This is a genomic window from Anoxybacillus sp. PDR2 (genome assembly GCF_009834045.1).
Lineage (GTDB): Bacteria > Bacillota > Bacilli > Bacillales > Anoxybacillaceae > Anoxybacteroides > Anoxybacteroides rupiense.
This window is the reverse complement of record NZ_CP047158.1, coordinates 2,444,259-2,501,665: the sequence shown is the minus strand read 5'-3', so window position 1 is coordinate 2,501,665 and position 57,407 is coordinate 2,444,259. Positions and strand designations below refer to the sequence as shown.

Genomic DNA, 57,407 nt, shown 5'->3' with positions numbered 1-57,407 from the left:
TTAACTGTTCAAGGGTTGCATCCTTGGTTAATTTGTAGACCATGGTGGCGATCATTTCTAAATGGGCAAACTCCTCTGTGCCGATATCAGTCAATAATCCAATCACCTTATCAGGAATAGAGTATCGTTGATTTAAGTAGCGAAGAGCGGCCGCAAGCTCGCCATCAGCTCCGCCATATTGCTCAATTAGATATTTCGCTAATTTGGGATTACATGTGCTGACACGCACGGGATACTGTAACTTTTTTTCATAAATCCACATGTTGCTTCCCCCTTGATCTCGTCATTTACACTTGCCATGGCCATGGAGTATCGTCCCAATTCCAAGGGTAGCTCGAATAACTATTGCCGAATTGCTGGAGAGGACCATAGGTTTCTTCATATTGTTTTTTTAATTGTTTTCTTTTTTGAGCGAATTGGTTAAATTGCTGAATGGCTTGATAATCATTTGGATGAGTGTCAAGGTAGAGAGTTAATTCAACAAGCACAAAATCAACAGCCTGCAATTGTTCAAGCAACTCATAATATTCTTTTGGTAGCTGCTTCATTTGTAATCACCCTTGTTTGCCATTTCGTATGGGCTGTAATAGGGATCGTAAAATACCTTCCAAAGCGTTCCTTTTTGTAATGCTTCATGAGGAGAAAATTGCGGCAAGTTTGGCGGTTGGAAGCCGAGGTACAAATTCGGTGCCGTCACATATGTTTTGACACGGATCGGCGGGCAAGGGTCAAATGGGCTGATATATGGATAGTATTGCTTTCGCGTAGTGAACATGCATGCGCCTCCTTTACAATCAAGCTTCAGTCTATGTTTATGCATACGTTTCTTTTTTCATGAATACATGTAAAGAATAGGGAGGGATGAGATGCGGCAGCAGCTTTTTTATGTGGCGGTTGGCTACGTATGTGGCTATTTGATGATTTCCTGGATGCCAGATGTGACTCCGTTTACTTGGGTCAATTTTTTGGCTGATTTTACATTTCGCCCGCTGCACTCATTTTTGGCAATGGCTTGCTTTTTTATTGGCTTTCTTGCCAATGCCATGGCCATCCGAACAATGGTGGAAGGGGCGGTTCAGCTTTTCATTAGGAAAATCGTCAATTGGCATGAATGGCTAGCGAGTTATACGGTAGTGGGCAGCTTTTATTGGTTGTTTCATCTTAATAAACGCTTATCGCTTTTATTTTTCATTTTTTCTGTTGTTTATGGTATGATAGCGGTAGATTTTTCATCTGGTCATCGGTATAAAAAGCTTTTGTAGGAGAAGAATTTATGATGATGCTCGTTCTGTTTTTTTGTATAGGCTTGGTCGCATATATGTGGTGGGAAGCGCACCGAAATCGGATTGTGAACGTACATGTAGCATTTTCCGATTTTCCGAAAAGCTTTCGGGCGTTGACCATCTTTTTTATTTCCGATATTCATCGCCGCCGCGTGTCTAAAAAAATCATTGAGCAAGCGCAGGAGAAGGCAGATATCGTTGTTATTGGCGGAGATTTGACAGAAAAAGGGGTGCCATTGGCACGCACAAAAGAAAATATACGGCGTTTAAAGCAAATTGCGCCGACGTATTTTGTTTGGGGAAATAATGATTATGAAGCGGATTATGAAAGACTGGACGCGCTTTTGCGGCAGGAAGGCATCCATGTTCTAGATAACCGAGCAGTTACGCTTCGGTCCAAAGAAGGAGAAAAAGTAGCATTGATTGGGATTGATGATGTTAGCAAGAGGAAGGCACGCCTTGATTCTGCATTGTTTGGCGTGGAAGAAGAAGCATTCCGCATTATTGCTTGCCATAATCCAGAAATAAAAAGGAAAATTCGTCCCGCTCACCGCATTGCGCTTGTACTCAGCGGGCATACTCACGGGGGACAAATTCGTTTGGGACGTTTTGGAATTAAGGAAAAAGGGGGGCTGAAACAAATCAAACAAACGGTTCTGTTCATAAGCAACGGATATGGGACAAGGCGCATTCCCTTGCGTTTTGGAGCGCCTGCTGAAGCGAATCTAATTACGATTGAGTGCAAAGCTGAAGATGCTCCAAGAGCCTAGATTTTTCTGCTTTTATCTATAATATACGTCAATATATGTTCATGACGAAAATAGTGATTATTAGGAAAGATAGAAATAGGATTTTATGGAATCGATGACGTTTTCTTATTGGCGAATAGGAAGTGTTTGCAGGATAGCTGCACCTGAACATTTTTACATCGTTCACCGAAAAGTCTCCCCCTCTTGACGGAGTGCAGGTGGGGGAGATTTATTTTAGAGCACTTGTGATGCAGAATCAAATGGATTCACTTATGGTCATCGTTTCATGTAATGTCACACTAGCGCCACGGGTATGGGAGCTTCTTTGCTCGGCAACAGGACAAGCTTTGATCGTAACTCTGTCTGGTTTGCAAAGGAATATCGTTGAACAGATCGTGATGTTTGGCTGGAGATTGCATAAAAAATCCGCAAATTCAATTTTATGAACGTTTCTTAAGCTGCTTTGTTGCTTCATAAATGAGGAAGTAAGAAAAAACTACATATTTGCACATATTATGCTTGTCTAAATAGATAAAAACGATGTAAACTCAATAATAACAATAGAACCATTTACAGTTTCTTTCATACAATGAACATAAGAAGATGGCTGTGTAGGTAAGGAGGGGTGTTGATGCGCCTTGAACGCTTAACCCACAACAAAATAAAAATTTTCCTCACCTTTGATGATTTAATGGATCGCGGCTTAACGAAAGATGATTTATGGAAAGACACGTTTAAAGTGCAGCAATTGTTTCGCGACATGATTGAGGAGGCCAACGAAGAACTTGGTTTTGAAGTAAATGGCTCCATTGCGGTGGAAGTATACTCTTTACCGGCACAGGGAATGGTTGTGATCGTAACGAGCGAAGACCAAGAGCATGATTTTGACGAAGAGTTTGCTGATGATTATATTGAAATGCAAGTGACGCTCGATGAGAGCGAGGATATATTTTATGAGTTCCAAACGTTTGAAGATGTCATCCAGTTGGCTCATCGTCTTTATGCTATTGGCTGCGTGGACGGCACGCTGTATTCGTATAATCAACGCTTTTATTTGCACGTCTCAGAAGAGCCGCCTGTTGCTGCCGATGATTTTATCGCTATATTAGCGGAGTTTGGCAGCTCATCGACGATCACGATTCATCGTGTTGCAGAATATGGAAAAAAAATAATGGACCATCGTGCCATTGAACAACTTGTTCGATATTTTCCGGCTTAATCGCTTTTTTGATTCAGACTCCTGAGCAAAGGAGTCTGATTTTTATTTTTTCAGAAAACATTATACAATGGATGTATAGAACGAGGCTGAAAAATACAGTTGTTGATATAGTAAAGAATGTAAGCGGTTGCAAATCAAGAAAAACAAATAAAAAATTGATTTTTTTACTTTGCATAAACAAGAGGAAGGTGTATACTATGACATGAAAGGTGGACAATATCATTATCAAGTGATTTGTATGGGAGGTTTACGTATGGTAGCCGACAAGCATACCAGCGAAGAAAAGCAAGAAGAAAAACACGACGTGTTAAAAGCAACGCAAATCGTCATACATAGAGCGTTGGAAAAGCTCGGTTATCCTGAAGAGGTATATGAGCTATTAAAAGAGCCGATTCGCATGCTGACAGTGAAAATTCCTGTGCGCATGGATGACGGTACTGTAAAAATTTTTACCGGCTACCGTGCCCAACATAACGATGCGGTTGGACCAACAAAAGGGGGTATCCGCTTTCATCCGAACGTTACAGAACGTGAAGTGAAAGCGTTATCGATTTGGATGAGCTTAAAATGCGGGATTGTTGATTTACCGTATGGCGGCGGAAAAGGCGGGATTGTTTGCGATCCGCGCAATATGTCGTTCCGTGAGCTAGAGCGGCTAAGCCGCGGATATGTCCGCGCAATCAGCCAAATCGTCGGGCCGACAAAAGACATTCCGGCTCCAGATGTCTTTACGAACTCGCAAATTATGGCATGGATGATGGATGAGTATAGCCGTATTGACGAGTTTAATTCTCCTGGATTCATTACAGGAAAACCGCTTGTGTTGGGTGGTTCACACGGTCGTGAAACAGCCACAGCGAAAGGGGTCACGATTTGCATTCGCGAAGCTGCGAAAAAGCGCGGCATTCAACTGGAAGGCGCGCGTGTTGTTGTGCAAGGATTCGGAAATGCAGGCAGCTTTTTAGCGAAGTTTATGCATGATGCCGGCGCAAAAGTGATCGGTATTTCCGATGCATATGGCGCGCTTTACGATCCGAACGGCTTGGATATTGATTACTTGCTTGACCGTCGAGATAGCTTTGGAACTGTCACGAAGCTATTTAAAAATACAATAACCAATAAAGAGCTTTTAGAGCTAGAGTGCGATATCTTAGTTCCAGCAGCAATTGAAAACCAAATTACTGAAGAAAATGCCCACAACATCAAAGCGAAAATTGTTGTTGAAGCGGCTAACGGTCCAACAACGCTGGAAGCGACAGAAATTTTAACACAGCGTGGCGTTCTCATCGTTCCAGATGTATTGGCAAGCGCCGGCGGTGTAACCGTTTCTTATTTTGAATGGGTGCAAAACAATCAAGGGTACTATTGGACAGAGGAAGAAGTTGAAGAAAAACTTGAAAAAGTGATGATAAAAGCATTCAACAACGTGTATGAAACCGCTCAGACACGCCGAGTGGATATGCGCTTGGCCGCTTATATGGTTGGCGTTAGAAAAATGGCCGAAGCTTGCCGTTTCCGCGGATGGATTTAATTGAAATCTATACAAAAATCCCCTATCATTTTTTAGGTAGGGGATTTTTTATTGCCTCAAGGAGGGAAAGAAATGAAGCAAGAAAAAATCATTATTGTCGGTGGAGGGCCATGCGGACTTGCTGCTGCTATTGCCATGCAGGATGCGGGCTATATGCCGTTAGTGATAGAAAAAGGGAATATCGTCAATGCCATTTATCATTATCCGACACATCAAACGTTTTTTAGCACTAGCGACCGCCTGGAAATTGGTGGGGTGCCATTTATTACGGAAAATCGCAAGCCAAAGCGTAACCAAGCGCTCGCTTACTATCGCGAAGTTGTGACGCGCAAGCAAATTCGCGTTCATGCGTTTGAAAAGGTGGAACAGGTTGTCAAACAGGAAAATGGAAAGTTTGCTGTCAGGACCACAAAAGATCAATACGAAGCCGATTACGTCATTATTGCGACAGGATATTATGACAATCCTAATTATATGAATGTTCCTGGAGAAGAATTGCCTAAAGTGATGCATTATTTTAAGGAAGGACATCCATATTATAATACAGACTGTGTGGTGATTGGCGGAAAGAATTCAAGTGTTGATGCAGCTCTGGAGCTAGTAAAGGCAGGTGCTCGAGTAACGGTACTGTATCGTGGCAGCGCTTATTCGTCAAGCATTAAGCCTTGGATTTTGCCGGAATTTGATGCGCTTGTGCGCCATGGCACAATTAAAATGGAATTTAATGCCCATGTAAAGGAAATTACAGAAGACGCCGTCATTTATGAAGTGGACGGGGAATGGAAGAAGATAAAAAATGATTTTGTATTTGCGATGACCGGTTATCGCCCCGATCATGAATTTTTAAAAAGCATGGGTGTGGGCATTGATGCAGAAACAGGTCGGCCGCTTTATGATCTGGATACGATGGAAACGAATGTGGCTGGTATTTTTATTGCCGGAGTGATTGCTGCGGGAAACAATGCCAATGAAATTTTCATTGAAAACGGTCGGTTTCATGGTGAGCAAATTGCCGCTTGCATCGTTGCACGCGAAAAAGCGGCTGAGGTTCGCTTAGAGCTGTAAACGGGAGACTAAAAGGGGTATAGGTGATCTAAACGTGAAAAAACGAAAAGTGGTTCTTATTACAACCGGCGGTACGATTGCTAGCAAACTGAATGCTGCATCAGGACGTTTATCTGCCGGAGTGCTAACCGGCGAGGAGCTTGCTTCGATGTGTCATTTGCCCAAAGATATTGAAGTCGTTGTTGAGAGTGTTTTTCAACTGCCAAGCATGCATATGACGTTTTCGAATTTGGTGCATTTGAAGGAACGGATTGAATATTATTTCCAAGATCGTTCAGTCGATGGGGTCGTGGTCACGCATGGCACGGATACGCTTGAAGAAACAGCCTATTTTTTGGATTTGACGATTGTTGATGAGCGCACAGTTGTGGTGACTGGCTCTCAACGATCTCCAGTTGATTTAGGGAGCGATGTCTATATTAATATTCGGCATGCCATATACGCCGCATGCGCCAACGAGTTAAGGGGAGCAGGAACGGTTGTTGTTTTTAATGAGCGCATTTTTCCAGCCAAATATGTAAAAAAAGAGCATGCATCGAATATCCAAGGCTTTAATGCTTTTGGATTTGGTTATTTGGGAATTATTGATAACGATGAAGTGTATGTATATCAAAAGCCGGTGAAAAGGGAGCATTATAAGCTTGTGCGCGAGATCCCGGAAGTGGATATTATTAAATGCTATTTGGAAGCGGACGGGAAGTTTATTAAAGCAGCAAGGGAAAGCGGCGTTGCTGGAATAGTGCTTGAGGGGGTTGGCCGTGGACAAGTCGCGCCGAAAATGGCTGAAGAGATCGAGAGAGCCATTAAGCAAGGCATTAAAGTTGTCATCACAACCAGCGCAGAAGAAGGAGCGGTATATACGACCTATGATTATTTAGGCAGCGCGTATGATTTATATAAAAAAGGCGTGATATTAGGGAGCGATTACGATTCAAAAAAAGCGCGAATGAAACTGGCGGTTGCTTTAGCAGCGGATTGCGACATAGCGAATATTTTTGAACAGTAAAGAATGGCGGCTTTGCCTTGGGAAGGGAGCGGAAAATGATGAGCGAGTCATTAAAAAGAGGAGACCTAGTGATCGGTATTTACAAGACAGGAAAATATATTGGAGAAATTACCGATATACGCCCACAGCATTATTTAGTGTGTGTCAAAAGCGTGTTAAAGCATCCGATGCAAGGAGATCTGCATCGGCCGAAGCAGGCTGATGTCCCTCTCTTTCATGAGCGGCGTGCGCTTGCTTTCAATGAACAAGCGAATATGCCGAAGCCAATGGTACGTTTATACGAGGGAGAAGTGCTCGACTATCACGAATCATTAAAGCAAGCGGTCGATGCTATGAAAGAAGAACTGCTCGCAGACGGCAGCGAATGGGCCCTAAAAAGTTTGGAGAACGTAAAAGTATTGGAGCAAGATTATTTTCGCGAATAACACTTTCAGCTTACAGTGGAAAAATTTAATCATAATTGAAGAGAAATGTTTTTTCCATCCGAATCGATCTAAACAATGGCCGGAATTTGTAAAAAACGCTGGAGCATGCCCCAGCGTTTTTTACTGTCATTCCTATTAGGCAAGAGAGACAGCGTGTCTTTTTACATTTTCGAAAAGATGGATTTTGTTAATCCATGTGGCTAGGTTCAAACAGACGATCTTGATAAAAGAGCAAAATACCATGATACACTTGCAAAAACTCGTCACACGCTTCGCAGTACACTTCCTCGCCATCGTTCCAAAAACAGGCGATGGATGATCCTTTGATTTGATAGTGATCAAATCGTTGGCGATGCGCTTCAACGAGCGCTTTGTATTGTGCCATCGCTTCTTTTGAATTGGTGAATTGCTTTTGTTCTTTAATTTGCTTCTCCCAGCCATCGAGAAAATACCATGGTTCAACTTCTCCTTCAGTAATAAGGATGGACCAGTGTTTTTGATTTTCCATCGTGCTTTCAGTATCCTTTCCGTTCGATTCTATTTTTATTTTATCATATTCATCGGGAATTCGTGGTGCAAGACCCAATCGCTTCACTTATGGTTCTTGTTATTGCGTAAGATAATGGAGGAGATGTGTAAAACACGATGGGAAGACCAGCTCTAAACCAATAAAGTAGTCTGTGATGGTGTTGTTCACTGGGAGCAAATGTTGAAGGATCGAATGATTGGCATGTAATGTCCAACTAACGCCACGAGTCCCCCGTCTCTGGGTACCTTGTAGGAAAGTGCTAGACAGATGATGGGGTAGGACAAGGATCGCGCCAGAAATAAAAAGCACCTAAAGGAATCGCTCCTTTAGATGCTTATTTGATTTGGAAATAATCAGCCATCTGATTGACGAAATAGCGCAGCTCTGGATATTCATAGAGATTGGCCAGCATTCCCTTAATAACGGGTATTCTTGGTTGTTCAGCCATGATTTCCGCTTCTAAAACTTCAATCGAAATCGTCAATTGTTCATCATGAAGGATTGGACGGCTTATGTCTTTTATCTTTTTTAAAATATCTAACGGATGATCCGGCGGTTGAGGATGATCCAATATTTTGTTTAGGGTATCAGCGGGAATAATGGGATCTTCTTGTTTTGCCAGCATTCCTTTTATTAAATCATCAGTTGTTTGTAAAATGTATTTTGCTAACTTTTCTTCATCCACTCTCACTCCATTTTCCAAAACGAGAAATTGAATGAATGAAAAAAAGATTCCTTGAATGATAATGTTGGCATCCACTATATATTTGTCAATGGCTCGTCCATAAATTTTTTTTAGGTTGGTTGTAAAAAAATGAAAAAAATCACTTCTTATATCTTGTAACAGCGCTTCAATTTTTTGATTATGTTCTTTTAAATTTTCATGCATCTGCGTGATAAATATCTCTTTATGCTCCAAAATTTCTTTCAATTGAACCGACAGTTGTTTCATAAAACGTTTTTTGGGATCATCATAAACGGTCTCGATTTGCTTTGTTTTTTCCTTTAAATGATTAAAAAACTGTTCCAATAATTTAATTAACAACTCGTCTTTTGATTTGAAATAAAAATAAAAGGAGCCTTTCGGAATGCCGCATGCATTGGTAATATCTTGGATGGAGGTGGAAGATACACCTTTGCGGGCAAATAATTTCATTGCAGCTTCAATAATTAAGCGTTCTTTTTCTTTCACAGAAACACCCCTTATTGATTGTCGGAAAAATGCCATTCATTTCGTTGACTTGTAGTTAACCGGTCAATTATAATGACTATGTAGTCAACTCTCTATCAGTATGGATAAAAAAATCAAAATTGTCAAATCTGCATGAAAGGAATGGAACGTGGTGGAGAACATGATTAAATTTTCGCTCCGTAATAAACTGGCCATTTGGATTTTAACTGTTATTGCGATATTTGCTGGCCTATTTTCTGGGTTTAATATGAAACTGGAAACGATTCCAGACATAAATACTCCCATTATAAGTGTTACGACTACGTATCCAGGCGCAACACCTGAGGAAGTACAAGAAAAAGTGACGGTTCCGATTGAAGAAGCTGTTCGTAATTTGAATGGCGTGGAAATCGTCAGCTCTAATTCGTTTGAAAATGCTTCTTCCATTCAAATCGAATATAAATTTGAAAAAGATATGGAGCGAGCGGAAGAGGAAGTTGAAAAGGCACTCAAACAAGTGGAGCTTCCTGACGGAGTCGGAGAGCCTAAAATTGCAAGATTTAGTATTAATGCTTTTCCTGTTTATACAGTCAGTTTTTTTGATGAAGGAAAAACACTTCCTGAATTAACAGAACTGGTGGAAAAAATCATTGTTCCAGAATTGAAAGGAATAGATGGAGTAGAAAGCATTGTCACTTCTGGCCAACAAGTGGAAGAAGGACGGATTGTTTTTCATCAGGACAAATTAAAAGAGCTTGGGCTTAATGAAGAAACCATTAAAAATTATATTCAAGGTGCAGATCTTCGTGCGCCATTAGGTCTTTATACATTTAAAGACACGGAAAAGTCTGTGGTCGTTGATGGAAATATTACGACCATTGAGGATTTGAAAAAGCTGAAAATCCCTGTCACAGGGGCGTCACAAGGACAGCAAGCCGGAGGGGCGCAAATGAATCAGATGCCAAACGGTTTGTCTGGAGCTAATGGCGCAGCGCCAAATCAAGCACTCTCGCAGAAAAATATGGAATTACCAACAGTCGAGTTGGGGGAAATTGCTGATATTGAAATCGTCGGCAAAGCTGAATCGATATCAAGAACAAACGGAAAAGAAGCTATCGGATTGCAAATTGTAAAAGCTACTGATGCGAATACCGTTGAAGTCGTAAATGAAGTAAAAGAAAAACTGGATGAGCTTAAAGATGAATATAAAGGACTTGGCATCGTTTCCACGCTAGATCAAGCCGAACCGATTGAAAAATCTGTCGCAACGATGCTAAATAAAGCGTTATTCGGTTCGATTTTTGCCGTTGCGGTCATTTTGCTATTTTTGCGCAACATTCGCTCTACATTGATTTCTGTGGTGTCCATTCCGCTTTCCATCTTAATTGCCTTGATCGTTTTACATGAAATGGACATCACGTTGAATATGATGACACTAGGAGCGATGACTATGGCGATCGGCCGTGTTATCGACGATTCGATTGTCGTTATTGAAAATATTTATAGACGGATGACATTAAAAGGAGAGCAATTAAAAGGAAAAGAGCTGATTATTGCAGCGACGAAAGAAATGTTTATTCCGATTATGTCCTCAACCATCGTCACCATTGCGGTTTTCTTGCCGCTTGCATTTGTCGAAGGCATGGTTGGACAGCTATTTATGCCATTTGCTCTTACGATTGTGTTCTCGCTTTTAGCGTCTCTTTTAGTAGCGATTACAATTGTGCCGGCATTGGCTCACGTCTTATTTAGAAAAGGAGCGAAACAAAAAGAGAAAGAAAAAGAAGCGGGATTTTTGGCTACTTACTATAAAAAAATCTTAAATTGGTGTTTAAATCATAAATGGATCACATCATTGATTGCGATTTTGCTTCTTGTCTCCAGTTTATTTTTAATTCCTGTCATTGGCGTAAGCTTTTTACCGAGTGAACAGGAAAAACAAATGATTGTTACGTATAATCCAGATCCAGGACAAACGCTTGAAGAAGTGAAAGATGTCGCGTTGCAGGCAGAAGATTTACTGGTTGATCGCGATCATGTGAAAACTGTTCAATTGTCTGTCGGCAGCGAAAATCCGATGAATCCCGGAAATCGAAATCAAGCGATTTTCTTTATTATGTATGAAGATGACACGCCGAATTTTGAACAAGAAAAGGAGAAGGTAGTCAAAGATTTAAGTAAATTAACGCACGAAAAAGGCGATTGGGGTACCATTGATATGATGGCGTCAAGCGATGAGTATACATTGTATGTATTTGGCGACTCAATGGAAGAGATTGAGCCTGTCGCTCAAAAGGTACAAAACATCTTGGAAGATGAATCCAATCTAAAAAATGTGGAATCAAGTTTATCGAAAACATATGATGAGTACACATTGGTTGTTGATCAAGAAAAGATGAGTAAACTCGGTTTGACGGCTGGACAAATTGCGATGGCATTAAGCCAACAGCATGAACGTCCTGTTCTAACGACCATTCAAAAAGACGGCCAAGATATTAAAGTTTATATTGAAGGAGAAGAAGAGACTTTTGCTTCAATTGATGAGATGAAAAAGAAAACGATCCAGTCCCCTCTTGGCATGAATGTGCAAATTGGAGAGATAGCGACGGTCAAAGAAGGCGAGACATCCAATACCATTACGAGACGCGGAGGGAAATTTACCGTTTCAGTCAGCGGGGAAATTACGACGAATGACGTTAGCCAAGTCAACGAAAGCATTCAAAAGAAAATCGATGATTTAAAATTGCCGCCTGGTGTCAACATTGAAACAGGCGGAGTGACTGAACAAATCAATGAGTCGTTTTCACAATTAGGATTGGCCATGCTTGCAGCTATTGCTGTGGTCTACTTTGTGCTAGTGGTTACGTTCAGTCAAGGGCTGGCGCCTTTTGCTATTCTTTTCTCGCTTCCATTTACCGTTATCGGCGGATTTGTGGCGCTATGGCTTGGAGGAGAAACGTTGAGCGTTTCGGCTTTGATCGGCGCACTCATGCTCATTGGAATTGTTGTAACGAATGCGATTGTGTTAATTGACCGCGTCATTCATAAAGAGCGTGAAGGGCTCTCTACAAGAGATGCGCTCATTGAAGCGGGAGCAACGCGTCTCCGGCCGATTTTAATGACGGCGCTGGCGACCGTTGGGGCATTGCTCCCTCTCGCATTAGGGTATGAAGGAGATGGAGGCATGATTTCGCGAGGGCTTGGCCTAACTGTCATTGGCGGTTTGACCAGCTCGACATTGTTGACTCTGATTATCGTGCCGATCGTCTATGAAGTGTTAAGCAAATTTAGAAGAAAAACTACGGTTGAGGAATGACAAGCAAAAACCTGAAAAGCGTTGAGCAAGCTTTTCAGGTTTTTTTCTATACATTGCTAAAGAGCTTTTTTACTAGACATAAGAACGTCAAAGGATAAAAAAGCTCTAAATAGTCGGAGTAGCTGACAGTTTGAAATCTCTTAAAACAGTTTTAACATATTAAATAAGCACCTCTCACCTCTAAGGTAAAGCGTAGATGAGGGAGTGTTCAAAATGTCAAAAATGAAGAAAAATTAAGGAGGAATATCGATGTTTTTGCCTTCATTTCGTTTAGATGGGAAAATTGCCATTGTCACTGGTGCGGGAAGGGGAATTGGAAAAGCGATTGCGATCGGTTTTGCTGAAGCTGGTGCGAATGTAGCGATTTTATCGCGCACAGTAGAGCAGCTTGAAGAAACAGCTAGAAGCATTGAGCAGCTGGATCGACGAGCATATATCATTCCAACGGATATAACGGATCGAGAAGCTGTTAAAAATGCGGTAGCGGAGGTAATAAAGCAAGCCGGAAAAGTTGATATTTTAGTTAATAACGCGGGAATGAATATCCGAACGGCTGCTTTAGAAGTCACTGATGCTGAATGGGAAACCATTATGAATACGAATTTGAAATCAGCATTCATGATGTCTCAAGAGGTTGGTGCGGTGATGAAAAAGCAGGGAACGGGCGGCAAATTTATTAATATTGCCTCTGTGGCCGGTCATGTGGCTCTTCGGACAGGCGTCGCTTATGCTGCCAGTAAAGCGGCGCTTATTCAAATGACAAAAGTATTAGCGTTCGAGTGGGGAAAGTTTGGCATTCAAGTCAATGCAATTGGTCCATGGTACTTTCAAACTCCATTAACGGAAAAGCTGCTTCAAAATCAAGAGTACGTAAATGATATTTTAGCTGTGACTCCGCTGAAGCGAATTGGGCAATTGCCAGAGCTGGTTGGACCGGCTGTATTTTTGGCCTCTGATGCAGGAAATTATGTAACGGGACAAACGTTATTTGTTGACGGAGGGATGACGATTCACGGATTTTAGGGTGAACATCGAGCGCTTTTCCTCTTGGATTCCCGTTGATAAGAAGGAAACCTCATGTTCGTGCGTCGGAGGCAAGTCTATGGACGGCCCTGCCTCCGACGCTTTCATTTTGCAAGATGGTTCGTTTCATTTGCATGATGCCAAAACGATATATAGGGCGCTCACGATGCAACCCTTACCAATAAAAATGCGATGTATGAAACGAAGAAGCGCATGAGCGAGCGGTTGGCTGACAGAGCACCGGCTCTATTCTTTCCATACGCCTTCAAATACGATACGCCTGCCGCACGGCTCCACAATCGTATGTCCATCTTTTTTTACCTCGCAAAAAATCGGCTCTTCGATTCGGCGGACGGGCTTATATCCTTCCTGATTCATCCGTTCTAAGCACTGTTCAATTGTTTCGTTTTCAGCAACAGTAAATGTTTTCTTTTTTGCTGGTTTCCTCATTTTGTTCGCTCCTTTTTGACCCAAATTAGAGGTTCGCTTGTTCCGGGCGATCAAACGAAATATGGTTCCCAATCATGATTATCTTATGTTACCATTATAAATAAATAGATGGAAACGAGGATTTGTTATGTTTGCAATTATTTCTGCCGGCATCGCCCCGGGTGTGGCGCTGCTCAGCTATTTTTATTTAAAAGATGAATATGAGACTGAGCCGCTTTCTCTTGTATTGCGAACTTTTTTATTTGGCGCCATTCTCGTTTTTCCGATTATGTTTATTCAGCATGTTTTGCGGCTAGAAGGAATTGCGTCTGAAAAGTGGATACAAGCGTTTTTATCTTCCGGATTACTTGAAGAATTTGTAAAATGGTTTATCGTCTATTTTTTTATTTTTGACCATGAAGAGTTTGATGAACCATATGATGGGATTGTTTACAGCGCCAGTGTGTCGCTCGGCTTTGCGACGCTTGAAAATATTTTATATTTGCTTGCTAACGGTGTAGAGTTTGCTGTTACTAGAGCGTTGCTCCCTGTATCCAGCCACGCATTGTTTGCCGTAATGATGGGATTTTACTTAGGAAAAGCGAAATTTCAAGGAAAAAGATATTTGCACTTAGCCCTTTCCTTTTTGCTGCCCTTTCTTTTGCATGGCACATACGATTTTATTTTATTCACACAAGAAAAATGGGGCTATTACATGGTTCCTTTTATGCTTGCGATGTGGTGGATGGCACTGAGAAAAGTCAAACAAGCGAAAGGAATGTATGCAGAAGCGGTCATTCCTTCTGTAAAAGGCCAAGCCTAAAGCTTGGCCTTTTTGTTTTGAGCTGTCAATGTATTCTTTTAGGTCTATTGCATGGTAAATTTTTCATTTAGAAGGATGAACATCATGTTCTGTTATGTGGGGGAAGCGTTCCTCGTTATGAGTGGAAATATTTTTAGGAAAGATATGAGATGTAATCTCCGACCGCCGAAAAAGTGGGATTTTGTTTTTGAATCATAAGTTCAACCCTCTCGTTCTTCATAGATGAAACTTAGCTGTTTACAGATCCTTTTCGACCAAGAATCGAATAGGTTCTTCCGTTTATTCAAACTCCCTGATTGATTAACATGTGTTTTATAAATAAACCACGTTATTGCTTTATGTGCATAAAAAGGAAGTTTAGGTGAAAAATACGGATAGAGCCAGATCGATTAAAGGGGGTATGTATACAATGCGCTGGCGAATCATTATATGCTTGCTCGTTATTTGTTTATCGACATATGAATGGCCGATGAAAGAGGCACATGCGTTTTCTGATCAGGTCATTCAGCGCGGAGCTGTGGGAGATGATGTCATTGAGCTGCAAGCGCGTCTGCAATATATTGGCTTTTATAAGAGCAAAATTGACGGAGTATTTGGCTGGAGTACATACTGGGCTGTCCGCAATTTCCAGAGTGAATATGGGTTACCGATTGACGGACTAGTCGGTGCAAGTACGAAGCAAAAACTTGTAAAAGTGTCAAAGTACTACGAATCCTTTGTTAAAGAACAAATTCGCAAAGGAAATTCCTTTACACATTATGGAGGAATACCGTTAAGCCAGCAGGTCAAGCAGCAAGGAACAGCAAGCAGCGGCGGATCTGCAACAGCAACGAACGTGCCAAAAGGTTTTTCGCAAAATGATATTCAATTAATGGCTAACGCTGTATACGGAGAAGCGCGCGGTGAACCATATGTCGGTCAAGTAGCGGTAGCAGCGGTTATTTTAAACAGATTGGAGCATCCATCTTTCCCTAACAGTGTAGCTGGGGTCATTTTCCAACCGGGAGCCTTTACAGCGGTTACCGACGGGCAAATTTGGCTGACGCCAAATGAGACAGCTAAAAAAGCGGTGCTGGATGCTATTAACGGCTGGGATCCAAGCAGTGGAGCGATCTACTATTTTAATCCGGATACAGCAACAAACGGATGGATATGGAGTCGACCTCAAATTAAAAAAATCGGTAAGCATATTTTTTGTAAATAAAAAGGCAGGTGGTTTTATATGTTGCGGACTTTGCTTATTGGCTTTTTATCACTAGGGATTATTGGAACAGCTTACTGGGGCTATCGTGAGCATCAGGAAAAAAACGCGATTTTGGTGCATGCCGAAAACAATTATCAGCGTTCATTTCATGATTTAGCTTACAAAATAGATCTGCTGCACGATCAAATCGGCACAACATTAGCGATGAATTCTAAAACGTCGCTCTCTCCAGCGCTGGCAGAAGTGTGGCGGATTGCCTCGGAAGCGCATTCCGACGTTGGACAGCTTCCACTATCGCTTCTTCCCTTTAATAAAACGCAACAATTTCTTGCGCAGATCGGTACATTTAGTTATCGTGCGGCGATTCGCGATTTAACAAAAGAGCCGCTTACCAAGCAAGAATATCAAACGTTGCAAACTCTTTATAAACAAGCGTCTGATATTCAAAATGAGCTGCGCAATGTTCAGCATTTAGTCATCAAAAATAATTTGCGTTGGATGGATGTAGAGCTGGCGCTAGCAACAAACCAGCGCCCGAGCGATAACACGATTATTGATGGATTTAAAACGGTGGAAAGCAATGTCGAATCGTTTGCCGAAACAGCGAATCTGTCTCCGACATTTACCAGCGCTGCCGTTCAAGAACGGGGATTTGTTAGAGCGAAAGGAAAGCGAATTACGGCAGATGAAGCGAAGAAGATTGCTAAATCCTTTTTGGGATTAAAAGGAAACGAAAAGATCAAGGTTGTTCACAGTGGAAAAGGAGCGGAAGATCGCTTCTACAGTCTCACGATTTATGATCCAAAAACAAAAACAGAAACGTATATGGATGTGACAGAAAGAGGCGGCTACCCGATTTGGGCCATTGATAACCGCGCCATTCACAAACAAGCGATCAGTTTGAATGAAGCAACGATGAAAGGCATGGATTTTTTAAAGAAGCATCATTTTACCAATGTTGAATTATATGACAGTACTCAATACGACAACGTAGCCGTATTGACCTTTGTTACGAATGATCATGGTATTCGCATATATCCGGAAGCGATCCAAATGAAAATTGCGTTAGATGATGGAACGGTGGTCGGTTTCTCGGCTCGCGATTACCTATCCTCCCCTAGCCTTCATCGCTTTCCAAAACCAGCGATTTCGCTTGAACAAGCAAGAGCGAAGCTAAATCCAAGTGTTAAAGTGATGGAAGAGAGACAGTCTGTGATTACAAATGACTTGAATCAAGAAGTGCTTTGTTACGAGTTTTTAGGCACATTAGGCGATGATACGTATCAAATTTTCATCAATGCCCAAAACGGCGTTGAGGAAAAAGTGACCAAAATGCAAAGCGTTGAACGAACGTATGATTAAAGGAAAAGCTTGTCAAGAGCTTTTCCTTTTTGTTTAAATAAAAATGAAAGGTGATAAGGAATGTGAGGGAGAACATATGATAAAAATTGGGGATGTGCTCATTCTCGAATCAAGGAACGACAAAGAAGTGCATGAATATAAATGCAAAGTGGCAGAGGTTTTCCCGGATTTTATTTATATCGACTATCCTGTTAATCAAAAAACGGGGAAAACTGTATTTTTAATGAATGGAATGCAATTTAAAGCAAGCTTCGTCGGTAAAGATGGAAGTCTTTATTTATTCGATACAGAAGTAAGGGGAAAAGTGCGCGACCCGATTCCGATGATTATGCTTTCTTATCCAGATGAACAGCGCCTGATCCGTGTGCAGCGCAGGCAATATGTGCGTGTGGAAGCTACAGTAGATGTTGCGATTCATCCGCTTCAAGGAGAATTTTCTCCCTTTGCCACCATGACCACGGATATCAGTGCAGGAGGAGCGGCCATTGTTTTGCCGGAAAGAGGAATCCATATTTTTTCAGGGATGATAGTGGAGGCTTGGTTTGTCCTGCCTATGAAATCGGGAGAATATCATTATATGAAAGTGCCAGCCAAAATTGTTCGAGTGTTTCAGGTGGAAGGGAGCTATGTTCAGAAGGCATCATTGCAGTTTTTGACCATCTCTTCTCAAGATCGCGTTCTACTGATACGCTACAGCTTTGAAAGACAACTAGCTATAAGGAAAAAAGCAGAAGGACTACCAGAATAAAAGAAAGAAAAATGTGAAAGGATGATAATGACAAAAAAACGAAAGAGGCGGTTGTCAGATGAAACGAATGGAACGCATTTTGCTTAAAATTGTGATAGTGCAGCTGCTCTTTTTACTGTTAGCACAATGCTTGCTATTGTATACGCCTTTGGCTCCGTATGTGACCAAAGTCTACGAATATGAAGGAGTTAGCAAACAGGAAAAAACGAAAACAATTGAAACAACCGTCGACCATCCTTGAGTCATGTGATAAAATATCATCGAAGTATGCAGGAGATGTCCTGCTTTTTTCTTTGAAAAATCTGTTTGAACGATCATTAGGAGGGTATATGAAGCGAATATCAATTGCCATTGACGGACCAGCCGCTGCCGGAAAAAGCACGGTTGCAAAAATTGTGGCAGAAAAACTTGCTTATGTTTACATTGATACAGGAGCGATGTACCGTGCTCTTACGTATCTTGCGTTGCAAAAGGGAGTTGATCTACATGATCAACAAGCGCTTTTGCAGGTATTACGCGATACATATATTGAATTGAAGCCTTCTGAACGCGGTCAGCTTGTGCTTGTTAACGGACAAAATATAACAGATGTTATTCGGAGTGAAGAAGTCACCAATTCTGTTTCATTAGTGGCGAAGCATCCGCTTATTCGTGAGGAAATGGTGGCACGGCAGCGGGCATTAGGCGAACGGGGCGGCGTGGTCATGGATGGGCGCGACATCGGAACGCATGTATTGCCCCTGGCAGAAGTCAAAATCTTTTTAAAGGCATCGGTAGAGGAGCGAGCCAAGCGTCGGCATGAGGAAAACTTGGCTCGAGGATTTGCCTCCGATTTGGAGAAGCTGAAGGAGGAAATCGCCCGCCGGGATAAGATAGACTCCGAACGGGAGGTTGCGCCGCTGAAAAAAGCGGAAGATGCCGTTGAAATTGACACAACTTCTTTATCTATCAATGATGTCGTGAACGAGATTATGAAAATCATAGAGGAAAGGATTTGATCGCCTTGAATTTTTATTCGTTTGCGAAAGGAGTGGTATCGGGGATTTTAAAGCCCCTTTATCGTGTCGAAATCATCGGCACCGAACATTTTCCGAAGGAAGGCGGCGTACTTCTTTGTTCTAACCATATTAGCAATTTAGATCCTCCAATTGTCGGCATTACAGCTCCAAGGCCTATTCATTTTATGGCGAAGGAAGAGCTATTTCGTGTACCGATTTTAAAAAGCTTGCTTCCGTCATTGCACGCTTTTCCGGTCAAGCGGGGAATGAGCGACCGGCAAGCACTACGAACGGGCTTGGATGTGCTAAAGCAAGGAAATGTGCTCGGAATTTTTCCGGAGGGGACAAGAAGCAGGGACGGCAAATTAAAAAAGGGGCTGTCTGGTGTCGGCTTTTTTGCTTTAAGAACGGATGCCCAAGTAGTGCCTTGCGCGATTATCGGGCCATATCGGCCATTGAAAAGACTGAAGGTTGTATACGGTTCGCCAATTCCAATGGATGAGCTGAGAGAACGCAAGGCGTCTCCTGAGGAAGCAACGGATTACATTATGAATCATATTCAAGCACTTTTAGATGAACATCGTTGAGCATTCCAATACATGCTTTTTGAAAAAATATGGTATAATAATGAGAAAAGTAGACCTCATGGGAAAATAAGCACATTTGTTTCCTTTGGTCATGCTTTACAGTAGCTATGGGTAGTCGACGAAGGAGGGTTTTTAATGGTAGAGGATATGAATGTAGAGGTAAATGTATATAAGGTGGGTGATCTCGTTCACGGCAAAGTCGCCAAGCTTGAAGAAAAACAAGTGCTTGTGGATATTGCAGGCAGCAAGCAAAGCGGCATCATTCCGATTAGCGAGCTATCCAGCCTTCATATTGAAAAAACAAGCGATGCGGTATCCGTTGGGGATGAGATCGTTGCAAAAGTGAAAAAAGTGGAAGAAGGAGAAAATGAAGACGAAGGATTATTAATTTTATCTAAAAAGGCAGTCGATGCGGACCGCGCCTGGGAGGAGCTAGAAAAGCGATTTACAAGCGGCGAGCCGTTTGATGTGGTGGTAAAGGATATTGTAAAGGGCGGTCTTGTTGCGGATGTCGGCGTAAGAGGGTTCATCCCGGCATCGTTTGTTGAAACTTATTTTGTGGAAGACTTTTCTGATTATAAAGGGCGCACGTTGAAAGTGAAGGTTGTAGAGTTGGATCGCGCTAAAAATCGCGTGATTTTATCTCATCGCGCGGTGATTGAACAACAACAAGAAGAACAGCGGAAGCAAGCATTCCAGAAGCTTCAAGAAGGGCAAGTGATTGAAGGCATCGTTCGCCGTATTACTGATTTTGGCGTATTTGTTGACATCGGCGGCTTTGATGGACTTGTACATATTTCGCAGCTGTCTCACGCACGTGTCGCTCATCCGTCTGATGTTGTTCAAGAAGGAGATACGTTAAAAGTGAAGGTGCTGTCAGTGAACGAAGAAAGCGGCCGCATTTCGCTGTCTGTTAAGGAGGCGCTGCCGGGCCCATGGGAAAATATTTCACAAAAACTAGCACCTGGCGATGTAGTAACAGGAAAAGTAAAACGTCTTGTGCCTTTTGGAGCGTTTGTTGAAATTTTCCCAGGCGTTGAAGGCCTTGTGCATATTTCACAAATTTCTAATAAGCATATTGGCACTCCGCACGAGGTATTACAAGAAGGCGATGAGGCTCAAGTAAAAGTGCTTGAAGTCAACGAAGCGGAGCATCGCATTTCATTAAGCATGCGCGAGTTAATGGAAGAGCCAGTGAATGAAGAAGATTACAGCCAATATACAAAACAGGCAGAATCAACAGGCTTCCAACTTGGGGAAGTGGTTGGTGACCAGCTTAAGAAACTGAAATAACGGTGAATGCTAGTGGAAAGAGGCAGACGGAAGCTAGAGCACATTGTGCATGCGCTAAATCTTGAACAAAAAAGAGAAGCAGGATTCGATGACATTGTATTTGTTCATCAAAGCCTGCCTGATATAGGTACAAATGATGTGAATTTGAGCACGACTTTAGGTGAACTTTCATTAAGTTCGCCTCTTTTTGTCAATGCGATGACAGGAGGAGGGGGACAGCCGACTCTGGAAATTAACAAAGGATTAGCTGAAATTGCAAAGGAATGCGGAATTGCCATGGCTGTCGGTTCCCAGATGGCAGCGGTCAAGGATGCAAAAGAGCGGCAGTCCTTCGAAATTGTTCGTCGAGTCAATCCAACAGGTGTTGTTTTTGCGAATATTGGCAGTGAAGCGACTGTAGACGAAGCGAAGCAAGCGGTCGAAATGATCGAAGCAAATGGCCTGCAGATTCACTTAAATTCTGTGCAAGAGTTGGTCATGCCTGAAGGTGACCGCAACTTTATCGGAGCTTTGCGCCGGATTGAGCGCATGGTCCATGCTGTCGGTGTGCCGATTATTGTCAAGGAAGTTGGCTTTGGCATGAGCAAGGAAACGGCACAAAAGCTGGAGGAGATCGGTGTTACGATTGTCGATGTCGGCGGCTTTGGCGGCACGAATTTTGCTCGTATTGAAAACAATCGGCGCCCGACCAGCTTATCCTATTTTAACGATTGGGGAATTTCAACCGCTGCGTCCATTGTAGAAGTGTCACAAAGCGCCACCTCTCTGTCGGTGATTGGAAGCGGGGGAGTGCGCAGCGCCTTTGATGCGGTAAAAGCGATCGCTCTTGGCGCACAAGCGGTGGGAGTTGCACAGCTATTTTTGAAAGTATGGATGGAACAGGGGACAGAGTCGTTACTGGAGCTTATTCATGAATGGCACAAAGATTTTCGCCTGTTGATGACGGCTTTAGGCACTCGAACCATTGAAGAGCTTCGGCATGTTCCGCTTGTGATTTATGGGCAAACACATCATTGGCTCAATGAAAGAGGATTCGATACGAAAGTATACAGCCGCCGATAAAAAGCGGATTTTCACCTGCTGGCAATCGCTTTTATCTTGCGTTCCGAACCTTGCTAGGCTATGTTTTTTGTCTGACAAGCGCCTAGAAGTCTCCCCCCTTAACGAAGTGCAGGCGGGAGAGGCTTACGACAGTTTGCGATAGAAAAGATCGAAAGAAATAAAAGCTGACTTTTCTCGTAAAGTCAGCTTTTATTTTTAGTATCCATAAACGATCATTGGACGAGGTTAATGTTGATTTTGTTCCTGCGCTTCGTCCGGTGTGTCGAGACGAGTCGCCCCCTTATTTTCAAGCGCTTGGTCGCGATCAGATTCAACGCGTCCAGAGCGCTTGAGCTTTTTTTCCTGACGGTCCTTTCCCATTAGAACACTCCCCTTTCTCCTTAAACTTCAAGAATAGTTTCACACGTTTTGATTTCTTGTATGCAACGATATCAGGCTTGAAGAAGCAAAGTGAAAAAAAGAGCATGATCCGATTTGTTCGCGGTGACCACTTACAGACGATTGGCTAATGGAATGAACCGGACTTTAGACGGAAAGATGCCGATGTGAGGAAAAGAGGGGGGACTCTTCCATGCAAATATGCGACAAAAGACCGAGCCATAGAGATTTAATGGACTTTTTGCGCGCTCTAAAAGCGGCATGTTTGGATGCTCTACCGCATCATCCACTTGTTTTGGAGCAACTGTTGACACATCACGTTTGCTATGTGAAAAAATGTAATTTGATTTTCCAGCGGTTGCCAATGATTTTCGATGGTTCTTTTTTTTGATTCGAGTTTATACAGGTGATGACAGGGGTTAGGTTTTTAGAAAACATGAAATAATGGAAAGAGAAGGGAGGATTCATGTGGAAGGATTCTATTTTTATTGGTGCTCGTGGGCATGCTGGATTTTTGCTACATTTTTAATGAAAAAAACAAAAGCGCGCACTATGCTAGCCGCCGCTGTGCTTATTTCCATTATGCTTTCTATTTATCATATAACCATTGGCGTTTTTTCTATCACTTTATCTTTTTTATTCGCTCTTGTGATTGCCTATTATTTTATCACTAAAAAAAGTGGCTGGAAGCTTGTTTATATGTTGCTATCGATGATGATGGTTTCATTTGTGTATGCTGCCTGCCATCTGCTTATTTTGATTGATCCTGTCTGGATGCTGATTGACAAAACGTGGATGGTCGCGATCATGTTAACATTTGTCTGCCTCATGTTGCATCATCATTTTCAAGAAAGATTGTTATGTATCATTGCTGGAAGTTGCCAAGGAGAAATGATGTATGCATTCGTAATCAAGACGTATTCGTTTCCTTATGCGATTGGTTCGCTTGCCTTTTTGGATGAACTATCACTTTCATGTGTGTGTCTGGCCTTATGGTCAGCATTGGAAAATATTTCTGTTTATGCTGATATGGTCCACAAACAGATGAAGCGAAATAAACCGTTATTATAGCGCTCTTTCTATTGTTGAGTGTGATCGTTTTTGATAAAATAAAACAGCTGTGTTTTTGAGTCGCCGTAATCAGAATGAAGGAAAGGATGATATAATGGCCAATCCAGTAGTAGCGATTGTTGGTCGTCCAAATGTGGGAAAATCGACCATTTTTAATCGAATTGCTGGCGAACGCATTTCGATTGTTGAAGATGTGCCGGGAGTCACTCGAGATCGGATATACAGCAGTGCTGAATGGTTAAATTATAAATTTTATGTGATTGATACAGGTGGAATTGATATTGGTGACGAACCTTTATTAGTACAGATTCGCCAGCAGGCAGAAATTGCAATTGATGAGGCGGATGTGATTATCTTTATGACGAATGGTCGCGATGGGGTAACGGCAGCAGATGAAGAGGTAGCCAAAATGCTGCATCGCTCCAATAAGCCGGTTGTGCTGGCTGTCAATAAAATCGACAACCCGGATATGCGGGATCTGATTTATGACTTTTATGCTCTTGGATTTGGTGAACCGTATCCAATTTCGGGATCGCATGGCACAGGACTTGGAGATTTATTGGATGCCGTGGCTCAGCATTTTCCTAAGCAAGCAGAATCCGATTATGAGGATGATGTCATTAAGTTTTGCTTAATTGGCCGTCCTAATGTCGGGAAATCGTCGTTAGTAAATGCTATTTTAGGGGAAGAGCGCGTCATTGTAAGCGATATGGCCGGCACAACGCGTGATGCTGTCGATACAACATTTACGCGTGAGGGACAAGAATACGTCATTATTGATACAGCCGGTATGAGAAAAAGGGGCAAAATTTACGAAAGCACTGAAAAATATAGTATTTTGCGTGCGCTCAAAGCGATTGAACGATCCGATGTCGTTCTTGTCGTATTAAATGCAGAAGAAGGAATCATCGAGCAAGATAAAAAAATTGCCGGCTATGCTCATGAAGCAGGACGGGGAGTTGTCATTGTCGTCAATAAATGGGATGCTCTGGAAAAGGATGATAAAACGCTCATAGAATTTGAACGAAAAATTCGTGATCATTTCCAATTCCTTGATTATGCTCCGATTTTGTTTGTATCAGCAAAAACGAAGCAGCGTCTGCATAAACTGTTGCCGCTTGTGCAAACGGTTAGTGAAAATCACGCAATGCGCGTGCAAACAAATGTCTTAAACGAAGTCATTATAGATGCCGTAGCGATGAATCCGACGCCGACCCATAACGGTCAGCGCTTAAAAATTTATTATGTCACCCAAGTAGCAGTCAAGCCGCCGACATTTGTTGTGTTTGTCAATGATCCAGAACTGATGCATTTTTCGTATGAACGCTTTTTAGAAAATCGGATTCGGGATGCATTTGGCTTTGAAGGCACGCCCATTAAACTAATTGCTAGACCAAGAAAATAATATGGTGAGGAAGTGATAAGAGTGGAGCAAATTGCGGTATTGGGGGCGGGAAGCTGGGGCACGGCGCTGGCCATGGTGCTGGCCGATAATGCCCATAGCGTTCGTTTATGGGGCCAACGCCCTGAGCAAATCAAAGAAATTAACGAAAAGCGGACAAATGAAAAATATTTGCCGGGAATTCAGCTTCCTGAAGGAATTACGGGGTATTCTTCTTTGAGCGAGGCACTTGAAGCGATTGACACAGCTGTACTGGCTGTTCCAACTAAGGCCATTCGCGAGGTGCTCAGAAAAGTAAAGCAATGTCTGCGACAACCGATTACGATTGTAACGGTTAGCAAAGGAATTGAACCAGATACACATAAACGAATTTCGGAGATTATTGAAGAGGAAATGGGAACGCTTTTGCAGGATGTCGTTGTGTTGTCGGGACCGAGCCATGCGGAGGAAGTGAGCCTGCGCCATCCGACGACAGTAACCGTTTCGTCGAAAAATATGACGGCAGCTGAACGCGTTCAAGATTTATTTATGAACTCGCAGTATTTTCGGGTCTATACGAATCCAGATTTAATCGGGATTGAAATTGGCGGAGCATTAAAAAATATTATCGCCCTTGCCGCTGGGATTACAGACGGATTAGGATATGGAGATAACGCCAAGGCGGCTCTTATTACAAGAGGGCTTGCGGAAATTGCGCGATTAGGCTGCGCGCTGGGGGCGAATCCGTTGACTTTCTCAGGGTTGGCGGGCATTGGCGATTTAATTGTTACGTGTACAAGCGTGCATTCGCGCAATTGGAGAGCAGGGCATTTACTCGGTAAAGGAAATCCGCTGGATGAAGTGCTTCAAAGTATGGGAATGGTTGTCGAAGGAGTCAGAACAACCAAAGCCGCTCATCAGCTTGCTAAAAAGCTGAATGTGAAAATGCCCATTACTGAGGTGCTTTACGACGTATTGTTTAACGGAAAAGATCCGAAAGAAGGGGCAGATTCATTAATGGCGCGCATGAAAACGAATGAAATGGAAGATTTAATCAATATTTTAGAAAAATAGGCATTCGATGATGCCAGGGTGCTGACCGATGCATACAATATCACGAACATTCATAGACTTGAACTTCCGGACAAAGGGTACTAGTCTACTGAAGTAAAGAGCCCCACTTTACTTCAGTTTTTTTTGCGTAGTTTGCTGCCAATCTTGTATAATAGTTGTCGAAAAAAGGGGGAACGAATATGTCGCCGGGATTAGCGAAAATGTGGATTGCCATTACTTCGATGGTTTTTATGTTTATTTCTGTTTTTTCGATTTATATCAGCCGTTATAAAGTAAAAAACAAGGCCGTGAAAGCAGTGCTTGCGCTAATAGCTTACATATTAATGATTTTAGCTGGAATTATTATTATTTTTGTTGTGTTTAGCGGGCCAACGCCAGAATAATGGACAGGCAAAAGGATGGAGATTAGGATGAAATTAGCTCTACGATGGATGATTGCTAGCGTCATGGTGCTGCTATTAGCCGGCTGTTTATATCCGGATGAACGATTAAAACAAAACCAAATTCCGCATGAAAGCCAAGTAGCAAGTGTACAGCAAGCCGTTGATCAATACCGCCAAGCAACGGGGGGGCTATTGCCGATTAAAACACGAGATATGAAAACGCCCATTTATCAAAAATATCCGATCGACTTTCAAATGCTTGTTCCACGCTATATGCAGGAGCCGCCAGGAAATGCGTTTGAAAGCGGGGGGATTTTCCAGTATGTCATTGTTGATGCTGAAACCAATCCAACAGTAAAATTACTTGATTTGCGGATGGCGGATCAAATCCGTGATCTAAAGCTGCGCCTGCAAATGTACCGTGATTCCCATGGATATCCGCCATTTAAGAATATGGTGGCGAAAGGTGTGTTTACACTGGACTATAAAAAGCTCGGATATAAGGAACCGCCATATGCGATTAGTCCGTTTTCCGGAAATAATTTGCCGTTTGTGATTGATTATAATGGCGAGATTTATGTGGATTACCGGATCGATTTATATGACATGCTGAAAAAAACAAAGGCATCATATAAGCCGGGCGATGATATTCGCGATCTGCTAGTAAAAAACTCTTTATTTGTTCCGGCTTATTCTCTTCCCTATACAATCGATGAGCATAACGAACCGATTTTTTTAACGAAATAAGTCATGATCCCTTCTCTTCTGAATACATTCTAGAGAAGGGATTTTTTCTTATTTTAGTCATAAATGAATAGGACAACATCATATTCATATAGTGTCCTATAGGGCCACAACGACTCAAAGACTGGAGGGGAGTCATTTGGAAAAAGTCGATATTTTCAAAGATATCGCGGAACGAACAGGCGGCGATATTTACTTAGGAGTAGTCGGAGCTGTTAGAACAGGCAAGTCGACATTTATAAAAAAATTTATGGAGCTTGTGGTTATTCCGAATATCGGAACCGAAGCAGATAAGGCACGCGCACAAGATGAGCTGCCACAGAGCGCCGCAGGTAAAACCATCATGACAACTGAACCAAAGTTTGTACCCAATCAAGCGGTTAAGGTAAGCGTTGATGACGGGCTAGAAGTCAATATTCGGCTTGTTGATTGTGTCGGATATGCCGTAACAGGTGCGAAAGGATATGAAGATGAAAACGGCCCGCGCATGATTCATACGCCGTGGTATGAAGAGCCGATTCCGTTTCAAGAAGCAGCGGAGATTGGGACGAGAAAAGTGATTCAAGAACACTCAACGATCGGCGTCGTGATTACGACGGACGGCACGATTGGAGAAATTCCGCGGCAAAACTATGTAGAGGCGGAAGAACGAGTGATTAACGAGCTGAAAGAAGTTGGAAAGCCGTTTATCATGATTATCAATACGGTCCGTCCGCATCATCCGGAAACGGAAGCGCTCCGCCAGCAGCTTGGTGAAAAATATGATATTCCTGTGCTGGCCATGAGCGTTGAAAGCATGCGCGAAGCAGATGTATACAGCGTACTCCGTGAAGCATTATATGAATTTCCGGTGCTTGAGGTGAATGTGAATTTACCGAGCTGGGTCATGGTGCTTCGTGAAGATCATTGGCTCCGTGAAAGCTACCAAGAAGCCGTTAAAGACACGGTGAAAGATATTAAAAGGCTTCGAGATGTTGACCGGGTTGTGCAACAGTTCGGTGAATATGATTTTATTGATAAAGCAAGCCTTGCTGGTATTGAAATGGGGCAGGGAGTGGCTGAAATCGATTTATACGCACCGGATGATCTGTATGACCAAATCCTAAAAGAGGTTGTTGGCGTTGAAATTCGCGGGAAGGATCATTTGCTTCAGCTGATGCAGGATTTTGCGCATGCAAAAGCGGAATATGACCAAATCGCGGATGCTTTAAAGATGGTGAAACAAACAGGATATGGCATTGCCGCTCCAGCGCTTTCGGATATGAGTTTAGATGAGCCGGAAATCATCCGCCAAGGCTCACGATTTGGTGTACGTCTAAAAGCGGTTGCTCCATCCATTCATATGATTAAAGTGGATGTTGAGTCAGAATTTGCTCCAATCATTGGTACGGAGAAGCAAAGCGAAGAGCTAGTCCGTTATTTAATGCAAGATTTTGAAGATGATCCGCTTTCCATTTGGAATTCCGACATTTTTGGACGTTCACTTAGCTCCATCGTGCGGGAGGGAATTCAAGCGAAGCTCGCTTTAATGCCAGAAAACGCGCGCTATAAATTAAAAGAAACGCTTGAACGCATCATCAACGAAGGTTCTGGAGGATTAATCGCCATTATTTTATAAAACGAGAAACCGAGACTCCGATTCGGGGTCTTTTTTTGTTGAACGAACTTTCTTGATAAACTTAGTCGTATAATGTCTTCAAAAGGGGAATTCCCGTTTTTTTGACGATCGTCCGCCGCATAGAAGCTTGGTATACCATTTCGCCGGAAGCGAGTTTTGCTGGCTTTATAGCCATATTTTTATGAAGAGGAAGGACCCTATTGAAAGAAAATAAATAAAAGCCTTGAAAAAACAAGGGTTTCATCTTGCGAACAAATAAGACATATGATAATCTTTTATCAGCAAAACTTAGTTTCATTGGTGAAATGTGACTAAATTACATTCATTTGCTGAAAATATGTTGAATTATGCCGATGAATCGTTTAAGATAGGCATGTCGACAATTTAATATTGCTTGATACGTATAGAAATACGCGAAATTGTGAACAAATGGAATAAGCATGTTGATTAGCCCTTGGGAGGAGGTGAATGGCATGAACAAAACAGAATTAATCAATGCGGTTGCAGAAACTAGCGGCCTTTCTAAAAAAGACGCAACAAAAGCAGTCGATGCTGTTTTTGAATCCATTACAGAAGCGCTTAAAAATGGCGATAAAGTGCAATTAATCGGTTTTGGGAACTTCGAAGTTCGTGAGCGCGCAGCTCGTAAAGGACGCAATCCACAAACAGGGGAAGAAATGGAAATCCCTGCGAGCAAAGTTCCTGCGTTCAAACCAGGTAAAGCTCTTAAAGATGCTGTAAAGTAATTGCTACATAAAAAGAGCTGGAAAGAAGGGCAAGGCGGTTTCGTCGCCCTTCTTTTTTTGCTTTTTTTTTCCCATATGTGCTAGAATCGGATTACAGGACCCCCTCATTTATACATAATAAGCTATATCAATCATTTATCATGTTTGTCTTTATGGTATTTTTCATTTTGAAAAAAAGAAAGCCCAGTTGATTTCGGGTGCTGCATGTGGAAAGAAAGTTCTCGCTCCAAGATGAGCGGACGGCTGATCATTTCGGTTCGGATCACTTACAAAGAGATTTTGTGCGATGCAGGAGGATGTAGAGCAAGATGTCAAATGTGAATTATGAGCAAATTGAACAGGCGGTTCGCCTGATTTTAGAAGCGATTGGTGAAGATCCTAATCGAGAAGGGTTAGTAGATACACCGAAACGGGTAGCAAAGATGTATGCGGAAATGTTTTCTGGATTGAATGAGGACCCTAAAGAGCATTTTCAGACGGTTTTTAGCGAAGAGCATGAAGAATTGGTGCTTGTCAAAGACATCCCGTTTTTTTCTATGTGTGAGCATCATTTAGTTCCTTTCTTTGGTGTCGCACATGTTGCTTATATTCCGCGCGGTGGAAAGGTGACAGGGCTCAGTAAGCTCGCGCGGGCGGTTGAGGCAGTGGCGCGTCGTCCACAGCTTCAAGAGCGGATTACAGCGACGGTGGCGGATGCAATTGTGGAAACGTTGGATCCTCATGGTGTTATGGTTGTGGTAGAGGCAGAACATATGTGTATGACGATGCGCGGAGTGAAAAAGCCTGGAGCAAAAACGGTGACGACAGCCGTGCGCGGGTCGCTTGAAACGGATTCCACGGCCCGTGCGGAAATTCTGTCGTTGATAAAAGGGTAAACCTGCCGTTAAGTTGAAAGGGGGCAATTGGATGTATAATAGTGACTATATCGTCATTAAAGCGCTGGAGGACGGCGTTAGTGTCATCGGTTTAACAAGAGGGGCAGATACGCGCTTTCACCATTCTGAAAAGCTGGATAAAGGAGAAGTGCTAATTGCGCAATTTACAGAGCATACATCTGCTATTAAGGTCAGAGGAAATGCATTGATTCAGACAAATCACGGTGAAATTCATTCGGAAGCGAAAAAATAGCGGTAGAACGTGCATTTCTGTTGTCCTTTTTCTATCGAAATTAGAGCCATTCGCGAATTTTTATGCTATAATTAAATGCGCTATGCATTGAAAACGAATTTTGGGGAGCAAGGGTGATCGTATTGGAACACATCATGAAAAAAATTGCGGTTCTAAAAGAACAAATCGGGCGATTTCTTCATCATCCGTATTTATTGCAGCATATATCTGCTCATGTGATTGATGAGGATCGGATTCTATTGTCGCTGTCAATGCTGGAGAGTGCGGATCTTTCTTTTGATGAGATAGACGGGTACGTTGTTCCGATGATGCTTGTGCAAATCGCCCTTGATACCCATGATGAAGTGACAAATTCGCTTCCACAGCAGCAGGATCGTGAGTTGAAGACAAGGCAATTAACGGTGCTTGCCGGAGATTTGTATAGCGGGCTGTATTATGATTATTTAGCCAAAAAGAACAATTTGGAAATGATTCATGTATTTGCTCAAGCCATCAAAGAGATTAATGAACATAAGATTCGCTTGTACCAAAAGGATATTACGCGAATCGAAGCGCTGTTTCATAGCGTTGCCGTCATTGAATCGTCGTTAATTTATAAAATCGGCGAGCACATCTCCTTACCGTCATGGTCAAAATTTGCCTACTATTTTTTGCTGCTGAAACGAATTGCCCGTGAAAAAGAGCGCCTCATGAAGCACGGGACATCGGTTTTGTTTGATCAGATGGCAAGCATTGTTTTTCCAAAAAATAAAGGTATCGCAAAAGAACAAAAGCATTATTTGGCTCATATTTGCAACCGCTATATTGAGCATTGCAAAGAGGAGCTGCTCAACATGAAGCTCGAGTGCAACGAACTGCTGCAAACACGGCTTTCTGAGCTTATTAGCAATTTTTCTGTCATCGTTAAAAAGACAGTGGAAGAAGGGTAAGACGATGCAACGATCGAAAGAGGAACGAGTTCATCACGTATTTGAAAAAATTTATGAAAATTATGATCGGATGAATTCCGTCATCAGCTTTAATCGCCATTTAAAATGGCGCCAAGATACGATGAACCGCATGAAGGTGCAAAAAGGGACGAAAGCGCTAGATGTTTGCTGTGGCACGGGTGATTGGACCATTGCTTTAGCCGAGGCGGTAGGTCCGGATGGAAAGGTCTACGGGCTTGATTTTAGTCAAAATATGTTGCAAATTGGGCAGCAAAAAGTGAATGAACGGCAGTTGCACAATGTGGAATTAATCCACGGGAATGCAATGGAGCTTCCGTTTTCCGATAATACATTTGACTATGTGACGATCGGATTCGGATTAAGAAATGTTCCGGATTATATGACTGTGCTGAAAGAAATGCGCCGCGTGCTGAAACCGGGCGGAAAAGCGGTTTGTTTAGAAACATCACAGCCAACGCTCATCGGGTTTCGCCAGCTGTATTACTTTTATTTCCGCTTTATTATGCCGGTGTTAGGAAAGCTTTTTGCGAAAAGCTATGAGGAGTATTCATGGCTTCAAGAATCAGCACGAGATTTTCCAGGGATGGAAGAGCTGGAGCGCATGTTCGAGAAGGCTGGATTTATCAATATCGAAGTCAAGCCGTATACATTTGGCGCAGCTGCCATGCATCTAGGATATAAGCCGTGACGCATTATAAAAGATTAAGGTGAACATAATGAAGTTAAAAGCGATGTATGCGTTTTTGGATGCGGATTTACAAGTGATTGAGAAGGAGCTGGAAGCAGCGATTCAGTCCGATTATTCGTTGCTGAGCGAAGCCGCTCTTCATTTGCTCCAAGCGGGCGGTAAACGAATTCGCCCAGTCTTTGTGCTGCTCAGCGGCAAATTTGGGCAATACGATATTGAGCGAATCAAGCATGTGGCTGTTGCTCTCGAGCTGATTCATATGGCTTCGCTTGTTCACGATGATGTCATTGATGATGCTGAGCTGCGGCGGGGACGGCAGACAATCAAAGCGAAGTGGAGCAACCGTTTTGCCATGTATACAGGAGACTACATTTTTGCGCGTTCACTTGAACGGATGACGAGAATAGGAAATCCGGTGGCTCATCGCATTTTGGCGCATGCTATTGTCGAAGTGTGCCGCGGTGAAATTGAACAGATTAAAGATAAATATCGTTTTGACCAATCACTTCGCTGTTATTTGCGTCGTATTAAGCGAAAAACGGCACTACTGATTGCTGTAAGCTGTCAGTTGGGAGCCATCGCTGCAAACGCTCCCCAAGAAGTAGCTGAGCGTCTCTATACATTTGGATATTATGTGGGTATGTCGTTTCAAATTACAGATGATATTCTTGACTTTATTGGTACAGAAAAGCAGTTAGGCAAACCAGCAGGAAGCGATTTACTGCAAGGAAACGTTACCTTGCCTGCTTTGTTTGCCATGGAGAATGCCGATGCAAGACAGAAAATTGTACGCGTCCACCCCGGTACATCGGCCGGTGAAATGAAAGAGATTATTGATTGCATCAAAGCATCCGGTGCGATTGAAAAATCATATGCATTAAGCGATTGGTATTTGCAAAAAGCATTAGACATATTAGACGAGCTTCCAAAAAGCAAAGCCCGTTCAACATTGCGAAATTTAGCAAAGTATATCGGCAAAAGAAAGTTTTAAACGCTTTCATGTTGAATATTGCTAATTAAGAGAAACAATGTTACTATTTTTGTGGGAATCCTTTTCCTAGTACATAACTTTTTTAGGGGTGGCGTATAAACAATGGAAAGAACATTTTTAATGGTCAAGCCTGATGGGGTTCAACGTAATTTAATCGGCGAGATCGTATCTCGCTTTGAAAAAAAGGGATTTCAGTTGGTTGGCGCAAAGCTGATGCAAGTTTCCCGGGAATTGGCGGAGCAGCACTATGCGGAGCATAAAGAGCGTCCATTTTTTGGAGAGTTAGTCGACTTTATTACATCCGGTCCTGTATTTGCCATGGTATGGGAAGGAGAAAATGTCATTGCAACAGCGCGTCAAATGATGGGCAAAACAAACCCTCAAGAAGCGGCTCCTGGCACCATTCGCGGCGATTTCGGCTTAACGGTCGGCAAAAATGTGATTCATGGATCGGATTCGCCAGCGAGTGCCGAGCGCGAGATCAACTTATTTTTCCAAAAAGAAGAGCTTGTCAACTATTCAAAGTTGATCCATGAATGGGTGTATTAATATAGCAAGCGATTGGCTCCAAGAAAAGGCCAGTCGCTTTTCTTATACGTAACACACGGTAATGAGGAAGAGGAGAAGCACAAATGGACGATTACCAGCAATTTGTGATAAGTGTTAGAAAAAAAACGGGAATTGATTTGTCCCAATATAAAGAAGCGCAAATGAAAAGAAGACTGACCTCTCTCTATGAGAAGAGAGGATTTAAAAGCTTTCAAGAATTTTTTAAAGCAATAGAGGCAGACCAAGCGCTTTTTCACGAGTTTCTTGATCGCATGACGATCAACGTGTCGGAGTTTTATCGGAATGCTAAACGATGGGAAGTGCTTGAGAAAAAAATTTTGCCTAAGCTACTCGAGCGAAACCGTCGTTTAAAAATATGGAGCGCAGCTTGCTCGACAGGAGAAGAGCCCTATACGCTCGTGATGATTTTATCCAAGCTTTTACCGCTTTCACAACTATCTGTCTTGGCAACGGACATTGACGACAATGCCATTCGCCGTGCCAAGCTAGGGATTTATGCAGAACGTTCGTTGCAGGAAGTGCCAGAGGATATGAAAAAAAAGTTTTTTACAAAAGAAGGAATGTATTATAAAATAGACGAAAATGTAAAAAACGCGGTCACGTTTAAAAAGCATAACTTACTTGCGGATCCGTTCGATACGAACTACGATTTGATCGTCTGCCGAAACGTCCTTATTTATTTTACCGAAGAAGCGAAGCACAGTCTGTACCATAAATTTAGCCAAGCGCTGCGTCCAGGCGGTATTTTTTTCGTTGGAAGCACGGAGCAAATTTTCAATCCATTCTCTTATGGATTTGAGACGGAAGACACGTTTTTTTATCGGAAAATAGACTGAAAATCGAAAGGATTCATCGTCATTGATGAGTTCTTTTTTTATAGGGGCTTTTCATTTTGTGAAATTATGATATATTTTTACATAAACGCGTTAAAGAGTTGAAGGGAGAGAGAACTAGAAAATGAGATACATAACAGCAGGGGAATCACACGGTCCACAGCTTACGGCAGTTTTAGAAGGAGTCCCAGCAGGTCTTCCGCTTCTAAAGGAGCACATTGATGAAGAGTTAGCGAGAAGACAAAAAGGATATGGACGCGGCAGACGGATGCAAATCGAAAAAGACGAAGTGAAAATTTTAAGCGGCGTGCGTCATGGCAAAACGCTTGGCTCACCAATTACGCTTGTCGTCGAAAACAGGGATTGGAAGCATTGGACAAATATTATGTCCATCGAACCGCTTGAAACAGAAGAGGTTAAACGGAAAGTGACGAGACCGCGTCCGGGGCATGCGGATTTAAATGGTGCCATCAAATATGGCCATCGTGATATGCGGAATGTGCTGGAGCGCTCATCTGCGCGGGAAACGACCGCGCGTGTAGCCGCTGGAGCGGTAGCGAAACGGATTTTAGCGGAGCTTGGAATTCAAGTAGCTGGTCATGTTCTGGAGATCGGCGGTGTGCGGGCACAGTCTCCTGCTTATGAGTCGCTTGAGCAACTGCAAAGCGTTACGGAACAATCTCCTGTTCGTTGCTTTGACGAAGAGGCTGCCGTAAAAATGATGGAAGCGATTGACCGAGCGAAGGCGAACGGTGACTCCGTCGGCGGAATTGTTGAAGTGATCGTAGAAGGAGTCCCAGCAGGGGTTGGCAGCTATGTTCATTATGATCGAAAGCTTGATGCCAAAATTGCGGCGGCGATGGTTAGCATCAATGCCTTTAAAGGAGTTGAAATCGGTATCGGCTTTGAAGCCGCCCGGCTTCCGGGAAGCGCCGTGCATGATGAAATTACTTGGGATAGGGAAGTAGGATTTCGCCGCCGCACCAACCGCGCTGGCGGTTTTGAAGGCGGAATGACAACGGGGATGCCGATTGTGGTGCGCGGAGTGATGAAGCCGATTCCGACTTTATATAAACCGCTTGAAAGTGTCGATATTGAAACAAAAGAGCCGTTTGCCGCCAGCATTGAGCGTTCAGACAGTTGCGCGGTTCCAGCCGCCAGCGTTGTTGCTGAGGCAGTGGTCGCTTGGGAAATTGCCGCGGCCATTGTTGACCAATTTGGCCAAGATCGAATGGATTTAATTAAAGCGAATATGGAACAGATGCGCCGATATGCAAGGGAGTTTTAATGATGGAGCAGATAGCTATACAAACAGCGACTAAACAGTACCCGCTTTGTTTAGGGGAAGGAATGCTTGAATTATTGCCGCAATGGCTTGAAGAGCTCGGCTTTCCGCACGGGACAAAGATAATGGTTGTTACAGACGAAACACTGAAAGCTCTCTATTTGTCCCAGCTTGTCGAGCCGCTCAGCCGTCGCTATGATGTTTACACACACGTGATTCCGAGCGGAGAAGCCGCTAAATCATTTGAACATTATTATGCTTGCCAAACGGCAGCACTGACGTATGGTTTGGATCGCCATTCACTTATCATTGCGTTTGGCGGCGGGGTTGTTGGCGATCTGGCTGGCTTTGTGGCTGCAACATTTATGCGCGGGATTCCTTATATTCAAATGCCGACCACATTGCTCGCCCATGATAGTGCCGTCGGAGGGAAAGTAGCGATTAATCATCCACTTGGAAAAAATATGATCGGTGCTTTTTATCAACCAGAAGCGGTTGTGTATGATGTGCAACTTTTACAATCATTGCCGGAGCGCGAACTGCGCTCTGGATTTGCTGAAGTTGTGAAACACGCTCTAATTGGCGATCCGGGGTTTTACAACTGGCTCAAAATGAACATTCATAGCCTTGCTGATGTTAAAGGGGAAAAATTGCAGCATTGTATTCGAAAAGGAATCGAAGTAAAGGCGCGTATCGTGTCTGAGGATGAACGAGAAACAGGAGTTCGTGCTCATCTCAATTTCGGCCATACGCTGGCCCATGCGCTGGAAAGCGAGCTAGGATATGGTGTGATGACACATGGAGATGCAGTAGCGCTCGGAATGCTATTTGCGATTTTTGTCAGCGAGCGCACATATCGCTTATCATTTGCTGACCATCATTTCGCCAAATGGTTTGAATCGTACGGCTTCCCTGTTGTTCCGCCGAAGCAGCTTGATCCGGAACGATTGCTGCAAAAAATGAAGGGAGATAAAAAAGCGAAGTCGGGAAAAATCCGCATGGTGCTTTTGCGAGAGATTGGACATGTATGCGTAGAGGAAATAGATGATAAACAGGCGTTATCGCTTTTAAATGAATTTTGGCAAAGTGGGGAGAAAGCTGATGATTAGAGGAATTCGAGGAGCGACAACCGTCACGAGTAATGATGCCGAAGAAATTGTGGATGCTACTGAAGAGTTGCTACGGCATATGATTCAAGCAAACGGGATAAAAGCAAGCGATGTAGTATCTGTGCTGATCTCAGTTACCGATGATTTAACGGCTGCATTTCCTGCTCAAGCGCTGCGCCGAATTGAGGGCTGGACGTATGTGCCAGTCATGTGTACAAGAGAAATCCCGGTTCCCGGCTCTTTGCCGGGCTGTATTCGGATTATGATGACCGCACAAACTGCTAAAGCGCAAGATGAGGTCATTCATATTTATCTGCGCAACGCGGTCCAGCTTCGACCAGATTTATCATTGACAAAAAAAACAGACTTGTAATATTATAGGAAAAAGCAGAAGCGCACTTCTGCTATGTTGACTAGAAGAGTGGAGAAGATGAAGTGTGACGGCATTTTTTGCCGCGAGTAACAAAGCATGAATGGTAGTAAATGAAGTAAGTGAGACGAGTAATAGGGTAGATGAGAATGAGCGAGTTTAGCTGAGGTGAGTGCATGTATGGGATGATTCTACCCAAAGACGCCACGTCTTTGGGTTTTCCTCATTTTATGCCTCATAAACCCTCATTCTCCATCCGAGTAAACGGAGGAGAGAAAAATGAAAAACTGCACATTAACCACTTTTTTGGAAGATTCCGCTGAATTTCGCACGATTCCGATTGTTCGCCGTTTTTTTGCTGATGTACTGGAACCATTGCAGCTCTTTGAAAATTTAAAAGATGAGGCCCATTTTTTACTGGAGAGCAAGGATGAACAATCGCCATGGTCGCGATATTCATTCATTGGGATTGACCCTTTTTTGAAAATTCAGAGCGAAACAGGCCAATCGTTTTTCGTTGTTGATGAGCATGGGAAAATCGCTACAACCCTCACATTAAAAGAAGCGTTTTTGCATGTGGAAAAGAAGCTGCGAGTAAAGCCGATTGAAACGGATATCCCGTTTGTCGGCGGGGCCGTTGGTTATTTAAGCTATGATTTTATTTCAACGATTGAAAAAGTGCCGTTGCATTCCCAACGCGATCTTGCAATGAAAATGGCTTATTTTGTAATTTGTCAATCACTGATTGTATTCGACCACATAAAGCGTGAGGTTGTATTGATTCATTATGTTCGTCTGCACGAGGACGATCATGAGCGAGAAAAACAAAAAAAGTATGAAGAAGGATTGAGAAGCATAGAAGCGTTGATGAAAAAGGCGACAGCTGGAATCAATCGGCCAATTTTACCGCTTTTTGATGATGAAGAACTGCAGCGCATTTCTTTTAAACAACTATCGTCAACATATGATCGAGCTTCGTTTATGCGGGATGTCGAAACGATCCAACGCTACATTGAAGCGGGGGACATTTTCCAAGCTGTGCTGTCGCAGCGTTTTACGATTCCCGTTTGCATCACTGGATTTCAATTATATCGCATGCTCAGAAAAATCAATCCGTCGCCATATATGTTTTATATTCAAACAGATGAAGAAGAAATTGTGGGAAGCTCGCCAGAAAAGCTAGTCCAAGTGCAACAGCGCCAAATTGAAATCCATCCGATTGCCGGAACGCGCCGGCGAGGAAGGTCGAAAGAAGAGGACGAAGCGTTAGCGCTTGAATTATTGAACGATCCGAAGGAACAGGCAGAGCATTATATGCTGGTGGATTTAGCAAGAAATGATATTGGAAAAGTGGCGAAATATGGAACAGTGAAGACGCCTGTGCTGATGGAGATCGGTAAATTTTCTCATGTTATGCATCTGATTTCGAAAGTAACAGGGGAGTTAAAAGACGGCGTTCATTCTATTGATGCCTTGCTGGCGTCATTTCCTGCTGGAACAGTAAGCGGGGCCCCAAAGGTCCGGGCGATGCAAATTTTAAATGAATTGGAACCAACGGCGCGCCACATATACGCCGGAACAATTGCTTATATCGGTTTTGATGGCAACATCGATTCTTGCATTGCCATTCGCACGGCGATGGTGAAAGACGGTTATGCTTATGTACAGACTGGCGCCGGTGTCGTGGCTGACTCCATCCCCGAACGGGAGTGGAAGGAAACCCATAACAAAGCAAGTGCGCTAGTGAAATCTATCGAGCTGGCAGAAAAGGTGTTTACAAAAAGGGGGCGTTTATATGCTTAAACAGCTATTAGCCAAATGCATTGAGGGATATTCGCTAAGTGAACAAGAAGCGTATGATGCCATGATTGCCATTATGTCAGGTGAGGCAACAGAAAGTCAGATTGCCAGCTTTTTATCGATTTTGCGTTTGCGTGGCGAAACGGTCGATGAATTAACAGGATTAGCGCGTGGCATGCGCAGTCAAATGCTCCGCATTGAGTATGATGAGGAAGTCATTGATACATGCGGCACAGGGGGAGATGAGAAGCGGACATTTAACATTTCTACAGCAGCGGCCATTATCGTTTCTTCCCTTGGGGTTAAGGTGGCCAAACATGGCAATCGAGCTGTATCATCGACGAGCGGCAGCGCTGACGTCTTGGAACAGCTTGGCATTCATATTCAAGGAACACCGCAGGAAGCGAAAGCAGCGCTAAAAACAAAAGGGCTGGCCTTTCTCTTTGCCCCCTTTTACCATGCGGCGATGAAGCATGCAGCAGCTCCACGTAAAGAAATCGGCTTTCGCACCGCATTTAATCTGCTTGGACCGCTTGCCAACCCTGCTGGATGCAAGCGACAAGTGATTGGCGTATATTCAACGGCATATGCTGAAAAATTGGCGGAAACACTGAAACGGCTCGGCTCCTCTCATGTTGTGCTGGTAACTGGCCGAGATGGATTGGATGAATGCAGCATCACCACTGAAACAGATATCGTTGAACTAAAGGATGGGAACATTCGCCGCTTTGTCGTGACTCCTGAGGAGTGCGGACTGCCTCGCGGAAGGCTCGAAGATATTCAAGTCTATAACGCTTCGCAGAGCGCAGCGCTTTTGCGGACGGTGATGGCAGGAACAGCGAATGAGAGCGCTGAGAATATTGTTTGTCTGAATGCAGGTGTCGCGCTTTATATTGCCCAAAAAGCCAGTACGATTCATGAAGGGGTCAAACTGGCAAAAGAAGCAATCAGAACGAAGCGGGCGCTTGCACAATTGCATCGTTTGCAAACGAGGGAGGTGGAAAATTATGCTTAAGCAAATTCTTGCTACAAAGCAAAATGAGATCGAACGAATAGAATTACCGCCTCGCTATCATTTTCCACGCTTTTCGCTGTGTACAGCACTTAAAAATGCGAAGCGATCCATAGGGATGATTGCTGAGGTGAAAAAAGCGTCTCCATCCAAAGGGATTATCCGGCCCAATTTCCAGCCTGTTGAGATTGCCAAAGCGTATGAACAAGCGGGAGTGGATGCCATTTCTGTTTTGACGGATCAAACTTATTTCCAAGGTCATTACCGATATTTAATCGAGATTAAAGAGACGGTCCGTCTTCCTGTGTTGCGTAAAGATTTTATCATTGATCGGCTGCAAATTGAAGAGAGTGCAAGAATCGGTGCCGATGCCATTTTATTAATTGGAGAAGCACTTTCACCAAAAAAACTTCATGAGCTCTATGAAGAGGCATATGAAAAAGGCTTGGAATGCTTAGTCGAAGTGCATAGCCGCCAAACGCTGGAAGCCATTTTAGAACGATTTACTCCAGAAATAGTGGGCATTAATAATCGAGATTTGCAGACATTTACGACCTCTTTAGACGCAACAAAGAATTTGCTCCCGCATGTGCCTCCATCATGCGTGGTAGTCAGTGAAAGCGGTATTGCGAATGCCTATGATTTACAGCGGGTACGCGCATACGGCGCACATGCAGTGTTAGTAGGTGAATCGTTAATGAGACAAGACGATGTGATGCAGGCTGTTGACGAGCTATACAAGGAGGTTAGAAGCGATGTCCGTCCTTCTTAAATATTGCGGGCATCAGTCCCTTTCCGATCTGCAAAAAGGGATCAAGAGCTGCGCGGATTATCTTGGGATTATTTTTGCCGAAAGCAAGCGAAAGGTCGATGCGCATGAAGCGAAAACATGGTTAAAGATGGTGGATTTAGGGAAGAAGCAGCTGGTTGGGGTGTTTGTAAACAGTTCAGCAGAGGACATTTATGCAGTCACAGAGCTGCTTCCTCTTTCTGTGATTCAATGTCATGGCACGGAAACGGTGGAGCAGATAGCAAAGATCAAAGCGGCAACGGATTTGCCTGTTTGGAAAGCGATTCATCATAGCGAAGAGGCGTTGAGTAAAATGAGACAATATGCAACAGTTGCTGACGGCTATATTGTTGACAGTCGAGTGAAGGGAGCGTGGGGCGGAACAGGCATATCGTTTAACTGGGAAGCAATCCCCTTTTATTTGGAAGAAGCGAATCGCCAGGGAGTCCCGTGTTTCATTGCAGGCGGCATAACGCCAGATAATGTGGCCCAACTGCTTTCTTATCGCCCCCATGGTGTGGATATAAGCAGTGGTATCGAAGAAAACGGTAAAAAAAGTGCGCGAAAAATGATGGAGATTGAAAAGAGGGTGAAGCATGATGTACAAGGGACCAAATGAAATTGGGAGATTTGGGGAATTTGGCGGCAAGTTTGTTCCCGAAACGTTAATGCTCCCGCTTGAAGAAATAGAGAGAGAGCTTGAGAAAGCCATGGCGGATCCAACGTTTCGAACGGAATATATGGATAGTTTGCAAGAGTATTCAGGGCGGCCGACATCGCTCACATTTGTTAAGAACCTTACTGAAAAATTCAATGGAGCGAAAATTTATTTGAAACGTGAGGACTTAAACCATACCGGTGCTCATAAAATTAACAATGCGATCGGACAGGTGCTTTTAGCAAAGCGAATGGGCAAAAAGAAACTGATTGCTGAAACTGGAGCGGGACAGCACGGAGTCGCTGCGGCCACTGTCGCCGCACGCTTTGGCATGGAATGCATCGTATTTATGGGCGAAGAAGATATCAAACGGCAAGAGTTAAATGTGTTTCGCATGAAACTCTTAGGAGCGGAAGTCGTGCCTGTTTTTAGCGGAAATCGAACATTGAAAGACGCGACCAATGAGGCCATCCGCTACTGGGTTCAGCATTGTGACGATCATTTTTACATGATCGGTTCGGTTGTCGGACCGCATCCTTATCCAAAAATGGTACGTGAATTCCAGCGCATTATCGGCGATGAAGCTAAACAGCAATTTTTAGAGCGTGAAGGAAAGCTTCCAGAAGTCGTCGTGGCGTGTGTAGGCGGAGGAAGCAATGCGATTGGCACGTTTTATCCGTTTTTAGACGACGAGGTTGCGCTTATTGGTGTGGAAGCAGCAGGAAAAGGCACGAACACCCCTTACCATGCCGCGACAATAACAAAAGGCACCAAAGGAGTGATTCATGGTTCACTCACCTATTTGTTGCAAGATGAATACGGACAAATACTGGAACCTTACTCCATTTCAGCTGGCCTTGACTATCCTGGAGTCGGTCCAGAACATGCTTACTTAGCAAGCATTGGGCGTGTGCAATACGAGAGTGTCACAGATGAGGAAGCGCTCCATGCCTTCCAGCTGCTTGCTAGAGAGGAAGGAATCATTCCAGCGATCGAATCTGCTCATGCTCTTGCTCATACGTTTAAACTAGTGCCACACCTTCCGAAGGACAGCGCGGTGCTCGTATGCTTGTCAGGACGGGGCGATAAAGATGTGCAAGCCATTATGAATAGAGAGAAAGGGGGAGCTGACATTGCAGCTATCTCTAACGACTAAAACGATGTTTATTCCATTCATTATGGCCGGGGATCCGCATCCAGATATAACAGTGGAGCTAGCGCTTGCTCTTCAAGAAGCTGGTGCCGATATATTGGAGCTGGGAGTTCCTTATTCTGATCCGCTCGCAGACGGTCCCATCATTCAGCGGGCAACATCAAGAGCGCTGAAGCACAAAATGAACTTACCAAAAGCGATTGAACTCGTGCCGGTGCTGCGAAAAAAAGGTGTGAAAATTCCTATTATTCTCTTTACCTATTACAATCCTGTGTTACAATTAGGAGAAGAATTCTTTTTTACTTTAGTGAAGGAAAATGGAGTCGACGGCGTCTTAATTCCTGATTTGCCATTTGAAGAAAGCGGACCGATTCGCAAGCTGAGCGCAGAGGCTGGTGTCGCCTGCATTTCGTTAGTAGCGCCAACATCCAAACAGCGAATCGAGAAAATTGCTTCCAGCGCACAAGGCTTTTTGTATTGTGTTTCGTCGCTTGGGGTAACCGGTGTACGAGATACGCTGCCTGATGAATTGGAATCATTTTTAATGGAAGTGAAGCAATACAGCCGGGTTCCGGTAGCGGTCGGCTTCGGAATTTCAACAAGCGAGCAGGTGAGCATGCTGAAAAACTATAGCGATGGTATCATCATTGGCAGCGCGCTTGTCCAAAAAATGGAACAGCTCGGGGATCGGCTGTTGCATGAAGAGACAAAACAGGAAGCGCTCAATGAATTTCAGCGGTACGCTCAAATGCTGACGGCGCCGTTGGGAAAACGCTGCACTCCTTAAATCAGCCAAAATTTGCAATGGGGTGAGAAGATGAAAATTAAAAATCAATTGCAAGGGCTGCCCCCTTATCAGCCAGGTAAATCGATGGAGGAAGTAAAGCAGCAATATGGACTAACGGATGTCATCAAGCTGGCCTCGAATGAAAATCCATATGGCAGTTCTCCAACTGTTAAAAAGGCGATTGTCGAGGTTTTGGATCAGCTTGAGCTGTATCCAGACGGTTACGCCCGCATTCTCCGGGAAGAAGTAGCACGGCATCTCGGAGTGAAAGAAACGCAGCTTCTTTTTGGCAATGGTTCAGATGAAGTAATCCAAATTCTTTGCCGTGCTTTTCTGTCAGCGGAGACGAACACAGTGATGGCTGCTCCAACTTTTCCGCAATATCGCCATAACGCTGTAATTGAGGGAGCAGAAATTCGTGAAATTCCGCTTGTGGATGGATGTCATGACTTGTCGTCCATGCTTGCTGCGATTGATGAACAGACGCGCATTGTTTGGGTATGCAATCCGAATAACCCAACGGGCACGTATGTCGATGAGCAGCAGCTATCCGCCTTTTTACAACAAGTTCCAAAGCATGTGCTTGTCGTATTAGATGAAGCATACTATGAATATGTCACGGCGGAAGACTATCCAGAAACCGTACCGCTGTTAAATGAATATCACAATTTAATGATTTTGCGCACGTTTTCGAAAGCTTATGGATTAGCGAGCTTGCGCATTGGCTACGGTGTAGCAAACGAAGCGTTGATTCAGCAGGTTGAACCGGCCCGCGAGCCGTTTAATACATCGAGTGTTGCCCAAGCGGCAGCGCTGGCTGCTCTTAGTGACCAGACATTTATCCAGCAATGTGTTTCTAAAAATAAACAAGAGCTGGAAAAGTTTTATCGTTTCTGTCAGGAACATCGTCTATCTTATTACCCTTCCGAAACGAATTTCATTTTGATTGATTTCGGAATAGAGGGGAATCGCGTATTTCAATACTTATTAGAAAAAGGAATGATTGTGCGCTCTGGAAATGCGCTCGGATTTCCGACTTCCGTGCGGATTACCATCGGGTCGGAGGAACAAAATCAAAAGCTTTTCCAAGTGCTTGGACAAATGTTGAAAGAAACGCAACTCGTTTGACAAAAGCCCGCTGCCTAGTTGCGCAGCGGGCATATGTAAAAGAAGAAGGTGAATTTGTTGAAAGGAACGGTCTTTGTCGTCGGCCTTGGGCTCATTGGAGGTTCGATGGCGCTTGCCATTAAAAAGGAGCATCCTGAGGCAACGATTGTCGGATTTGATATCAATGAAGATGAAATAAGGATGGCTCGCACACTGGCAGTCATTGATGAAGCGGCTGCTTCTGTTGAAGAAGGGATGAGCCGGGCTGATGTCATTATTTTAGCAACGCCAGTGATGCAGACTGAAAAAATTTTAACCGATATGTTGACATACCGTTTGCGTCCATCTGTGCTTGTAACGGATGTTGGCAGCACGAAGCAGCGGATTATCGAGCAGGCGAAGGCGTTGCTGGACCAAGGTGTGATGTTTATTGGCGGACACCCGATGGCAGGGTCCCATAAAAGCGGTGTAGTAGCGGCAAAAGCGCATTTGTTTGAAAATGCGTTTTATATTTTAACGCCGACAGAGGCGGTGCCGATGAGTGAAGTGGAGCGATTGAAGCAATGGTTGAAAGGAACGAAAGCGAACTTTGTCATTCTATCGCCAAACGACCATGATCGGATTACGGGAGTGATCAGCCATTTTCCGCATATTATTGCCGCGAGCCTTGTCCATCAGGCCCAGCAATATGAGAGCGAAGACGAGCTTGTCAGCAGGCTGGCGGCTGGCGGTTTTCGCGATATTACGCGCATCGCTTCAAGCAACCCGGAAATGTGGCGCGATATTCTGATACATAACAAAACTGAACTGCTATCGTTGTTTGATCGATGGCTTGCTGAGATGCATAGGATCCGCTCGCTTGTCGAGAAGGAAAAAAGCGAGGAAATCTATCGCTATTTTTTAGAAGCCAAACAATTTCGTGATGGATTGCCTGTAAGGACGAAAGGGGCAATACCGTCTTTTTATGATTTATATGTAGATGTTCCTGACTATCCAGGGGTTATTTCTGAGATTACTGGATATCTAGCACAAGAAAAGATTAGTATCACCAACATCCGCATTATTGAAACGAGGGAAGAAATTTACGGTGTGCTCCGTCTCAGCTTTCAAAGCGAAATGGATCGCGAAAAGGCAAAACAATGCATCCGTGCGCACACGAATTATGAAACATATGAAGGATGAGGAGGAACAACATGCAAGCATTAAGAACCAATGTTCAGTCCTTGCGGGGAACCATTGAAGTTCCAGGGGACAAATCCATCTCTCATCGAGCGGTTATGCTTGGAGCGATTGCTCGCGGCACAACGACGATTGCTCATTTTTTAACAGGTGAGGATTGTTTAAGTACGATTGATTGTTTTCGCAAAATGGGAGTCGATATTGCACAAAATGGGACGGATGTGGTGGTAAAAGGAAATGGAATAGCGGGGTTGTTGGAGCCGCAGGAAATTTTAAATGTCGGAAATTCAGGAACGACAACACGACTGTTGCTTGGTATTTTAGCGGGCTGCTCCTTTCATGCTTGCCTTATTGGCGATGAATCCATTGCGAAACGCCCAATGAAAAGAGTGACAGAACCGCTCCGCATGATGGGGGCCCGTATCGATGGAAGAGATGGCGGGAATTATACACCTATTTCCATTCGCGGCGGAAGTTTACAGCCGATTCACTATACTTCTCCGGTTGCCAGCGCCCAAGTAAAGTCGGCCATTTTATTGGCGGGGCTCATGGCTGATGGTACGACAACAGTAACAGAGCCGATCAAGTCGCGTGATCATACAGAACGAATGGTGCGATTATTTGGCGGTGAAGTGATAACGAATGGGCTCAGCGTTTCTGTGACTGGAAAACAACAGCTGCGAGGAGCGGATATTTATGTTCCCGGCGATATCTCGTCAGCCGCCTTTTTCTTAGTCGCGGGCGCGATTGTGCCCAACAGCGAAATCGTTCTAAAAAATGTCGGATTGAATCCAACTCGAACAGGAATGATCGATGTGCTGCAGCAAATGGGGGCGGATTTAACCATTGAAAACATTCGCAATGAAGAAACGGAGCCGCTTGGCGACATTACCATTCGAACCTCTAAATTAAAAGCGGTGGAAATTGGCGGAGCGCTTATTCCGCGTTTAATCGATGAAATACCGATTATTGCTCTGTTGGCTACTCAAGCAGAAGGAACAACTGTCATTAAGGATGCAAGCGAGCTAAAAGTGAAAGAAACGAACCGGATCGATACGGTTGTGTCGGAATTGCGCAAGTTAGGCGCTGAAATTGAAGCGACAGAAGATGGAATGCGAATTCATGGAAAAACAGCATTGAAGGCGAAAGAAGCTATTGTCGATAGCTATGGAGACCATCGAATTGGCATGATGCTGGCGATCGCTGCTTGCATTACGGAAGGCACGGTGTCGCTCAAGCGCTCGGAAGCAATCGCTGTATCTTACCCGACGTTTTTTGAGCATTTGCAGGTGCTTTGCTAGTCAAAATAAGAAGAAGGGGATGAACCGCAAGAGAGCAAAACTTCCTTGACGGTGTCATCCTCTTTTCACATCATCCACCGAGAAGTTTCCCACCTCTTAACGGAGTGGAGGTGGTTCATTTGATATCATACGGCACAGAGCCTATGATTGAAATCAATCGATGGAGAGGGGTCCGCTGATCATAAGGAGAGTCGCCGAGAAGCATTATATATTCTCGGTCTTTGTCCGCATTCGTATGGCTGGCCTTCAACCGCTGATTTTTCCGACGTTGTTTATTTTGTCTTCCATCCGCGTTGATCAATTGGTTTTTTCATAGATCATACAGGATTGTGTCCATGATTTTTTACGATTTTGCTAATGTTTGATCCATTCACGCATGGATTGTCTCTTCTTTGAAAAAATATTCATACGCGGTTCGATTCTCTCATAGCTTGTCATAAGGACAAGTGTGGGAGGAATGAAACCGTGCCATATATTATTGATCAAGCGAATATGATAAAAAATGGGCAGTTACAGCGCTGTTCCATTGTGGTTGATGGAAACCGCATTGATTACATAAGCCAACAGACAAAGGCTTATCGATGGATCCGCATGCCAGTGAACGAATTTTTATTGACACCTGGATATATTATGCTTGATTTCTCCTTTCAAACGCCACGTTCTTTTCCGGAATTTAAGGAATATATGCAGCAGCATTTCCTTTCTAAAGGATGTACATCACTGCTGGCTGTATGCGATGTTTTATATGAGCAACAACTTCCCAATGCGTTGCAAAAGCTGCAGCAAAGTTTGCTAAACAGCCCCATTGATTATTTCATCGGCGCCAAAATTCCTTTTCGTCTGTTAACCCCTTCCTTCATCAGAGCGTGCAAGCGATGGAAAGTTCCTGTTTTGTTTGTTGAGTTGCAGGGAGAGGAGCGCTTGGAAGAAGCCCCATGGAGTTGGATGTACGAAGCGTTTGTATCGTATCCGGTAACACTTGTTCCTTATTGGATCACCCAAGACGCGACCAAGCGTCTACAAATGCGTTGGAAGGAGCTCCTATCTTCTTATCGCATTCCGTTTATTCCGTTTGCACTGCAAGAACGTACCCCTTTATCATTGGATGTGTTGAAAAAAATCGGCGTTTATCCGCACAAAGGAGATGTGCGTATTGGTGGCGAAGTAGATTATAATCTGTATGCTCGCACATTGCTGAGCGATTCAGTTGCCGAAACGGCGATTGTCGATTATGATAAACATATTCCGATGATTACGGTTCATAATGGAAGAATCATGAGAGCGGGCAATCACTTGTTTTTTTATCCGGGATTTGGAAAAGAGCGAACGATTCGTGTACCGGGAATGTTTGCAGCCGATTTTTAAGTTTGTAGTAAGGAAGTGTCGGTTATGAAGCAGATGGAACAAATTCTTCAGCTTGTGGAAGGCGGAGAGGTGGAAAAGGCGCTGGCGCTTGTCCCGAAAGTAAAAGCTGAAGCAACGGATGAAGAAAAATATATGCTGGCAGAGCAGCTGTTTTCGTGGGGAATGGTCGATGAGGCTTGCGAAATAGCGGAAGAGCTTTCGTTCCGTTATCCAGAAGACGGTGAAATACAGCTGTTTTTAGCGGAAATCTATATGGAACTGGATGAAGAAGAGAAGGCGCTAGAAATATTGGCAGATGTGGACGAGCAGGATCCTCTGTTTCCGAGAGCATGCTTGCTGGCAGCCGATCTTTATCAAATGCAGGGGCTTGAGGAAGTTAGCGAGCAGAAGCTCAAGAAAGCATATGAGAAACTGCCGGATGAGCCTATTATTCAATTCGCACTTGCTGAGCTGTATTTTGCCAATGGGAACTATCAGCAGAGCATTCATTTTTACCGGAAAATCCTTGAGCAGGAGACAACGGTAGCAGGCACTTTAATTTCGGAACGAGTGGCAGAGGCGTTTAGCTTGCTCGGAGAATTCGAACAGGCTTTGCCGTATTACGAGGAGGCTCTGCAACAAAAAGTGGACAGCCATATATTGTTTGGCTACGGGTTTACCGCTTTTCAGGCCGAATATTATCAAACTGCCATTGAGAAACTAACACAGCTCAAAGAGCTTGATCAGGATTATGTCCCTCTTTACTTATATTTGGCTAAGTCATATGAACAGGAAGGCCAAATAAGCGAAGGCTACGAAATGGCCAAGGAAGGGTTGCAAATAGATGAATGGAACAAAGAACTGTTTTTATACGCCGGTAAGCTTGCTTTAAAGCTTGGAAAGGAAAATGAGGCAGAAACGTATATCCGAAAGGCCATTGAAATCGATACAGGATATATCGAAGCGTTTCTTACTTTGATGCATATGCTTCTGCATCAAGAGCGCTATGATGAGGTGCTTGCTTGCATTGAAGAGGCGATGGCACAGGGAGAATATGATCCGCAAATGGAATGGATGTTGGCCCGTGCTAAACATAAGCTTGAGATGTATTCGGATGCATTAAACCATTATCAAGAGGCATATACTTTCTTTAAGAATGACGTTGATTTTCTTGAAGAATACGGTTATTTTCTTCTGGAAGAAGGAAATCGGGAACGTGCTAAAGAAGTATTTGAACAAATTGTGCGGATTGATCCGGTTCATACGGAAGCGCTGCACATGTTATGGCAGCTCGAAGAGTAAGGGGCTTGGGTGAACATAAACCTCTTTCTTGGAAAACAATAGAGGGGGAGGAGTAGGATGACAGTATCGGTGAACGAAAAAAAGGAGTTCATTCGTTGGTTTTTGAGCCACTACCAGTTAAAAAGGCGCGAGTGTGTATGGATTTTAAACTACTTAATGAGTCACGACCAGCTGATGCGCAGAGTGCATTTTGTGGAAAATGCCCAATATTGCCCGCGGGGAATGGTGATGTCGACTCATTGCGTTGACGATGTTCCGTTTCGCTTTTATAAAGAAAACGTCATGACGACAGATGCTGAAAAGTCATTTCATGATATTCGCCTTAACCGCGAAGAAGATATTTACATCCAGCTTAATTTTCGAGCTTCATTTCATTCGCCGCAATACGTTGCCGTGCTGGAAGAAAATCCGTATGCCCCAAAATATACACAAGTGAATGAAAAAGATCAAATACTTGCAGAGCAATTTTTAGAAAAATCGCTTTATAACTTTCAAAAAGAACGGCTGATGAAGCTTATTGATGAAGCGCTGGATCGTCAAGATGAACTGGAGTTCAAGCGGTTGACAGACAAATTAAAACAGCTGTAAACCTTGCGTGATGCAAGGTTTTTCTTTTTTGTGCAAGTATGGTATGTTGATAAAGAGGAATGGATAACCAAAAAGAGGGGAGAATAAAATCGTGAAGTGGACAGTAAGCGATGTGGATATGTATGAAAAAGAGAAGCAATATATTGATACAGCTTTGCTTCCTCTTGTCCAACTTACCTTATCCAATGCGACGAAAACGGCTGTTGCCGGCGGTGAACTTGTTCAGCTGCTTGCAAGTGAAGTGGAGCGGCAGTTGAAGGGGCGTCTCTTCTTGCTTCCGCCATTTACATACTTTTTAACCGAAACGAAGGAAGAATGTGTGAAACGGTTGAACGTTTGGACAGATGAATTAAAGAAAAGCGGCATGGCTCACGTCTTTTATTTAACAAGCGATCGGATGTGGAACGAAACAGAACTTGGCGGCAAGCTGTTTGTTTTGCCTTCTATTCCGCTTGAACATATGGATGAGGTCTATCAGCAGCAAATGGTCCGCGAACAAACATCCAAGCTGTTAAGCTCATTCATTTCGCATTGGACGTAGAGGATACGGTTGATTTGCGAGCGTTTTCATTGACGATCTTATTGACCTTGTCTCCATCTTGAGCTATCATTAGAATGTCCTAGTTTTATATGTGTTATAAGATTTTGTCCGGATGGACTTAATTTTACATAGAGGGGGGAAAATGATGAGCGAAAAGAAACACCGTGTATCAAGACGCCAGTTTTTAAACTACACATTAACGGGAGTGGGCGGATTTATGGCTGCTGGTATTCTCATGCCAATGGTGCGGTTCGCGCTAGATCCGATTTTAAGGGAAGAAGAGGCGACAGAAATGGTGGCGGTTGCGCAAGTGAAAGACATCACAACAGAGCCGCAGCGCTTCGACTTTAAAGTCAAAGTGAAAGACGCATGGTATGAAGCGGACGAGCCAAAATCGGCATGGGTGTACAAGGATGAAAAAGGTAATATCATTGCCTTGTCTCCGATCTGTAAGCATCTTGGCTGTACCGTTAACTGGAATGCGGATGAGTCGCACCCAAATCAGTTTTTCTGTCCATGCCACTATGGCCGTTATACAAAGGATGGTACAAACGTGCCTGGAACGCCGCCATTGGCTCCGTTAGACCGTTACGAGTACAAGGTGAAGGATGGCAAGTTGTATTTAGGTAAAGCGAAACCACGAGGGGAGGCGTAATACGTGTTAAATAAAATTTATGACTGGGTAGACGAGCGGTTAGATATTACGCCTTTGTGGCGAGATATCGCTGACCATGAAGTGCCAGAGCATGTAAACCCAGCCCATCACTTTTCTGCATTCGTTTATTGTTTTGGAGGGCTCACATTTTTTGTTACAGTCATCCAAATCTTATCAGGAATGTTTTTAACCATGTACTACGTTCCAGATATTAAGAATGCCTGGGAGTCCGTGTATTATTTACAAAATGAAGTAGCATTCGGTCAAATTGTGCGCGGAATGCATCACTGGGGAGCAAGTCTTGTCATTGTCATGATGTTTTTACATACATTGCGCGTCTTTTTCCAAGGGGCCTATAAAAAGCCTCGTGAGTTGAACTGGATTGTCGGCGTGCTCATCTTTATGGTCATGATGGGGCTAGGCTTTACAGGATACTTGCTTCCATGGGATATGAAAGCGCTATTTGCAACAAAGGTTGGTTTGCAAATCGCTGAGGCTACTCCGATTATTGGTACGGCAGTGAAAACGCTATTAGCGGGTCATCCGGAAATTGTCGGTGCACAAACGTTGACACGTTTCTTTGCGATCCATGTATTTTTCTTGCCAGCTGCATTGCTTGGATTAATGGCTGTGCACTTTTTGATGATTCGCAAACAAGGAATCTCTGGTCCACTGTAAAATATATGATTCATGGATGAATCTATAAGATAAAGGAGGGAAACATGATATGCATCGCGGAAAAGGGATGAAATTCGTCGGCGATTCGCGTGTTTCTGCTGTGAGAAAACCGAATATTCCGAAGGATTATTCGGAATATCCAGGAAAAACAGAAGCGTTTTGGCCGAACTTCTTATTAAAGGAATGGATGGTTGGCGCGGTCTTTCTAGTTGGTTTTTTATGTTTAACGGTTGCTCATCCATCTCCGCTGGAACGGATCGCTGACCCGACAGATACGTCATATGTTCCGCTTCCAGACTGGTATTTCTTGTTTCTATACCAATTGCTGAAATACTCATATGCTTCAAGTGATTATACAGTCATTGGTGCGATCGTGATGCCGGGTCTTGCCTTTGGAGCATTATTGCTTGCGCCATTTTTAGATCGCGGGCCGGAACGTCGGCCATGGAAACGCCCAGTTGCGGTCGGCATGATGTTGTTAACGCTTGCAGCAATGGTTTTCCTTACTTGGGAATCGGTCGTTACTCACGACTGGAAAAAAGCTGCGGAACAAGGGAAAATCCGTGCTGAAGTCGAAATCGACAAAAACGCGGACGGATATAAAATTGCCCAAGCAAATACATGTACAACTTGTCACGGTGAAAACCTTTCCGGAGGAGCAGCAGCGCCTTCGCTTGTCGGCACGGGGCTAAAGCCAGAAGAAATTGCGAAAATTGCTAAAGAAGGTAAAGGCGGCATGCCTCCTGGGGTGTTCAAAGGAACAGATGAAGAATTGAAAAAGCTATCTGAATTTATTGCAGGATTGAAAGCAGAGTAGGATTAAAAGTGACAGGAAAAAAGCTGGCTACTATTAGTCAGCTTTTTTCTTTCATCTATATAATAAATACAATTTGATGGTTCAACACTTATCCGAAAGTGAGCGGATGATAACCGATTTCGACGGTCGGACGACCGAATAACACCGCTTTCCAGGCACATGAACTTGTCTGGAATGGCCAGCCGTTTGGGGCTTGGTCACGCCAAAGCGTGACGGCGGCAAGCCGCTAGCTTGTTTCTAATCATCAAAGAATTTTCGTCGGCTATAACATATAAGCTTGCATAGAAGAAAGGAGGTGGAACATGATACAGTGGTATCTTTTACTTGCGGCTCCCTCTGTTCTTTGGCTGCTGCTAGTGATCAACATTGCCGGAACTATTTACGGATATATATGGTATGGACCGCAGCTTGCGGAAACACCAAGCCGATTTTTATTATTTGTCCCTGACAGCCCTACCGCTAGTTTGTTTTTTGTTTTTGTCTTGCTTGCTTTTATATTAAAAAGAAATTGGCCACTATTAGAAGCTCTGGCGATGGTGACTCTATTGAAGTACGGAATTTGGGCGGTCGTTATGAACATTCTTGTCTGGAAAGTGACTGGAACGCTTGGATGGCAAGGATGGATGCTTATTTTCTCTCACGGAGCAATGGCCATTCAAGGCTTGCTGTATGCCCCATTCTATCGAATGAAGGTGCGGCATTTAGCTTTTGCTGCTATATGGACTCTGCATAATGATGTGATCGATTATGTGTTTCAGATGCTGCCTCGTTACAGCATGCTTGAACAGTATATCCCGCAAATCGGCTATTTTACTTTCTGGCTAAGCATCTTTTCTATTGCCGTTGCTTATGTATTGGGAATAAAAGAAGGTCGTCTACAAATTTCGCTCAAATAATGGTCTAACCTTGTCCAGCCTCTCATACATTGTAGTAGTTAGCGGAGGAGGGACAAGAATGAGGCGAATGGCAATCATATGGATCATTATGATCCTTTGTGCATTTCCGTCAGCTGTCTTTGCTACACATCATGATGAATGGCAAAGGCTTGATAAAATTTCAGATCAGGCATTGCAGCTTGCTAAAAATAAGCGTTTTGAAGAAGCGAAGGACGTGTTGAATTATTTTTCTGATGAATTTTTAAAGTTAAATGCACGCGATCGCCTTAAATCGATGGATGAATGGCGTGCCATCACCATCACGCATGAAAATGCGTTAAAAGCCATTACCGCTTCCACATTGCCGGCGGAAGACCGAATTGATCAAGTGGTGCAATTTCGTCTTGTAATCGATGCTGTTCATTCCAATTATCAGCCGCTTTGGGCGGAAATGGAACCTTTGATTATGGGGGCATTTCAGGAAATTGAAACAGCGATTGAGAGCGGGGATGAGCAGCAGTTTCAAACGGGGCTACAGCAATTTTTGCATCAATATGAAATCATCGAGCCAAGCGTAAAAATTGATGTGGAGCCTGCCTGGGCCAAAAAGGCAGATCAGGACATTGAACAGCTCCAAAGCCCGAGCTTTCATACCCTTGACAAAGCCAAGCAGCAGGAGCAGCTTGCGCAAATGAGGCAAGATCTTGCGGCATTGTTTAATCATATGAAAAAGGATGAAGCAGATTCTTCCTTATTGTGGGTGATGATTTCTACAGGAGGAATGATTATATTGACATTAACCTATGTCGGGTTTCGCAAATATCGTGGAGAAAAGCAAAAAGCTCGCTCACATGAGGAACAATAAAAAAGGCTGAGGTCGAATCTCAGCCTTTTTGCTTGGCAGACCGGCCTTATGCTTTTGCTCTTAATCGTTTTGAATGGGCTGCTTATTTTCATCGAGGGTAAATCCCTCACCGAGTACATCATGCACATCTGTCACGGCGACAAAAGCATGGGGATCTACAGAAATAATGACATTTTTAAGGCGCGGTAATTCATTTTTGGCTACTACGCAATAAAGCACATCTCGTTCTCTTTTGGTATAGGAGCCGCGTCCTTTTAAAACGGTTACACCACGCTCCATTTCTGTTAAAATTTTGGTAGCGATTTCTTCGCTCTTTTCAGAAATAATGGTCGCTCCTTTTGCAGCATAACCGCCTTCCTGCATAAAATCAATGACGCGGGCGCCAATAAAGACGGCAACTAGCGTGTACATGGCCTCGCGGTATGAAAGGTATAAAAGCGACAATGTAATGACAACCGCATCAAAAGCAAACATGGTTTTTCCCATGCTAATTCCGCGATATTTGTAGAGAAGCCTTGCAATAATATCGACCCCCCCGGTTGTTCCCCCATAGCGAAAGATGATCCCAAGCCCGATTCCGACAAAAACGCCGGCAAACAAGGCTGCGAGCGTTAAATCATGCTTTAGCGGCATCTTGATTGCATAATGTTGAAAAATCCATAGAAATAAGGATAAGCTGACGGTCCCGATCATGGTATAAAAAAAGGAATGGCGTCCGAGCAGCTTCCAGCCGATAAAAAAAAGCGGGATGTTCAGCAGCAAATTCGTGAGGGAGGGATCGATGCCGAACAAGAAATAAAGGAGAAGCGTGATGCCTGTTACTCCTCCTTCCGCTAGATTATTTTGCATATTAAAATGAACGAGTCCAAATGCGAAAATAGCCGCGCCAAGTAAAATAAATAAGACATTTTTAATTTTCAGTCCAAAAACCATATGACACCTCCGCATAGTAATGATAGGCCGGCGATCTCAGTCATTAATTATAAATTATAGTGGAAGAGGAGGACTTGAGCAACGAAACGCAAAAATATTTGTCAAAATGGCTGCTTTTAGCTAACATGAAAGCATGAAAGGTGGGAATCAACGATATGTCGGAAAAAACGATCCAGCAATTGCAGAAGGAAGTTGATGATTATATTGGCCAATTTAAAGAAGGCTACTTCAGCCCGCTTGCCATGCTGGCTAGGTTGACTGAGGAATTAGGGGAATTAGCGAGAGAAGTCAACCATTATTATGGAGAAAAGCCAAAGAAAAAATCAGAAACCGAAAAGACGATCGAAGAGGAGCTTGGCGATTTATTATTTGTCTTGATTTGCTTTGCGAACTCCCTTCAAATTGATTTAGAAAAAGCGCATGATATGGTGATGGAAAAGTTTCAGACAAGAGATCAAAACAGATGGACAAGAAAGGAAGAGAAAGAGTGAATAATCCAATTAAAGTAGCAGTGGCAGGCCCGCGAGGACGGATGGGACGGGAAGCGGTAGCGCTTGTGCATCATGTGGAGAATTTTCAGCTTGTGGCGGTGATTGACCGCATCCATGATGGAAAGGACTTAGCAGAGGTAGATGGTTTTAACGGCATTCATGCGCCAGTGTATACGGATATTGAACGCTGCTTTCAAGAGACAAAGCCGGATGTTTTAGTTGATTTAACGACTCCGGAAACGGGCAAGCGCCATACTGAGATCGCGCTTCGCTATGGGGTTCGTCCTGTAGTGGGAACGACAGGGTTTAGTCAAGAAGAGATTGAGCAATTAACAAAGCTGGCGGAAGAAAAAGAAATGGGCGCGATTATTGCACCGAATTTTGCAGTGGGTGCCATTTTAATGATGAAGTTTGCTCAAATGGCCGCCAAATATTTTACTGATGTTGAAATTATTGAGCTGCACCATGACCAAAAGCTTGATGCTCCGTCTGGAACAGCTGTAAAAACAGCACAGCTTATTTCGGTGGTGCGACCAACTAAAAAGCAAGGGCATCCTGATGAAAAAGAGACGCTTAAAGGTGCTAGAGGAGCCTCTTATGACGGGATTCCGATTCACAGTGTCCGCCTGCCGGGGTTGATTGCGCATCAAGAAGTCATTTTCGGCGGAAATGGACAATCATTAACCATTCGTCATGATTCGTTTCATCGCGGGTCATTTATGTCTGGAGTCAAGCTATCAATCGAAACCGTGATGAAGCTGCAAACGCTTGTGTATGGCTTAGAGCATATTATTGAATAGCGGGGGTGTCAGCGTGAAAATTGCCTTAATCGCGCATGATAAAAAAAAGGCGGATATGATTCAGTTTGCGACAGCTTATCAAACGATTTTAGCAAAGCATGAGCTGTATGCAACGGGAACAACGGGTTTGCGCATTATGGAGGCAACCGGTTTGCCTATCCATCGGTTTTGTTCGGGACCGTTAGGCGGAGATCAAGAGATTGGCGCTATGGTTGCACGCAATGAAATAGATATGATATTGTTTTTCCGTGATCCTTTAACCGCCCAGCCTCATGAGCCGGACGTCAGTGCTCTGCTTCGGTTATGCGATGTCTATAATGTGCCGCTGGCCACTAATATGGGGACGGCCGAAATTTTAATTAGAGGGCTTGAGCGTGGCGACTTCCAATGGCGGACTATTATTCATGAGAGAAAAGGTGACGAAAATGGAGCGTGAGCAACTTGATATACTAGCATTTGGCGCTCATCCAGATGATGTGGAAATCGGGATGGGGGGAACGATCGCCAAATATGCGAAGCAAGGGTATCGAATCGGCATTTGCGATTTAACCTTGGCAGAGATGTCGTCTAACGGAACTGTAGAACGGCG

At 43.6% G+C, this 57,407-nt stretch carries 65 protein-coding genes (2 of these 65 cut by a window edge); 57 read left to right on the top strand and 8 right to left on the bottom strand.

Going from position 1 to position 57,407, the window contains the following annotated elements:
* The 3 genes in view from GRQ40_RS12000 to GRQ40_RS11990 are tightly spaced (at most 25 nt apart) and all read right to left on the bottom strand, a layout consistent with a single transcriptional unit that may run on beyond the window.
* Window positions 1-262, bottom strand: the beginning of a protein-coding gene (locus tag GRQ40_RS12000) for a manganese catalase family protein (protein ID WP_066145530.1). Its footprint begins 308 nt before the window's first position; the window shows 262 of its 570 coding nt (coding positions 1-262); it begins with the start codon at window positions 260-262; its stop codon lies beyond the left edge, outside the window.
* Between the two features lie 25 nt (window positions 263-287).
* Window positions 288-548 carry a spore coat protein CotJB gene (locus tag GRQ40_RS11995; protein WP_044742221.1) on the bottom strand — a complete coding sequence of 87 codons (261 nt, stop codon included), beginning with the start codon at window positions 546-548 and terminating at the stop codon, window positions 288-290.
* Window positions 545-775, bottom strand: a complete 231-nt coding sequence (locus GRQ40_RS11990) for a spore coat associated protein CotJA (protein ID WP_044742222.1) — start codon at window positions 773-775, stop codon at window positions 545-547. Before GRQ40_RS11990 ends, GRQ40_RS11995 begins: the two co-directional genes overlap by 4 nt.
* Before the next feature lie 91 nt (window positions 776-866).
* Between GRQ40_RS11990 and GRQ40_RS11985 the strand changes: the two genes are divergently transcribed.
* The 7 genes from GRQ40_RS11985 to GRQ40_RS11955 all read left to right on the top strand — a co-directional run bounded on the left by GRQ40_RS11985 (window position 867) and on the right by GRQ40_RS11955 (window position 7,278).
* A complete protein-coding gene (locus GRQ40_RS11985; RefSeq protein ID WP_066145527.1) occupies window positions 867-1,262 on the top strand; it encodes a hypothetical protein in 396 nt (131 codons plus the stop codon).
* A gap of 14 nt (window positions 1,263-1,276) precedes the next feature.
* A complete protein-coding gene (locus GRQ40_RS11980; protein ID WP_139788138.1) occupies window positions 1,277-2,053 on the top strand; it encodes a metallophosphoesterase in 777 nt (258 codons plus the stop codon).
* A 610-nt stretch (window positions 2,054-2,663) separates the two neighbouring features.
* Window positions 2,664-3,251: a genetic competence negative regulator gene (locus GRQ40_RS11975; RefSeq protein WP_066145521.1), complete on the top strand. Its 588-nt coding sequence runs from the start codon at window positions 2,664-2,666 to the stop codon at window positions 3,249-3,251.
* Window positions 3,252-3,504: 253 nt separating this feature from the next.
* Window positions 3,505-4,782 (top strand): Glu/Leu/Phe/Val family dehydrogenase, encoded by a 1,278-nt coding sequence (locus tag GRQ40_RS11970; protein WP_044742226.1) that lies wholly within the window; start codon window positions 3,505-3,507, stop codon window positions 4,780-4,782.
* 72 nt (window positions 4,783-4,854) lie between these two features.
* On the top strand, window positions 4,855-5,847 hold the full coding sequence (locus GRQ40_RS11965; RefSeq protein WP_159720077.1) for a YpdA family putative bacillithiol disulfide reductase: 993 nt from the start codon (window positions 4,855-4,857) through the stop codon (window positions 5,845-5,847).
* 34 nt (window positions 5,848-5,881) lie between these two features.
* Complete coding sequence (locus GRQ40_RS11960) at window positions 5,882-6,853, top strand: asparaginase (RefSeq protein WP_159720076.1); 972 nt, start codon at window positions 5,882-5,884, stop codon at window positions 6,851-6,853.
* A 38-nt stretch (window positions 6,854-6,891) separates the two neighbouring features.
* A complete protein-coding gene (locus tag GRQ40_RS11955) occupies window positions 6,892-7,278 on the top strand; it encodes a kinase-associated lipoprotein KapB (RefSeq protein ID WP_159720075.1) in 387 nt (128 codons plus the stop codon).
* Between the two features lie 187 nt (window positions 7,279-7,465).
* Here the strand turns inward: GRQ40_RS11955 and GRQ40_RS11950 are convergent, their stop codons facing one another.
* Window positions 7,466-7,786 (bottom strand): DUF1033 family protein, encoded by a 321-nt coding sequence (locus GRQ40_RS11950; RefSeq protein WP_139788126.1) that lies wholly within the window; start codon window positions 7,784-7,786, stop codon window positions 7,466-7,468.
* A 355-nt stretch (window positions 7,787-8,141) separates the two neighbouring features.
* Entirely contained in the window at window positions 8,142-8,999 is an 858-nt protein-coding gene (locus GRQ40_RS11945) for a TetR/AcrR family transcriptional regulator (protein ID WP_159720074.1), read from the bottom strand.
* Between the two features lie 151 nt (window positions 9,000-9,150).
* On the opposite strand from GRQ40_RS11945, the gene GRQ40_RS11940 reads away from it, so the two are divergent.
* The gene (locus tag GRQ40_RS11940; RefSeq protein WP_159720073.1) at window positions 9,151-12,294 is read left to right on the top strand and encodes an efflux RND transporter permease subunit; all 3,144 of its coding nucleotides are present in this window, start codon (window positions 9,151-9,153) and stop codon (window positions 12,292-12,294) included.
* A 249-nt stretch (window positions 12,295-12,543) separates the two neighbouring features.
* A complete protein-coding gene (locus GRQ40_RS11935) occupies window positions 12,544-13,317 on the top strand; it encodes an SDR family NAD(P)-dependent oxidoreductase (protein WP_159720072.1) in 774 nt (257 codons plus the stop codon).
* Window positions 13,318-13,563: 246 nt separating this feature from the next.
* On the opposite strand, the gene GRQ40_RS11930 is transcribed toward GRQ40_RS11935, so the two are convergent.
* Window positions 13,564-13,767, bottom strand: a complete 204-nt coding sequence (locus GRQ40_RS11930) for an NETI motif-containing protein (RefSeq protein ID WP_066145498.1) — start codon at window positions 13,765-13,767, stop codon at window positions 13,564-13,566.
* A gap of 127 nt (window positions 13,768-13,894) precedes the next feature.
* On the opposite strand from GRQ40_RS11930, the gene prsW reads away from it, so the two are divergent.
* The 9 genes from prsW to fni all read left to right on the top strand — a co-directional run bounded on the left by prsW (window position 13,895) and on the right by fni (window position 21,823).
* Window positions 13,895-14,569, top strand: coding sequence for a glutamic-type intramembrane protease PrsW (gene prsW, locus GRQ40_RS11925; protein WP_044742232.1), 675 nt, complete (start codon window positions 13,895-13,897; stop codon window positions 14,567-14,569).
* A 469-nt stretch (window positions 14,570-15,038) separates the two neighbouring features.
* Window positions 15,039-15,773 (top strand): spore cortex-lytic enzyme, encoded by a 735-nt coding sequence (gene sleB, locus GRQ40_RS11920; RefSeq protein WP_231734580.1) that lies wholly within the window; start codon window positions 15,039-15,041, stop codon window positions 15,771-15,773.
* Between the two features lie 18 nt (window positions 15,774-15,791).
* Complete coding sequence (gene ypeB / locus GRQ40_RS11915; protein WP_044742234.1) at window positions 15,792-17,135, top strand: germination protein YpeB; 1,344 nt, start codon at window positions 15,792-15,794, stop codon at window positions 17,133-17,135.
* Between the two features lie 76 nt (window positions 17,136-17,211).
* A complete protein-coding gene (locus GRQ40_RS11910) occupies window positions 17,212-17,883 on the top strand; it encodes a flagellar brake protein (RefSeq protein WP_159720071.1) in 672 nt (223 codons plus the stop codon).
* 58 nt (window positions 17,884-17,941) lie between these two features.
* Window positions 17,942-18,124 (top strand): DUF5359 family protein, encoded by a 183-nt coding sequence (locus tag GRQ40_RS11905; RefSeq protein WP_080862393.1) that lies wholly within the window; start codon window positions 17,942-17,944, stop codon window positions 18,122-18,124.
* A gap of 88 nt (window positions 18,125-18,212) precedes the next feature.
* Entirely contained in the window at window positions 18,213-18,881 is a 669-nt protein-coding gene (cmk, locus tag GRQ40_RS11900) for a (d)CMP kinase (RefSeq protein WP_066145479.1), read from the top strand.
* Window positions 18,882-18,886: 5 nt separating this feature from the next.
* On the top strand, window positions 18,887-19,468 hold the full coding sequence (locus tag GRQ40_RS11895; protein ID WP_044742317.1) for a lysophospholipid acyltransferase family protein: 582 nt from the start codon (window positions 18,887-18,889) through the stop codon (window positions 19,466-19,468).
* A 135-nt stretch (window positions 19,469-19,603) separates the two neighbouring features.
* Entirely contained in the window at window positions 19,604-20,761 is a 1,158-nt protein-coding gene (gene rpsA, locus GRQ40_RS11890; RefSeq protein WP_159720070.1) for a 30S ribosomal protein S1, read from the top strand.
* 12 nt (window positions 20,762-20,773) lie between these two features.
* On the top strand, window positions 20,774-21,823 hold the full coding sequence (gene fni / locus GRQ40_RS11885) for a type 2 isopentenyl-diphosphate Delta-isomerase (protein WP_159720069.1): 1,050 nt from the start codon (window positions 20,774-20,776) through the stop codon (window positions 21,821-21,823).
* A 225-nt stretch (window positions 21,824-22,048) separates the two neighbouring features.
* On the opposite strand, the gene GRQ40_RS11880 is transcribed toward fni, so the two are convergent.
* Complete coding sequence (locus GRQ40_RS11880; protein WP_080862395.1) at window positions 22,049-22,183, bottom strand: YpzI family protein; 135 nt, start codon at window positions 22,181-22,183, stop codon at window positions 22,049-22,051.
* 486 nt (window positions 22,184-22,669) lie between these two features.
* Here GRQ40_RS11880 and GRQ40_RS11875 point away from each other — a divergent pair, with 486 nt between their 5' ends.
* The 35 genes from GRQ40_RS11875 (at window position 22,670) to ypjB (ending at window position 54,594) form a co-directional block, all read left to right on the top strand.
* Complete coding sequence (locus GRQ40_RS11875) at window positions 22,670-23,272, top strand: YphA family membrane protein (protein WP_159720068.1); 603 nt, start codon at window positions 22,670-22,672, stop codon at window positions 23,270-23,272.
* Window positions 23,273-23,366: 94 nt separating this feature from the next.
* Window positions 23,367-24,677, top strand: a complete 1,311-nt coding sequence (gene der / locus GRQ40_RS11870) for a ribosome biogenesis GTPase Der (RefSeq protein WP_159720067.1) — start codon at window positions 23,367-23,369, stop codon at window positions 24,675-24,677.
* A gap of 21 nt (window positions 24,678-24,698) precedes the next feature.
* Window positions 24,699-25,727 carry an NAD(P)H-dependent glycerol-3-phosphate dehydrogenase gene (locus GRQ40_RS11865; protein WP_159720066.1) on the top strand — a complete coding sequence of 343 codons (1,029 nt, stop codon included), beginning with the start codon at window positions 24,699-24,701 and terminating at the stop codon, window positions 25,725-25,727.
* Between the two features lie 179 nt (window positions 25,728-25,906).
* Window positions 25,907-26,110 (top strand): DUF2768 domain-containing protein, encoded by a 204-nt coding sequence (locus GRQ40_RS11860; protein WP_044742244.1) that lies wholly within the window; start codon window positions 25,907-25,909, stop codon window positions 26,108-26,110.
* A gap of 27 nt (window positions 26,111-26,137) precedes the next feature.
* Complete coding sequence (locus GRQ40_RS11855; RefSeq protein ID WP_044742245.1) at window positions 26,138-26,857, top strand: hypothetical protein; 720 nt, start codon at window positions 26,138-26,140, stop codon at window positions 26,855-26,857.
* 136 nt (window positions 26,858-26,993) lie between these two features.
* Window positions 26,994-28,472, top strand: coding sequence for a stage IV sporulation protein A (gene spoIVA / locus GRQ40_RS11850; protein ID WP_044742246.1), 1,479 nt, complete (start codon window positions 26,994-26,996; stop codon window positions 28,470-28,472).
* Window positions 28,473-28,945: 473 nt separating this feature from the next.
* Entirely contained in the window at window positions 28,946-29,218 is a 273-nt protein-coding gene (locus tag GRQ40_RS11845) for an HU family DNA-binding protein (protein WP_149917072.1), read from the top strand.
* Window positions 29,219-29,526: 308 nt separating this feature from the next.
* Complete coding sequence (gene folE, locus GRQ40_RS11840) at window positions 29,527-30,093, top strand: GTP cyclohydrolase I FolE (RefSeq protein ID WP_044742248.1); 567 nt, start codon at window positions 29,527-29,529, stop codon at window positions 30,091-30,093.
* Window positions 30,094-30,124: 31 nt separating this feature from the next.
* On the top strand, window positions 30,125-30,346 hold the full coding sequence (mtrB, locus tag GRQ40_RS11835) for a trp RNA-binding attenuation protein MtrB (protein WP_044742249.1): 222 nt from the start codon (window positions 30,125-30,127) through the stop codon (window positions 30,344-30,346).
* A 113-nt stretch (window positions 30,347-30,459) separates the two neighbouring features.
* Complete coding sequence (locus tag GRQ40_RS11830; RefSeq protein WP_159720065.1) at window positions 30,460-31,275, top strand: heptaprenyl diphosphate synthase component 1; 816 nt, start codon at window positions 30,460-30,462, stop codon at window positions 31,273-31,275.
* 4 nt (window positions 31,276-31,279) lie between these two features.
* Window positions 31,280-31,984, top strand: coding sequence for a demethylmenaquinone methyltransferase (locus tag GRQ40_RS11825; protein ID WP_159720064.1), 705 nt, complete (start codon window positions 31,280-31,282; stop codon window positions 31,982-31,984).
* Between the two features lie 28 nt (window positions 31,985-32,012).
* The gene (gene hepT / locus GRQ40_RS11820; protein WP_044742252.1) at window positions 32,013-32,975 is read left to right on the top strand and encodes a heptaprenyl diphosphate synthase component II; all 963 of its coding nucleotides are present in this window, start codon (window positions 32,013-32,015) and stop codon (window positions 32,973-32,975) included.
* A gap of 102 nt (window positions 32,976-33,077) precedes the next feature.
* Window positions 33,078-33,524: a nucleoside-diphosphate kinase gene (gene ndk / locus GRQ40_RS11815; protein ID WP_044742253.1), complete on the top strand. Its 447-nt coding sequence runs from the start codon at window positions 33,078-33,080 to the stop codon at window positions 33,522-33,524.
* An 83-nt stretch (window positions 33,525-33,607) separates the two neighbouring features.
* On the top strand, window positions 33,608-34,381 hold the full coding sequence (locus GRQ40_RS11810) for a CheR family methyltransferase (RefSeq protein WP_080862399.1): 774 nt from the start codon (window positions 33,608-33,610) through the stop codon (window positions 34,379-34,381).
* A 121-nt stretch (window positions 34,382-34,502) separates the two neighbouring features.
* Complete coding sequence (gene aroC, locus GRQ40_RS11805; protein WP_159720063.1) at window positions 34,503-35,666, top strand: chorismate synthase; 1,164 nt, start codon at window positions 34,503-34,505, stop codon at window positions 35,664-35,666.
* Window positions 35,666-36,772, top strand: coding sequence for a 3-dehydroquinate synthase (gene aroB / locus GRQ40_RS11800; protein ID WP_159720062.1), 1,107 nt, complete (start codon window positions 35,666-35,668; stop codon window positions 36,770-36,772). Before aroC ends, aroB begins: the two co-directional genes overlap by 1 nt.
* Complete coding sequence (aroH, locus tag GRQ40_RS11795; protein ID WP_044742257.1) at window positions 36,765-37,145, top strand: chorismate mutase; 381 nt, start codon at window positions 36,765-36,767, stop codon at window positions 37,143-37,145. Before aroB ends, aroH begins: the two co-directional genes overlap by 8 nt.
* A gap of 276 nt (window positions 37,146-37,421) precedes the next feature.
* Window positions 37,422-38,945: an anthranilate synthase component I gene (trpE, locus tag GRQ40_RS11790; RefSeq protein WP_159720061.1), complete on the top strand. Its 1,524-nt coding sequence runs from the start codon at window positions 37,422-37,424 to the stop codon at window positions 38,943-38,945.
* On the top strand, window positions 38,938-39,957 hold the full coding sequence (gene trpD, locus GRQ40_RS11785; protein WP_159720060.1) for an anthranilate phosphoribosyltransferase: 1,020 nt from the start codon (window positions 38,938-38,940) through the stop codon (window positions 39,955-39,957). Before trpE ends, trpD begins: the two co-directional genes overlap by 8 nt.
* Window positions 39,950-40,726: an indole-3-glycerol phosphate synthase TrpC gene (trpC, locus tag GRQ40_RS11780; RefSeq protein ID WP_066145442.1), complete on the top strand. Its 777-nt coding sequence runs from the start codon at window positions 39,950-39,952 to the stop codon at window positions 40,724-40,726. The genes trpD and trpC overlap by 8 nt, the downstream gene beginning before the upstream one ends.
* A complete protein-coding gene (locus GRQ40_RS11775) occupies window positions 40,710-41,363 on the top strand; it encodes a phosphoribosylanthranilate isomerase (protein WP_159720059.1) in 654 nt (217 codons plus the stop codon). Before trpC ends, GRQ40_RS11775 begins: the two co-directional genes overlap by 17 nt.
* Window positions 41,344-42,558, top strand: a complete 1,215-nt coding sequence (gene trpB / locus GRQ40_RS11770) for a tryptophan synthase subunit beta (RefSeq protein ID WP_159720869.1) — start codon at window positions 41,344-41,346, stop codon at window positions 42,556-42,558. Before GRQ40_RS11775 ends, trpB begins: the two co-directional genes overlap by 20 nt.
* A 4-nt stretch (window positions 42,559-42,562) precedes the next feature.
* Entirely contained in the window at window positions 42,563-43,342 is a 780-nt protein-coding gene (trpA, locus tag GRQ40_RS11765; RefSeq protein WP_066146492.1) for a tryptophan synthase subunit alpha, read from the top strand.
* Between the two features lie 30 nt (window positions 43,343-43,372).
* Window positions 43,373-44,470, top strand: a complete 1,098-nt coding sequence (gene hisC / locus GRQ40_RS11760) for a histidinol-phosphate transaminase (protein ID WP_066145436.1) — start codon at window positions 43,373-43,375, stop codon at window positions 44,468-44,470.
* 57 nt (window positions 44,471-44,527) lie between these two features.
* Window positions 44,528-45,631 carry a prephenate dehydrogenase gene (locus GRQ40_RS11755; RefSeq protein ID WP_159720058.1) on the top strand — a complete coding sequence of 368 codons (1,104 nt, stop codon included), beginning with the start codon at window positions 44,528-44,530 and terminating at the stop codon, window positions 45,629-45,631.
* Window positions 45,632-45,642: 11 nt separating this feature from the next.
* Window positions 45,643-46,929: a 3-phosphoshikimate 1-carboxyvinyltransferase gene (gene aroA, locus GRQ40_RS11750; RefSeq protein ID WP_044742264.1), complete on the top strand. Its 1,287-nt coding sequence runs from the start codon at window positions 45,643-45,645 to the stop codon at window positions 46,927-46,929.
* A 465-nt stretch (window positions 46,930-47,394) separates the two neighbouring features.
* Window positions 47,395-48,294 carry a hypothetical protein gene (locus GRQ40_RS11745; RefSeq protein ID WP_159720057.1) on the top strand — a complete coding sequence of 300 codons (900 nt, stop codon included), beginning with the start codon at window positions 47,395-47,397 and terminating at the stop codon, window positions 48,292-48,294.
* 24 nt (window positions 48,295-48,318) lie between these two features.
* Entirely contained in the window at window positions 48,319-49,575 is a 1,257-nt protein-coding gene (locus GRQ40_RS11740) for a tetratricopeptide repeat protein (protein WP_080862409.1), read from the top strand.
* 57 nt (window positions 49,576-49,632) lie between these two features.
* Complete coding sequence (locus GRQ40_RS11735; protein ID WP_066145428.1) at window positions 49,633-50,163, top strand: ReoY family proteolytic degradation factor; 531 nt, start codon at window positions 49,633-49,635, stop codon at window positions 50,161-50,163.
* Between the two features lie 91 nt (window positions 50,164-50,254).
* Window positions 50,255-50,704, top strand: a complete 450-nt coding sequence (locus GRQ40_RS11730; protein WP_066145425.1) for a YpiF family protein — start codon at window positions 50,255-50,257, stop codon at window positions 50,702-50,704.
* A gap of 145 nt (window positions 50,705-50,849) precedes the next feature.
* Window positions 50,850-51,359, top strand: a complete 510-nt coding sequence (locus GRQ40_RS11725) for a Rieske (2Fe-2S) protein (RefSeq protein WP_159720056.1) — start codon at window positions 50,850-50,852, stop codon at window positions 51,357-51,359.
* A gap of 3 nt (window positions 51,360-51,362) precedes the next feature.
* Window positions 51,363-52,037: a menaquinol-cytochrome c reductase cytochrome b subunit gene (gene qcrB, locus GRQ40_RS11720; RefSeq protein ID WP_066145421.1), complete on the top strand. Its 675-nt coding sequence runs from the start codon at window positions 51,363-51,365 to the stop codon at window positions 52,035-52,037.
* A gap of 49 nt (window positions 52,038-52,086) precedes the next feature.
* Window positions 52,087-52,854: a menaquinol-cytochrome c reductase cytochrome b/c subunit gene (locus GRQ40_RS11715; protein WP_159720055.1), complete on the top strand. Its 768-nt coding sequence runs from the start codon at window positions 52,087-52,089 to the stop codon at window positions 52,852-52,854.
* A 302-nt stretch (window positions 52,855-53,156) separates the two neighbouring features.
* On the top strand, window positions 53,157-53,750 hold the full coding sequence (locus tag GRQ40_RS11710; RefSeq protein WP_159720054.1) for a lipoprotein heptaprenylglyceryl N-acetyltransferase LhaT: 594 nt from the start codon (window positions 53,157-53,159) through the stop codon (window positions 53,748-53,750).
* 58 nt (window positions 53,751-53,808) lie between these two features.
* Entirely contained in the window at window positions 53,809-54,594 is a 786-nt protein-coding gene (gene ypjB / locus GRQ40_RS11705; RefSeq protein WP_159720053.1) for a sporulation protein YpjB, read from the top strand.
* A 60-nt stretch (window positions 54,595-54,654) separates the two neighbouring features.
* Here the strand turns inward: ypjB and GRQ40_RS11700 are convergent, their stop codons facing one another.
* Entirely contained in the window at window positions 54,655-55,527 is an 873-nt protein-coding gene (locus GRQ40_RS11700) for a YitT family protein (RefSeq protein ID WP_159720052.1), read from the bottom strand.
* Window positions 55,528-55,682: 155 nt separating this feature from the next.
* Here GRQ40_RS11700 and GRQ40_RS11695 point away from each other — a divergent pair, with 155 nt between their 5' ends.
* The 4 genes in view from GRQ40_RS11695 to bshB1 are tightly spaced (at most 13 nt apart) and all read left to right on the top strand, a layout consistent with a single transcriptional unit that may run on beyond the window.
* Window positions 55,683-56,018, top strand: coding sequence for a nucleotide pyrophosphohydrolase (locus tag GRQ40_RS11695; protein ID WP_044742276.1), 336 nt, complete (start codon window positions 55,683-55,685; stop codon window positions 56,016-56,018).
* A complete protein-coding gene (gene dapB, locus GRQ40_RS11690; protein ID WP_159720051.1) occupies window positions 55,991-56,818 on the top strand; it encodes a 4-hydroxy-tetrahydrodipicolinate reductase in 828 nt (275 codons plus the stop codon). The genes GRQ40_RS11695 and dapB overlap by 28 nt, the downstream gene beginning before the upstream one ends.
* 13 nt (window positions 56,819-56,831) lie before the next feature.
* Entirely contained in the window at window positions 56,832-57,254 is a 423-nt protein-coding gene (gene mgsA, locus GRQ40_RS11685) for a methylglyoxal synthase (protein ID WP_044742278.1), read from the top strand.
* Window positions 57,244-57,407: the 5' portion of a bacillithiol biosynthesis deacetylase BshB1 gene (bshB1, locus tag GRQ40_RS11680; protein WP_159720050.1), read on the top strand. Its footprint extends 550 nt past the window's final position; 164 of the gene's 714 nt are visible here — the first part of the coding sequence; its start codon is at window positions 57,244-57,246; the stop codon falls past the right edge of the window. Before mgsA ends, bshB1 begins: the two co-directional genes overlap by 11 nt.

Coding starts and splice junctions, on each gene's coding strand:
- ypjB (WP_159720053.1), top strand. CDS start 53,809: ATGAGGCGAATGGCAATCATATGGATCATTATGATCCTTTGTGCATTT.
- aroA (WP_044742264.1), top strand. CDS start 45,643: ATGCAAGCATTAAGAACCAATGTTCAGTCCTTGCGGGGAACCATTGAA.
- ndk (WP_044742253.1), top strand. CDS start 33,078: ATGGAAAGAACATTTTTAATGGTCAAGCCTGATGGGGTTCAACGTAAT.
- GRQ40_RS11995 (WP_044742221.1), bottom strand. CDS start 548: ATGAAGCAGCTACCAAAAGAATATTATGAGTTGCTTGAACAATTGCAG.
- ypeB (WP_044742234.1), top strand. CDS start 15,792: ATGTTGCGGACTTTGCTTATTGGCTTTTTATCACTAGGGATTATTGGA.
- aroB (WP_159720062.1), top strand. CDS start 35,666: ATGATGGAGCAGATAGCTATACAAACAGCGACTAAACAGTACCCGCTT.
- GRQ40_RS11970 (WP_044742226.1), top strand. CDS start 3,505: ATGGTAGCCGACAAGCATACCAGCGAAGAAAAGCAAGAAGAAAAACAC.
- rpsA (WP_159720070.1), top strand. CDS start 19,604: ATGGTAGAGGATATGAATGTAGAGGTAAATGTATATAAGGTGGGTGAT.
- hisC (WP_066145436.1), top strand. CDS start 43,373: ATGAAAATTAAAAATCAATTGCAAGGGCTGCCCCCTTATCAGCCAGGT.
- GRQ40_RS11950 (WP_139788126.1), bottom strand. CDS start 7,786: ATGGAAAATCAAAAACACTGGTCCATCCTTATTACTGAAGGAGAAGTT.
- GRQ40_RS11695 (WP_044742276.1), top strand. CDS start 55,683: ATGTCGGAAAAAACGATCCAGCAATTGCAGAAGGAAGTTGATGATTAT.
- trpC (WP_066145442.1), top strand. CDS start 39,950: ATGCTTAAGCAAATTCTTGCTACAAAGCAAAATGAGATCGAACGAATA.
- folE (WP_044742248.1), top strand. CDS start 29,527: ATGTCAAATGTGAATTATGAGCAAATTGAACAGGCGGTTCGCCTGATT.
- GRQ40_RS11715 (WP_159720055.1), top strand. CDS start 52,087: ATGCATCGCGGAAAAGGGATGAAATTCGTCGGCGATTCGCGTGTTTCT.
- GRQ40_RS11880 (WP_080862395.1), bottom strand. CDS start 22,183: ATGGGAAAGGACCGTCAGGAAAAAAAGCTCAAGCGCTCTGGACGCGTT.
- GRQ40_RS11910 (WP_159720071.1), top strand. CDS start 17,212: ATGATAAAAATTGGGGATGTGCTCATTCTCGAATCAAGGAACGACAAA.
- GRQ40_RS11935 (WP_159720072.1), top strand. CDS start 12,544: ATGTTTTTGCCTTCATTTCGTTTAGATGGGAAAATTGCCATTGTCACT.
- GRQ40_RS11845 (WP_149917072.1), top strand. CDS start 28,946: ATGAACAAAACAGAATTAATCAATGCGGTTGCAGAAACTAGCGGCCTT.
- aroC (WP_159720063.1), top strand. CDS start 34,503: ATGAGATACATAACAGCAGGGGAATCACACGGTCCACAGCTTACGGCA.
- GRQ40_RS11975 (WP_066145521.1), top strand. CDS start 2,664: ATGCGCCTTGAACGCTTAACCCACAACAAAATAAAAATTTTCCTCACC.
- GRQ40_RS11985 (WP_066145527.1), top strand. CDS start 867: ATGCGGCAGCAGCTTTTTTATGTGGCGGTTGGCTACGTATGTGGCTAT.
- GRQ40_RS11955 (WP_159720075.1), top strand. CDS start 6,892: ATGAGCGAGTCATTAAAAAGAGGAGACCTAGTGATCGGTATTTACAAG.
- trpE (WP_159720061.1), top strand. CDS start 37,422: ATGAAAAACTGCACATTAACCACTTTTTTGGAAGATTCCGCTGAATTT.
- GRQ40_RS11725 (WP_159720056.1), top strand. CDS start 50,850: ATGAGCGAAAAGAAACACCGTGTATCAAGACGCCAGTTTTTAAACTAC.
- trpD (WP_159720060.1), top strand. CDS start 38,938: ATGCTTAAACAGCTATTAGCCAAATGCATTGAGGGATATTCGCTAAGT.
- prsW (WP_044742232.1), top strand. CDS start 13,895: ATGTTTGCAATTATTTCTGCCGGCATCGCCCCGGGTGTGGCGCTGCTC.
- GRQ40_RS11710 (WP_159720054.1), top strand. CDS start 53,157: ATGATACAGTGGTATCTTTTACTTGCGGCTCCCTCTGTTCTTTGGCTG.
- GRQ40_RS11990 (WP_044742222.1), bottom strand. CDS start 775: ATGTTCACTACGCGAAAGCAATACTATCCATATATCAGCCCATTTGAC.
- cmk (WP_066145479.1), top strand. CDS start 18,213: ATGAAGCGAATATCAATTGCCATTGACGGACCAGCCGCTGCCGGAAAA.
- hepT (WP_044742252.1), top strand. CDS start 32,013: ATGAAGTTAAAAGCGATGTATGCGTTTTTGGATGCGGATTTACAAGTG.
- GRQ40_RS11735 (WP_066145428.1), top strand. CDS start 49,633: ATGACAGTATCGGTGAACGAAAAAAAGGAGTTCATTCGTTGGTTTTTG.
- der (WP_159720067.1), top strand. CDS start 23,367: ATGGCCAATCCAGTAGTAGCGATTGTTGGTCGTCCAAATGTGGGAAAA.
- GRQ40_RS11980 (WP_139788138.1), top strand. CDS start 1,277: ATGATGCTCGTTCTGTTTTTTTGTATAGGCTTGGTCGCATATATGTGG.
- mtrB (WP_044742249.1), top strand. CDS start 30,125: ATGTATAATAGTGACTATATCGTCATTAAAGCGCTGGAGGACGGCGTT.
- GRQ40_RS11965 (WP_159720077.1), top strand. CDS start 4,855: ATGAAGCAAGAAAAAATCATTATTGTCGGTGGAGGGCCATGCGGACTT.
- GRQ40_RS11855 (WP_044742245.1), top strand. CDS start 26,138: ATGAAATTAGCTCTACGATGGATGATTGCTAGCGTCATGGTGCTGCTA.
- GRQ40_RS11740 (WP_080862409.1), top strand. CDS start 48,319: ATGAAGCAGATGGAACAAATTCTTCAGCTTGTGGAAGGCGGAGAGGTG.
- GRQ40_RS11905 (WP_080862393.1), top strand. CDS start 17,942: ATGAAACGAATGGAACGCATTTTGCTTAAAATTGTGATAGTGCAGCTG.
- GRQ40_RS11810 (WP_080862399.1), top strand. CDS start 33,608: ATGGACGATTACCAGCAATTTGTGATAAGTGTTAGAAAAAAAACGGGA.
- trpA (WP_066146492.1), top strand. CDS start 42,563: ATGTTTATTCCATTCATTATGGCCGGGGATCCGCATCCAGATATAACA.
- GRQ40_RS11930 (WP_066145498.1), bottom strand. CDS start 13,767: ATGAGGAAACCAGCAAAAAAGAAAACATTTACTGTTGCTGAAAACGAA.
- GRQ40_RS11700 (WP_159720052.1), bottom strand. CDS start 55,527: ATGGTTTTTGGACTGAAAATTAAAAATGTCTTATTTATTTTACTTGGC.
- GRQ40_RS11825 (WP_159720064.1), top strand. CDS start 31,280: ATGCAACGATCGAAAGAGGAACGAGTTCATCACGTATTTGAAAAAATT.
- dapB (WP_159720051.1), top strand. CDS start 55,991: ATGGACAAGAAAGGAAGAGAAAGAGTGAATAATCCAATTAAAGTAGCA.
- sleB (WP_231734580.1), top strand. CDS start 15,039: ATGAAAGAGGCACATGCGTTTTCTGATCAGGTCATTCAGCGCGGAGCT.
- trpB (WP_159720869.1), top strand. CDS start 41,344: ATGTACAAGGGACCAAATGAAATTGGGAGATTTGGGGAATTTGGCGGC.
- GRQ40_RS11775 (WP_159720059.1), top strand. CDS start 40,710: ATGTCCGTCCTTCTTAAATATTGCGGGCATCAGTCCCTTTCCGATCTG.
- GRQ40_RS11860 (WP_044742244.1), top strand. CDS start 25,907: ATGTCGCCGGGATTAGCGAAAATGTGGATTGCCATTACTTCGATGGTT.
- aroH (WP_044742257.1), top strand. CDS start 36,765: ATGATTAGAGGAATTCGAGGAGCGACAACCGTCACGAGTAATGATGCC.